The sequence below is a fragment of the Acinetobacter sp. ANC 3903 genome (assembly GCF_002135315.1).
In the GTDB taxonomy this organism is placed as follows: Bacteria; Pseudomonadota; Gammaproteobacteria; order Pseudomonadales; family Moraxellaceae; genus Acinetobacter.
In genome coordinates, this window is sequence record NZ_NEGA01000009.1 from 1 (window position 1) to 57,671 (window position 57,671).

At 41.2% G+C, this 57,671-nt stretch carries 54 protein-coding genes, 1 tRNA gene and 1 pseudogene; 17 read left to right on the forward strand and 39 right to left on the reverse strand.

Features of this window, described 5'->3' with window-relative positions; all coding sequences use genetic code 11:
- Window positions 1-221 (reverse strand): transposase (locus B9T29_RS08450; RefSeq protein WP_171264012.1); only part of this gene is annotated, 221 nt, incomplete at its 3' end.
- Between the two features lie 158 nt (window positions 222-379).
- Between B9T29_RS08450 and B9T29_RS08455 the strand changes: the two genes are divergently transcribed.
- Window positions 380-661, forward strand: coding sequence for a DNA-binding protein (locus tag B9T29_RS08455; protein WP_086175496.1), 282 nt, complete (start codon window positions 380-382; stop codon window positions 659-661).
- Between the two features lie 29 nt (window positions 662-690).
- Here B9T29_RS08455 and B9T29_RS08460 read toward each other — a convergent pair whose 3' ends face one another.
- The 8 genes from B9T29_RS08460 to efp all read right to left on the reverse strand — a co-directional run bounded on the left by B9T29_RS08460 (window position 691) and on the right by efp (window position 9,112).
- Window positions 691-1,710, reverse strand: a complete 1,020-nt coding sequence (locus tag B9T29_RS08460) for a tyrosine-type recombinase/integrase (RefSeq protein ID WP_086175497.1) — start codon at window positions 1,708-1,710, stop codon at window positions 691-693.
- A gap of 144 nt (window positions 1,711-1,854) precedes the next feature.
- Window positions 1,855-1,931: transfer RNA gene (locus B9T29_RS08465), tRNA-Val, on the reverse strand.
- Window positions 1,932-1,962: 31 nt separating this feature from the next.
- Window positions 1,963-3,972, reverse strand: a complete 2,010-nt coding sequence (locus tag B9T29_RS08470; RefSeq protein WP_086175498.1) for a transglutaminaseTgpA domain-containing protein — start codon at window positions 3,970-3,972, stop codon at window positions 1,963-1,965.
- 3 nt (window positions 3,973-3,975) lie between these two features.
- Window positions 3,976-4,884 carry a DUF58 domain-containing protein gene (locus B9T29_RS08475; protein ID WP_416202482.1) on the reverse strand — a complete coding sequence of 303 codons (909 nt, stop codon included), beginning with the start codon at window positions 4,882-4,884 and terminating at the stop codon, window positions 3,976-3,978.
- 21 nt (window positions 4,885-4,905) lie between these two features.
- The gene (locus B9T29_RS08480; RefSeq protein ID WP_228146586.1) at window positions 4,906-5,811 is read right to left on the reverse strand and encodes an AAA family ATPase; all 906 of its coding nucleotides are present in this window, start codon (window positions 5,809-5,811) and stop codon (window positions 4,906-4,908) included.
- 153 nt (window positions 5,812-5,964) lie between these two features.
- Window positions 5,965-6,267, reverse strand: coding sequence for a YbdD/YjiX family protein (locus tag B9T29_RS08485; RefSeq protein ID WP_143223877.1), 303 nt, complete (start codon window positions 6,265-6,267; stop codon window positions 5,965-5,967).
- Window positions 6,264-8,369, reverse strand: coding sequence for a carbon starvation CstA family protein (locus B9T29_RS08490; protein WP_086175499.1), 2,106 nt, complete (start codon window positions 8,367-8,369; stop codon window positions 6,264-6,266). The genes B9T29_RS08485 and B9T29_RS08490 overlap by 4 nt, the downstream gene beginning before the upstream one ends.
- Window positions 8,370-8,542: 173 nt before the next feature.
- A complete protein-coding gene (efp, locus tag B9T29_RS08495; protein WP_086175500.1) occupies window positions 8,543-9,112 on the reverse strand; it encodes an elongation factor P in 570 nt (189 codons plus the stop codon).
- A 70-nt stretch (window positions 9,113-9,182) separates the two neighbouring features.
- On the opposite strand from efp, the gene epmB reads away from it, so the two are divergent.
- The 3 genes from epmB to B9T29_RS08510 are packed head-to-tail and all read left to right on the forward strand — an operon-like array spanning window position 9,183 to window position 14,054.
- On the forward strand, window positions 9,183-10,199 hold the full coding sequence (gene epmB, locus B9T29_RS08500) for an EF-P beta-lysylation protein EpmB (protein ID WP_086175501.1): 1,017 nt from the start codon (window positions 9,183-9,185) through the stop codon (window positions 10,197-10,199).
- A 13-nt stretch (window positions 10,200-10,212) separates the two neighbouring features.
- The gene (locus tag B9T29_RS08505) at window positions 10,213-11,958 is read left to right on the forward strand and encodes a GTPase (protein ID WP_086175502.1); all 1,746 of its coding nucleotides are present in this window, start codon (window positions 10,213-10,215) and stop codon (window positions 11,956-11,958) included.
- Window positions 11,940-14,054, forward strand: coding sequence for an EAL domain-containing protein (locus tag B9T29_RS08510; protein ID WP_086175503.1), 2,115 nt, complete (start codon window positions 11,940-11,942; stop codon window positions 14,052-14,054). The genes B9T29_RS08505 and B9T29_RS08510 overlap by 19 nt, the downstream gene beginning before the upstream one ends.
- An 87-nt stretch (window positions 14,055-14,141) precedes the next feature.
- On the opposite strand, the gene rpmE is transcribed toward B9T29_RS08510, so the two are convergent.
- The 5 genes from rpmE to B9T29_RS08535 all read right to left on the reverse strand — a co-directional run bounded on the left by rpmE (window position 14,142) and on the right by B9T29_RS08535 (window position 19,169).
- A complete protein-coding gene (rpmE, locus tag B9T29_RS08515; RefSeq protein WP_001200845.1) occupies window positions 14,142-14,366 on the reverse strand; it encodes a 50S ribosomal protein L31 in 225 nt (74 codons plus the stop codon).
- A 207-nt stretch (window positions 14,367-14,573) separates the two neighbouring features.
- Window positions 14,574-15,062: a hypothetical protein gene (locus B9T29_RS08520; RefSeq protein ID WP_086175504.1), complete on the reverse strand. Its 489-nt coding sequence runs from the start codon at window positions 15,060-15,062 to the stop codon at window positions 14,574-14,576.
- Window positions 15,063-15,176: 114 nt separating this feature from the next.
- Window positions 15,177-16,148, reverse strand: coding sequence for a bile acid:sodium symporter family protein (locus tag B9T29_RS08525; RefSeq protein ID WP_086175505.1), 972 nt, complete (start codon window positions 16,146-16,148; stop codon window positions 15,177-15,179).
- A 156-nt stretch (window positions 16,149-16,304) separates the two neighbouring features.
- Window positions 16,305-16,706, reverse strand: coding sequence for a lactoylglutathione lyase (gene gloA / locus B9T29_RS08530; protein ID WP_086175506.1), 402 nt, complete (start codon window positions 16,704-16,706; stop codon window positions 16,305-16,307).
- Between the two features lie 300 nt (window positions 16,707-17,006).
- A complete protein-coding gene (locus B9T29_RS08535) occupies window positions 17,007-19,169 on the reverse strand; it encodes an AmpG family muropeptide MFS transporter (protein ID WP_086175507.1) in 2,163 nt (720 codons plus the stop codon).
- 184 nt (window positions 19,170-19,353) lie between these two features.
- Between B9T29_RS08535 and B9T29_RS08540 the strand changes: the two genes are divergently transcribed.
- The gene (locus B9T29_RS08540) at window positions 19,354-22,005 is read left to right on the forward strand and encodes a Lon protease family protein (RefSeq protein WP_086175508.1); all 2,652 of its coding nucleotides are present in this window, start codon (window positions 19,354-19,356) and stop codon (window positions 22,003-22,005) included.
- 68 nt (window positions 22,006-22,073) lie between these two features.
- On the opposite strand, the gene grxD is transcribed toward B9T29_RS08540, so the two are convergent.
- On the reverse strand, window positions 22,074-22,415 hold the full coding sequence (gene grxD / locus B9T29_RS08545; protein ID WP_086175639.1) for a Grx4 family monothiol glutaredoxin: 342 nt from the start codon (window positions 22,413-22,415) through the stop codon (window positions 22,074-22,076).
- A 163-nt stretch (window positions 22,416-22,578) separates the two neighbouring features.
- Here grxD and B9T29_RS08550 point away from each other — a divergent pair, with 163 nt between their 5' ends.
- Entirely contained in the window at window positions 22,579-23,790 is a 1,212-nt protein-coding gene (locus B9T29_RS08550; RefSeq protein ID WP_086175509.1) for an aspartate aminotransferase family protein, read from the forward strand.
- A gap of 54 nt (window positions 23,791-23,844) precedes the next feature.
- Here B9T29_RS08550 and B9T29_RS08555 read toward each other — a convergent pair whose 3' ends face one another.
- The 3 genes from B9T29_RS08555 to surE all read right to left on the reverse strand — a co-directional run bounded on the left by B9T29_RS08555 (window position 23,845) and on the right by surE (window position 26,564).
- Window positions 23,845-24,774, reverse strand: coding sequence for a LysR family transcriptional regulator (locus B9T29_RS08555; RefSeq protein ID WP_086175510.1), 930 nt, complete (start codon window positions 24,772-24,774; stop codon window positions 23,845-23,847).
- A 94-nt stretch (window positions 24,775-24,868) separates the two neighbouring features.
- Complete coding sequence (locus tag B9T29_RS08560) at window positions 24,869-25,678, reverse strand: peptidoglycan DD-metalloendopeptidase family protein (RefSeq protein WP_086175511.1); 810 nt, start codon at window positions 25,676-25,678, stop codon at window positions 24,869-24,871.
- Between the two features lie 115 nt (window positions 25,679-25,793).
- The gene (gene surE, locus B9T29_RS08565; protein ID WP_086175512.1) at window positions 25,794-26,564 is read right to left on the reverse strand and encodes a 5'/3'-nucleotidase SurE; all 771 of its coding nucleotides are present in this window, start codon (window positions 26,562-26,564) and stop codon (window positions 25,794-25,796) included.
- 110 nt (window positions 26,565-26,674) lie between these two features.
- Between surE and B9T29_RS08570 the strand changes: the two genes are divergently transcribed.
- The 4 genes from B9T29_RS08570 to B9T29_RS08585 all read left to right on the forward strand — a co-directional run bounded on the left by B9T29_RS08570 (window position 26,675) and on the right by B9T29_RS08585 (window position 29,565).
- Entirely contained in the window at window positions 26,675-27,052 is a 378-nt protein-coding gene (locus B9T29_RS08570; protein WP_086175513.1) for an MCR_0457 family protein, read from the forward strand.
- Window positions 27,053-27,281: 229 nt separating this feature from the next.
- Window positions 27,282-27,671 (forward strand): MCR_0457 family protein, encoded by a 390-nt coding sequence (locus B9T29_RS08575; protein ID WP_086175514.1) that lies wholly within the window; start codon window positions 27,282-27,284, stop codon window positions 27,669-27,671.
- A 118-nt stretch (window positions 27,672-27,789) separates the two neighbouring features.
- Window positions 27,790-28,938, forward strand: coding sequence for a D-alanyl-D-alanine carboxypeptidase PBP5/6 (gene dacC / locus B9T29_RS08580; RefSeq protein WP_086175515.1), 1,149 nt, complete (start codon window positions 27,790-27,792; stop codon window positions 28,936-28,938).
- A gap of 96 nt (window positions 28,939-29,034) precedes the next feature.
- Entirely contained in the window at window positions 29,035-29,565 is a 531-nt protein-coding gene (locus B9T29_RS08585; RefSeq protein ID WP_086175516.1) for a gamma carbonic anhydrase family protein, read from the forward strand.
- A gap of 74 nt (window positions 29,566-29,639) precedes the next feature.
- Here the strand turns inward: B9T29_RS08585 and B9T29_RS08590 are convergent, their stop codons facing one another.
- A complete protein-coding gene (locus B9T29_RS08590; RefSeq protein ID WP_086175517.1) occupies window positions 29,640-31,388 on the reverse strand; it encodes a hypothetical protein in 1,749 nt (582 codons plus the stop codon).
- Window positions 31,389-31,539: 151 nt separating this feature from the next.
- Here B9T29_RS08590 and B9T29_RS08595 point away from each other — a divergent pair, with 151 nt between their 5' ends.
- The 5 genes from B9T29_RS08595 to B9T29_RS08615 all read left to right on the forward strand — a co-directional run bounded on the left by B9T29_RS08595 (window position 31,540) and on the right by B9T29_RS08615 (window position 36,180).
- On the forward strand, window positions 31,540-32,025 hold the full coding sequence (locus tag B9T29_RS08595; RefSeq protein ID WP_086175518.1) for an NUDIX hydrolase: 486 nt from the start codon (window positions 31,540-31,542) through the stop codon (window positions 32,023-32,025).
- Window positions 32,026-32,029: 4 nt separating this feature from the next.
- Window positions 32,030-33,163 carry a tRNA 2-thiouridine(34) synthase MnmA gene (mnmA, locus tag B9T29_RS08600; RefSeq protein ID WP_086175519.1) on the forward strand — a complete coding sequence of 378 codons (1,134 nt, stop codon included), beginning with the start codon at window positions 32,030-32,032 and terminating at the stop codon, window positions 33,161-33,163.
- Between the two features lie 15 nt (window positions 33,164-33,178).
- Window positions 33,179-33,910: a high frequency lysogenization protein HflD gene (gene hflD / locus B9T29_RS08605; RefSeq protein ID WP_086175520.1), complete on the forward strand. Its 732-nt coding sequence runs from the start codon at window positions 33,179-33,181 to the stop codon at window positions 33,908-33,910.
- 56 nt (window positions 33,911-33,966) lie between these two features.
- Window positions 33,967-35,355 (forward strand): adenylosuccinate lyase, encoded by a 1,389-nt coding sequence (gene purB, locus B9T29_RS08610; RefSeq protein WP_086175521.1) that lies wholly within the window; start codon window positions 33,967-33,969, stop codon window positions 35,353-35,355.
- 144 nt (window positions 35,356-35,499) lie between these two features.
- Complete coding sequence (locus B9T29_RS08615) at window positions 35,500-36,180, forward strand: DUF2238 domain-containing protein (RefSeq protein WP_086175522.1); 681 nt, start codon at window positions 35,500-35,502, stop codon at window positions 36,178-36,180.
- On the opposite strand, the gene B9T29_RS16540 is transcribed toward B9T29_RS08615, so the two are convergent.
- The 9 genes from B9T29_RS16540 to B9T29_RS08655 all read right to left on the reverse strand — a co-directional run bounded on the left by B9T29_RS16540 (window position 36,117) and on the right by B9T29_RS08655 (window position 46,145).
- Window positions 36,117-36,392 (reverse strand): hypothetical protein, encoded by a 276-nt coding sequence (locus B9T29_RS16540; RefSeq protein WP_228146582.1) that lies wholly within the window; start codon window positions 36,390-36,392, stop codon window positions 36,117-36,119. The two genes, B9T29_RS08615 and B9T29_RS16540, sit on opposite strands and share 64 nt — an antisense overlap.
- A 68-nt stretch (window positions 36,393-36,460) precedes the next feature.
- Window positions 36,461-36,742, reverse strand: a complete 282-nt coding sequence (locus tag B9T29_RS16545) for a hypothetical protein (protein ID WP_228146583.1) — start codon at window positions 36,740-36,742, stop codon at window positions 36,461-36,463.
- A 127-nt stretch (window positions 36,743-36,869) separates the two neighbouring features.
- Window positions 36,870-37,832 (reverse strand): protease SohB, encoded by a 963-nt coding sequence (sohB, locus tag B9T29_RS08625; protein ID WP_086175523.1) that lies wholly within the window; start codon window positions 37,830-37,832, stop codon window positions 36,870-36,872.
- A gap of 193 nt (window positions 37,833-38,025) precedes the next feature.
- On the reverse strand, window positions 38,026-38,952 hold the full coding sequence (gene pstB, locus B9T29_RS08630) for a phosphate ABC transporter ATP-binding protein PstB (RefSeq protein WP_086175524.1): 927 nt from the start codon (window positions 38,950-38,952) through the stop codon (window positions 38,026-38,028).
- A 13-nt stretch (window positions 38,953-38,965) separates the two neighbouring features.
- Window positions 38,966-40,360: a phosphate ABC transporter permease PstA gene (gene pstA, locus B9T29_RS08635; protein ID WP_086175525.1), complete on the reverse strand. Its 1,395-nt coding sequence runs from the start codon at window positions 40,358-40,360 to the stop codon at window positions 38,966-38,968.
- A complete protein-coding gene (gene pstC, locus B9T29_RS08640; protein ID WP_086175526.1) occupies window positions 40,357-41,736 on the reverse strand; it encodes a phosphate ABC transporter permease subunit PstC in 1,380 nt (459 codons plus the stop codon). Before pstC ends, pstA begins: the two co-directional genes overlap by 4 nt.
- A 103-nt stretch (window positions 41,737-41,839) precedes the next feature.
- The gene (locus tag B9T29_RS08645; protein WP_086175527.1) at window positions 41,840-42,865 is read right to left on the reverse strand and encodes a substrate-binding domain-containing protein; all 1,026 of its coding nucleotides are present in this window, start codon (window positions 42,863-42,865) and stop codon (window positions 41,840-41,842) included.
- A gap of 372 nt (window positions 42,866-43,237) precedes the next feature.
- Window positions 43,238-44,770, reverse strand: a complete 1,533-nt coding sequence (locus B9T29_RS08650; RefSeq protein ID WP_086175528.1) for a pyridoxal phosphate-dependent decarboxylase family protein — start codon at window positions 44,768-44,770, stop codon at window positions 43,238-43,240.
- 1 nt (window position 44,771) lies between these two features.
- Window positions 44,772-46,145 (reverse strand): diaminobutyrate--2-oxoglutarate transaminase, encoded by a 1,374-nt coding sequence (locus tag B9T29_RS08655; RefSeq protein WP_086175529.1) that lies wholly within the window; start codon window positions 46,143-46,145, stop codon window positions 44,772-44,774.
- Between the two features lie 478 nt (window positions 46,146-46,623).
- Here B9T29_RS08655 and B9T29_RS08660 point away from each other — a divergent pair, with 478 nt between their 5' ends.
- Together B9T29_RS08660 and B9T29_RS16825 are read left to right on the forward strand one after the other, a co-directional pair.
- Complete coding sequence (locus B9T29_RS08660) at window positions 46,624-47,328, forward strand: SIMPL domain-containing protein (RefSeq protein ID WP_086175530.1); 705 nt, start codon at window positions 46,624-46,626, stop codon at window positions 47,326-47,328.
- Window positions 47,329-47,481: 153 nt separating this feature from the next.
- Window positions 47,482-47,765, forward strand: a pseudogene (locus tag B9T29_RS16825) (phosphatase PAP2 family protein); the annotation flags it as partial.
- Between the two features lie 335 nt (window positions 47,766-48,100).
- Here B9T29_RS16825 and B9T29_RS08670 read toward each other — a convergent pair.
- The 11 genes from B9T29_RS08670 to cgtA form a co-directional block, all read right to left on the reverse strand.
- Complete coding sequence (locus tag B9T29_RS08670) at window positions 48,101-49,021, reverse strand: hypothetical protein (protein ID WP_086175531.1); 921 nt, start codon at window positions 49,019-49,021, stop codon at window positions 48,101-48,103.
- Window positions 49,022-49,086: 65 nt separating this feature from the next.
- The gene (locus tag B9T29_RS08675; RefSeq protein WP_143223878.1) at window positions 49,087-49,524 is read right to left on the reverse strand and encodes a hypothetical protein; all 438 of its coding nucleotides are present in this window, start codon (window positions 49,522-49,524) and stop codon (window positions 49,087-49,089) included.
- A 265-nt stretch (window positions 49,525-49,789) separates the two neighbouring features.
- On the reverse strand, window positions 49,790-49,948 hold the full coding sequence (locus tag B9T29_RS16280; protein ID WP_171264013.1) for a hypothetical protein: 159 nt from the start codon (window positions 49,946-49,948) through the stop codon (window positions 49,790-49,792).
- A 431-nt stretch (window positions 49,949-50,379) separates the two neighbouring features.
- Entirely contained in the window at window positions 50,380-51,594 is a 1,215-nt protein-coding gene (locus B9T29_RS08680) for a hypothetical protein (protein ID WP_086175533.1), read from the reverse strand.
- Window positions 51,595-52,042: 448 nt separating this feature from the next.
- On the reverse strand, window positions 52,043-52,270 hold the full coding sequence (locus B9T29_RS08690; protein WP_086175535.1) for a hypothetical protein: 228 nt from the start codon (window positions 52,268-52,270) through the stop codon (window positions 52,043-52,045).
- On the reverse strand, window positions 52,267-52,530 hold the full coding sequence (locus B9T29_RS08695; RefSeq protein WP_143223879.1) for a hypothetical protein: 264 nt from the start codon (window positions 52,528-52,530) through the stop codon (window positions 52,267-52,269). Before B9T29_RS08695 ends, B9T29_RS08690 begins: the two co-directional genes overlap by 4 nt.
- Window positions 52,503-52,787, reverse strand: a complete 285-nt coding sequence (locus tag B9T29_RS08700; RefSeq protein ID WP_086175537.1) for a helix-turn-helix transcriptional regulator — start codon at window positions 52,785-52,787, stop codon at window positions 52,503-52,505. Before B9T29_RS08700 ends, B9T29_RS08695 begins: the two co-directional genes overlap by 28 nt.
- Before the next feature lie 31 nt (window positions 52,788-52,818).
- Complete coding sequence (locus tag B9T29_RS08705) at window positions 52,819-53,811, reverse strand: hypothetical protein (protein ID WP_086175538.1); 993 nt, start codon at window positions 53,809-53,811, stop codon at window positions 52,819-52,821.
- Between the two features lie 2 nt (window positions 53,812-53,813).
- Window positions 53,814-54,968 (reverse strand): tyrosine-type recombinase/integrase, encoded by a 1,155-nt coding sequence (locus tag B9T29_RS08710; protein ID WP_086175539.1) that lies wholly within the window; start codon window positions 54,966-54,968, stop codon window positions 53,814-53,816.
- A 178-nt stretch (window positions 54,969-55,146) separates the two neighbouring features.
- Window positions 55,147-56,280, reverse strand: a complete 1,134-nt coding sequence (gene proB / locus B9T29_RS08715; RefSeq protein ID WP_086175540.1) for a glutamate 5-kinase — start codon at window positions 56,278-56,280, stop codon at window positions 55,147-55,149.
- Between the two features lie 29 nt (window positions 56,281-56,309).
- Window positions 56,310-57,524, reverse strand: a complete 1,215-nt coding sequence (gene cgtA, locus B9T29_RS08720; RefSeq protein WP_086175541.1) for an Obg family GTPase CgtA — start codon at window positions 57,522-57,524, stop codon at window positions 56,310-56,312.
- Window positions 57,525-57,671 lie beyond the last annotated feature (147 nt).

Consider the following 57,671-nt stretch of genomic DNA (forward strand, 5'->3'; position numbering starts at 1 on the left):
GTGACCATGCGTAAAGACAGACGAAATAAGGATTTAATCATTAAGCAGCATTGGATTGCTGCATCAGAATAGATTTGATTTCGCCCTTGTTTACCGATGGACGGAGCATACCATTGGGTCGCTGAATCAAACCAAATTGATATATTTCCTCGATTGATCAAGGCTTTATTGTAGGTCGACCAATTGGTTGTACGATAGATTTTTGGTGTGAGCTTATTCATTTGAAAATTATATTGTGGAATAAGTCTTTAGAGATACGTTTGTGCAACAAAGCCTCGTAGAACTACAACATGCTATTACTGAACGATTAATGGGGGAATTGGGAGTTGTTAAATGAACATAGATTTACATTTGATTAAATTTAGAGGAGTTAAACCAAATGCCTGAATTCATCGTAACAATTGAAGCCGACTCTGCCCCTCAAATTGTTCTTGGTCAAATTCTACTTGGCGGCACCGTGACAGCTCTTAAACTTGAAAAGCGTAAATTGGTATCCGTTGCCCAACTGGTCGCGAAATACGGATTTTCTGATGAAACCATAAGAACCAAATGTATATCTATCAATCAAGGGAGCAAGGGCAAGCATATGTATGACCCGGATGCTGCTGATGCTCTTCTCAAAAACTCTAACTTTAGACGTGGAGCAAAGCGTAAAAACTAATAAAATGCCCGCTATATGCGGGCTTATTTTTATCCATTAAAAGCAGCAACCAAATCATCTGCGTCTGGGTTGTAATAAGTATTCACCAGAACATCAATTTTTTTGTGGCCAGTAATTTTAGCCAAAACTTCAACTGGTAATTTCCTAACTCGAACCATCCGTGTAATGGCTTCATGCCTTGTATCGTGAAAATGCAGATTATTCAGCCCCACCGTAACTTTTCTTTTTTCCCACATCAAGCGAAAGGCATTCTCTGACTGCGGTATAATTTTACGACCTTCATGCTTAATCAGTTTTAATAACTCTTTTGCCTCTTCTGACAGCGGAACAATCCGTGGATCTCCATTCTTGGTTTTAGGTAAATGAACATACCCCTCAAAAATATCTTTCTTTTGCATTGATAGTATTTCACCACGACGCATTGCTGTTTCAATAGCAAAGAGAAATCCCCAAGCGACATAATGTTGTGGCAATACTGGTTCATCACCCATCTCATAATTTAATACTTTCAGCATGAGTTCAATTTCAGAAGAATGAATACGACGTGCACGTGCTTTAGGTTTTTTTGGCTTTGTTATTTGCATCCATGGGTTTTCATCTAAAAGAAAAAGCTCTTTTTGTGCATAAGTAAACATTGCACTGTAATGTGAAATTTCTTTAAGTACTGTGTTTTCACCAACCTCTTGCAGTCTTTTATTTCGCCAATTAGTTAAATCCTTAGGACTGATGTCATAAATAGATTTTTGTGCCAATGCTCCAAATTTATATTCAAAATTATTGTACTGGCCTTTGATCCAAGCGCGTGATGATTTTGATTCATTCCACTGGCCAACGCTCTGGTAATGTTTATTATTCAAATCTCTAAAAGTAAATTTAGGTTTAAATTCACCATTTTCAATTTTAGTTTGTGCTTTTAATTCTAATAATTTAAGTGCTGCCCATTGTTCACATTCTTTTGCAGTATCGCGAGTACAATAATATCTTTTACTTTGATATGAGACTGTAATTGTATAGGTCTCACCTCTTTTTCGCGGTGCAGGTAATTTCATTTTGTCGCAAATTTGTCGCAGATGGCTTATAAATATTGCCACTTCTAGGCAATTTTGCCAACTCCAGCACATAATAAATATGTCTAATAAGCAAAAAAAAAGACTTATAAGCATTTGATTAGCTTATAAGTCTTTGAAATATATTGGTAGGTATAAGCAGACTCGAACTGCTGACCTCTACGATGTCAACGTAGCGCTCTAACCAACTGAGCTATACACCTAAGTGCTGTGAATCATATTCATTTTTATTTTTTAAGACAAGTGCTTTCTACTCTTTTTTAACGTATCTGCACAAGTTTTAAGCATTCCTCTAAATTGTTTTATTTGCTGATGATTTTGCAGGAATGAATATTGTTGTTGCTGATAATGCTGTGCCGTTTGCGCAAATATTTGTTGTTGTTCAGGCTCTACCCGTTCAGCCAAACGAAGCATCCAGCTATAAAAGGTTTCCGCAGGCTGCTTGCGCAAGCTAAGTTCCAATTGTTTGGAAAATTGTTGAATGGCACGCTCATAGGCAGAAACCGACTGATTATTTCGATAAAAAATCCAGATAAAATAAATCACCACCACCAATAGAATGCTCAATAGCATGATGACGCTGCTGGCATAAGCGCTTTTAATACCTAACTTTGACAACCATCCTTGTTGCTTTTCGGCATCATAGCCGACAACCTTGCTTTGCCATTGATAACTCGCATAATCACTCCAGATTCGCATGTTTTTCATCACTGCAAATTGGCGGTATCTCCACTTTTGCTCTTTATTGCCCAAAATACTGCGATCACTTTCAATATAATTTTGCATTCCGCCATCTATCCGCTGCGGTGCAATAATCGCAGTAGGATCAATTCTTTGCCATTTACCATTTAAGAGTACCTCTGTCCATGCATGCGCATCGAGCTGGCGTACTTCCCAACTGGCACGATCCGGTGCAAGCTGGCCACCCTGATAGCCAATCACAACACGTGCAGGAATACCGACATAACGCATCAGCAAGGCAAAACTCGAGGCATAATGCTCGCAAAAACCACGCCGTGATTGAAACAGGAATTCATCGATCCGGTTTTCTCCCAATAACCCGGGATTCAAGGTATAGGCGAAGTCATGACTCTTATACCACTGCAAAATATTACTTATATAACGTTCGGGTTGCTGTCCACTCTGCCTAAACATCTCTAATGCAAACTGGCGTGATTGCTCATCTAAGCGCTCTGGTATTTTAGTATTGATTTGTTGCAATAACCTTGTTGTGTACAAGGCCTCCTGTTGCGCCTGAGCATTCCCCAGCCACTGCAATGCAATCGGCTGATTCTGCAAAATTTCTCGCACCGGCGTAATACGACCATCCTGTTTTAATTGATAGTTCTGCTGTAATGGCCGTGATTTCTCTAAGCCCATCACCCACATGACATGAGGATCAGCCGCTAAATAATGATAATCAAAACTGTATTTACTTTTCTGAACCTCTTGATTTACGACTGGCTGTTCATTCACAAAACTACTGGTCCAGGTTCTGCCATCATACTGATCTAAAACCATGGCTCGCCAATACAGCTCATTGCGGCTTGGCAATTGCTTCATATTGCCAATAATTCGAAATGCCAGACTGGTCGACTGTGACAGCTCGGCAATATCACCCGGTGACATACTGTCACTCATTCCGGTAACACTTTTTTGTACCGGAACCGGAATCGCCCAAAGCGGCGGCAAACGCGGGAAAAACACAAACAGCAAGATAAAAAAAGGCAAAGCCAGAATCAACAATTTAGCTACATGTTTTGCATCGCTTTGCCATGCGCTGGACTGACTTTGCAGTTGTTTAAATTCATGAGTCTGTAATCGATACAGCCCGATCAGGCAGCTGAGTAAACATAACACCACCATCAGCGCCATCCAGATGGACTGGCTAAACAGGAATGAACTGGCACTGACAAACATGGCAAAATTAAACAGGATAATCACATCACGTTTATTCTTGCTTTCCAAGGCCTTGGCAAATAAGAAAGTCGATAAAATTGCAACGCCCGCGTCTATGCCAATAAAAGTTTGATAGTTAAAATAAATGGTCGCCAAAGCAAAGAAAGTCAGCACAAAAGTCCAAATTCTGGATAAGGCCTTGGACTGATCTTTTAAACTATAAAATAAACATAGGATCATCAGGGCAAAAATAAGGCTCAATAGCAGTGGATTAAAAAGAACCTGTGCCATCAGTATCAAGGACAGGGTCATCAGTATCGAGGTTCTGATTTGTGCATGAATCATGATTTAAGCCTGCGCCAAAAGTTTTTTGGCCTGCAATAACTGATTTTCACCGAGGCCTACAGCCAATTCAGCCTGGGGTAAAAAGACCGCATATGCACACTGTATTTGCTCGCATTGTTCAATTAAGCCCATCATTAGACTTAATTTTTCTTCATGTTGAGTACTTGGCATATTGTTATAATGAATTTCGATATTCAGCTGCTCATTGTGCTGTTCAAATACCTTGATATATAAACCCTGCCCACGTGCTGCCTGTTTCCATGACACAGCTTGCAGGTTATCTCCAGCCTTGAAATTGCGCAGCTCACGAAATTCGTCCATGTCCGGTTCAAAATTTTGTTGATGCTGCTTATTTTCCGCATTGTACAAGGCCGCTTTGGGTGCCACCCATGAATATTCTTTTAAATAAAAATAGGTCCAGGCACGAACCAGTCCAAAGGGATAAACCGAATAGACCTGAAGGGTTGGATAATCAAATTGCCCTCTTTTTTCAGTAAAAAAAGACAAGGTCATATTTTGCTTCAATTCTGAAATAAAGATTTTTTCCAGGTGCTGACTGGTTTTAACCCACAAATAACGCGGCTGCTTTTGTGCTTGCTGAAAATGTAATTGCAAATCCAGTTGCTGTCCTGCCTGCCCGACTTCATTAACAGAAACTTCAACCTTGAGCCCATGCAACTGCTTGAAGGTTAAATAAAAGCTGATACATAAAATGGCACTGACCAGAAAGCAAAAACCCAAAATCAGATTATTGGCATAATTGATCCCGGCAATAAAGGTCAGCAAGATCAACACCAAATATAGATAGCCCTGCTGATAGATAAAAATCAGAATATCTTTTTGCGAGAGCTGTTTGATTTTTTTAAACTGAAAGCGTTTCGCTAACCATTTTTGCCACGGCTGGGTCAAAATTTTAGTCAAGTAAATCACCCTTTAGCTGACATTGACTTGCTGCATCAGCTGCAAGGTTTCTGCTTCGCTTAGGCCAATACGATGCGACACCACAGCAGCAAATACTGCCTGCACATCATCCGGAGTCACATAACTACGCTGCTCGATAAAGGCATGCGCTTGCGCTGCTTTTTTCAAAGCCAGTAATCCACGGGTCGATAAACCATGCGGGCTTTTGCGGGTTTCAGTCGCCAGATCCAGCAAATATTCCAGCACCACATCGGCAATGTAAATCTGCGTCACCAGCTGTTGAATGGCTAAAATTTCCTGTTCATTAAAAACGTGTTGCAATGTGGCAATCAAGGCATAACGGGAATCTTGCTGTAATAACAGTTTTTCTGCTGAACGCGATGGATAACCCAGTGATAAGCGCATCAAAAAACGGTCAAGCTGGGATTCGGGCAAGCTATAAGTACCACTCTGGAACAACGGATTTTGTGTGGCAATCACCCAAAAAGGCTGCGGCAAGTCATAGCGTACCCCATCGACCGTCACCTGCCCTTCTTCCATCGCTTCCAGCAAAGCACTTTGAGTTTTGGGACTGCAGCGGTTAATTTCATCGGCCAACAAGATTTGGGTAAAAATGGGTCCGCGCTTAAACTCAAACTGATGTTCTTTTTGATTAAACATATTCACCCCAATCACATCACTGGCCAGCATGTCATTGGTAAACTGAATACGCTGAAACTTCAATCCGGCAATATGCGACAAGGCACTGGATAATGTGGTTTTACCCAGTCCGGGTAAATCTTCAAACAGCACATGTCCACCGGCCAGCAAACAGCTTAAAGCCAGTTTGGTTTGCTGTTGCTTATCCAGAATAATATTATTGATTTGGGCCTGAAATGCCTGAATTTTTGCAGCATAAGATTCCACCTGAAAATTCAGCTCTTGCTGCGCTGGCGTGAGTTCCTGTTTTTGAACTTTATTCGTACCCCAAATCACACTCTTTCCTCAATAAAAAACGGTGCATGATTAACATACACCGTTTTGTAGTTTTTCCAAACAAATCAAAAGATTTCTGACAAATGATTCATCACGTTAGCAAGGGCATTTTTTCATTCCGCCCGCTGCACTTGGATAACGTACATCCACGCAGTGACGGTAAAATGTTTTGGCATCCATTGCGACCAAGTCCGGATGATTCTTTTGCATATGCTCCAGATAAGTCTGATAATCCGGCACACCGACCATCAGGCGAAAGCTTTGCTGTAAACGTTGCCAAATGATCTGAATGGTTTTAATCCCATTCAGCATCAAAAACTTTTTAGGCTGCGCCAGCACAGTGAATTTAATGATTTTACCCACGGCCAGTTTCTGGCGAATTTGATCTTTTAAACTCATTTCACCTCTCCTGCCACTTCATTTGAGCTAATCTCATCACTGTAAATAGCTTCTGACTCATGCACGCTTGGATTAGGATCTGCCAATGCACGACGAATCACACCAATGGCAGCAAACACCATCACAATCGCCACAATCATAAAGAAACCGCAAAGTACAGCATTGATTTGATTGGAGAATACAATCGTTTGCATTTCAGCAATGTCTTTGGCTGGTTTTAAAATTTCATTACGTGCAATTGCATCAGAGAATCGGTTGGCTTGTGCCAGGAAACCGATTTTTGGATTTTCATGGAAGATTTTTTGCCAACCTGCCGTCATACAGGTAATAAACAAGAAAATGGTTGGAAAAATAGTGATCCAAACATATTTCTCTTTCTTCATTTTGAACAAGATCACAGTACCCAAAATCAGGGCCATTGCAGCAAGCATTTGGTTACCAATACCAAATAAAGGCCATAGGCTATTGATACCGCCAAGTGGGTCAATCACACCTTGATAAACAAAGAACCCCCAACCTGCAACAGCTACGGCGGTTCCAAACAGATTACCAAAGAAATTGTGCGATTGTTTCAACGCAGGGATCACAATACCCACCGTATCCTGAACCATGAAACGGCAAGCACGAGTACCCGCATCTACCGCAGTTAAAATGAATAAGGCTTCAAACAGAATTGCGAAGTGATACCAGAATGCCATCATGGAACGGTTGTTAAAAATTTCCGTAATAATGTGCGCCATACCAATCGCAAATGTTGGCGCACCACCGGTACGCGAAAGAATCGAGCTTTCACCCACTTCCTGAGCAAGTAAAGTCAATGCTTCAGGGGTCACCACAAAGCCCAAAGTACGCACCGCTTCAGCAGCACTTTCAACCGTGGTGCCTAATACGGCAGCAGGTGCATTAATTGCGAAATAGACTCCCGGCTCAAGAATGGTGGCACAAATCATCGCCATGACAGCAACGAAAGACTCCATCAACATACCGCCGTAACCAATGACACGAATATCGACTTCATTTTCAATGAGTTTTGGTGTAGTGCCTGAAGATACTAAAGCATGGAAGCCTGAAATAGCACCGCAGGCAATGGTAATGAACAAGAATGGGAACATAGAACCTGCAAATACAGGACCCGTACCATCAATGAAATGCGTTACCGCAGGCATTTTCATTTCAGGTAATGCCACCATGATACCGACTGCAAGACCGGCAATCACACCAATCTTCAAGAAAGTAGAAAGATAGTCGCGTGGCGCAAGCAGCAACCAGACCGGCAAGACTGAAGCAACGAAACCGTAAACAATTAAGCACCAGGTCAATTGCGTGCCTGAAAGGGTAAACAATGGTCCCCAGTAAGGATCAGCTGCGACATTTCCACCGTACACAATCGCCATCATCATCAGTACAAAACCGATAATTGAAACTTCGGCAATTTTACCTGGACGGATATAACGCATATATACGCCCATAAATAATGCAATTGGAATGGTTGCTGAAATACTGAACACGCCCCATGGACTATTGGTTAAGGCTTTTACCACCACCAATGCCAATACCGCCAGAATGATCACCATAACACCAAGCGCACCCAGCATCACGATCACACCAGCAAAGGAACCTAGCTCCTGCTTTGCCATTTCCCCCAGTGATCGTCCATCACGGCGGGTCGAAATAAACAATACTAAAAAGTCTTGTACAGCACCTGCAAGAACCACACCCACCAACAACCAGATGGTGCCAGGCAGATAACCCATTTGCGCGGCAAGAATTGGCCCCACTAAAGGCCCGGCACCTGCAATGGCTGCAAAGTGGTGACCAAACAGGACATATTTATTAGTGGGAACATAATCCAGACCATCGGCTAAACGATGCGCTGGAGTTAATCGTCGTGCATTGAGTTCAAAAACTTTATTGGCAATAAATAAACTGTAGAAGCGATAAGCAATGCTATAGACACAGATGGCAGCCAGAACGAGCCAGACTGCATTAACATGTTCTCCTCTGCTGATTGCGAGTATCCCGAATGATACCGCGCCTAAAATCGCGACTAGAAGCCACACTATTTTTGAAGTTAGGGTTAACTTCGGTTGAATTGTTTCCATGTAAAGCCCTCATATCTAATGCATAAATCAGCGTTCATTTTTATTGTTCGGTATAATTGCTGTTTCTTGCTTTGCGACTGTACTCCTCATCTTTTACTTTTCATGTAATACTTTGGCATAAAAAAAGGGATGATTTTCATCATCCCTTTCGATAATAGTCTATTTTAAAACCATTATGCACGTTCTAAATAGTCACCAGTACGAGTGTCTACACGAACGCTTTCTTCTTGCTGCACGAATAATGGTACACGTACAACCGCACCAGTTTCGAGTTTAGCCGGTTTACCGCCGCCGCCAGAAGTATCACCACGTACACCTGGATCAGTTTCAACGATTTTCAATACCACGAAGTTTGGCGCACTTACTGACAATGGCACGCCATTGAACAACATAATTGTGCAAAGTTCGTTAGAATCGTCTTTTAACCATTTTGCAGCATCACCCATTGCAGTTTTATCTGCAGTGATCTGTTCAAAAGTTTCAGGATCCATGAAGTTCCACATTTCACCATCGTTATATAAGTAGTTCATTTCTACTTCTACGATGTCGGCACCTTCAAGTGTTTCATTCGATTTGAATGTCTTTTCTAAAACTTTACCCGTTTTAAGATTACGAAGTTTTACACGGTTGAATGCTTGACCCTTACCAGGTTTTACATATTCATTTTCCATGATTGAACATGGGTTGCCGTCAAGCATTACTTTAAGACCTTGCTTAAAGTCATTTGTAGAATAATTGGCCATGAAAGGCTCACTCCAAACTTACTAACTTAAATCTATTAATGCTAGACTAGCATTATTTTTAACACGTGGCATGATAAACTATTTGTATCAAGAGCAAAACTGGCAATCTCAACTGAGTGACCTAATTACAGATCCTTTAGAGTTGCTTGATGCGCTTCAGCTCTCGCCTGATCAATTATTATCAGGGGCTATCCTGGCTTCTGAACAGTTTAAATTACGTGTTCCGCGTGCATTCGTCGGAAAAATGAGCATTGGTAACCCGCTTGATCCCCTACTATTACAAGTATTACCCCATCATCTGGAACTTGAAGATCATCCTGGTTTTGTAACTGATCCTTTAGGGGAAGAACAGGCCAATCAACAACCTGGTGTATTACATAAATACAAATCGCGCTTTTTACTCACTTTAACGGGTGCTTGCGCCGTTCACTGTCGCTATTGTTTCCGCCGTCATTTTCCCTATCAAGAAAACCTGCCTAAAAACGAAGACTGGTTAAATATTAAGCAATATATTCAAAAACAACCAGATATAAACGAAGTGATTTTGAGCGGTGGTGATCCACTTACTTTGTCTAACCGGAAACTTGCGCTGTGGATTGAACGTCTTGAGTCAGTGCCGCAAATTAAATTTTTGAGAATTCATTCACGGGTTCCTATCGTAATCCCCAACCGTGTCGATGAAGAGCTAATTTCCCTATTAAAAAACAGTAGGCTGCGCATTATTCTAGTGGTACACTCAAATCATGCTGCTGAGCTTGATGATTTTACTTGCGCCAAACTTTCCATATTGGTTCAACATCAAATTACCGTGCTCAATCAAGCGGTTTTATTAAATGGGGTTAATAATTCTGCGCAGGTTTTAGTGGATTTAAGTTACCGTCTGTTTGAGGCGGGTGTGATGCCATACTATTTACATGTATTAGATAAAGTAAAAGGTGCCCATCATTTTGACTTAAATCCTGAAGAAATTAATCGTATATATGAAGAGGTTTTAGAGAACCTGCCAGGATATTTGGTTCCTAAACTCGTTAGGGAAATCGCGGGCGAAAAAAATAAAACACCGCTTTTTGGAGTTTCAACTTTTTGAGTTAATAATAACGATGCTTATGAGTAATTCAGATATCTTCCAAACACCAACAGAGTTAAAGTTGGAAAAATTAAGCTTCTGCCCAACCAATGCCAAGGGGTTGCAAGACTGGGTATCCAATTTATCCATTCTTCAATTGGGGAATTCTTCCAAAGAACTTTTCAATGCCTTGCTGGAAATATCAGAACTTAAATGTCCTGAAATGTTGCGTTTTGACTTGATTCAAATCCTGCATCCCACCATTGATAATGTTTTAGGCAGCCTGGAAAAGCATTTTTTCAATCAGGGACTCATTACCAACGATCGTAGTGACCAGATCATTGAACTTGCGATCCTGCTACGCAGTCATTTTGCCAAAATTTATATCGATATTTCAAAACGCTGCAATACACAGCTCAGCATACAAAAGTTTTCTATCTTTGCATTCAATCAAAAGAAAAGTTTGCAAACCGCCAGAATCGTTTCTACGTATTATGCCTTGCAGCAACTGTCTTTATTGCTCTATCAACAACACCTGTTATACAGCACGCCTTTATTTGGACAATGGTTAATTGCACATCAACTGATTGAATGTGCAATGAAAAATAATTTTCATCAAACCAATATTAACCAGATACTGGATACGCAACATCCTTTACAGACCATTACTCAGGCTTATTCACAACTGGTATTGCTGGAAATTCTGAATACCCATCAAATCCGGCCTTCGGAAATGCAGGGCTTATATTTATGCAGTTTTGACTGGGCAAAACTGGTGCATGTGTTACCTAAAGAAACTACGCTTTCTCGTTATATTGTTGATACCAATAAAGACTACCCGCCGGTTTTTAATACCAATCAATCCAGTCTTTATAAACCGACCATCTACATTTCAACACAAAATTTATTAGATCACCTTTCCGAAACTCAAACCAAAAAGTCAGGTTATCTATCGCGTAATGAAAAGCTATTCTTAACACCGGCACTGCATTTTCATATTCACAACCTGCTTACGACCAATACTGAGCGTCGTCATGAACGTTATGAATATTCGGCACAGTTACAAATCTGTTTTAGTCTTTCAGTGGCACATTTCTATCTGTCTAAAGGTAAAAACTTTCATGAGACTCTAGAGCTAGATACCAATTATCAGTTCCACAATGAAAGTAGCTTTATCAATTCGATGAATTCGAATATTCCTGCTGAAATCACCACAGCAAAAACTTTAGACCGAGAAGCCAAACAAATTTATCCAGCAGAAGTTCTGGACATCAGTGTGAATGGTTACAGAATTAAATGGAATGGCGCTGCGCCTGCGAATTTAAAAACTGGCGAATTTATTTTAATTCAGGAAAACACCCATAGTCCGTGGCGTGGTGGTGTAGTCCGCTGGATCAAGCAGTCAACTGCCAAGAGCCTGGAACTGGGACTAGAAGTACTGGCACAAGATTTATTCCCTTGTGCTGTTATGGTCAAAACAGATCGTCATAGCAATAATTACCAACCAGCCCTGATTGTTCAGTCCACCCAACTTGATGATGTATCAACCAGCCTGGTGGTGTCTGGTTCACACATGTTTAGAGAAAAACAAACGATTCATCTACGTTTAGGACAAGAAGAAATAAAAATTTATTTAACTAAAGCTCAAATCATTACACAAAGTTTTATTCGTTTTGAATTCGAGTTGCTGAATGAGCAACAAGAAATTCTGATTAAAAACTTTATTAATAAGCAAACGAATGAAATTAAGAATCACGATTTATGGGAAGCATTGAAGTGAGAAATCCATTATTGTCTAAAAAGTTAAAACGTACTGAAACACGTTTACTCATTATCGATGATAATCAAATACGTTTTAATCAAATCCGTGATCTTTTAACATCCAGTGAACATGTGGTACATGCAACTTTGCTTGATGATTTACAAAATTTCGAAAAACAATTACACCATACCTGGGATCTGGTTATTTTTGGCCGTGCTTACGACTTAAAATATGAACAGGCTTTGAGCCTGATTCGCTTATCAAATCAACCCAACTTGCCTATGATCCTGCTCAAACCTGATGATTATCAGGCCGATCAATACGCAGGCTACATTCGTAAAGGGATCTATGACATTCTTAATCTGGATTATCCAGATCGTTTTTACCTTGGTCTTTTACGTGCACTTTCATTAAGTCGTTTAGTCCTAACTCAACAACATCTCATGGAAGAGCTAGAAACGGCTCAAACCCATGCCCAGTCTTTGGTACAAGAAAGCAACAAGGCCTTTGCCCTGATCCAGGAAGGTATTCATGTTCAGGCAAACCCTGAATATTTAGCACTTTTTGGCCTCAAAGATGAAGATGAAATTGTGGGCCTCCCCTTACTGGATCTGCTTCAGCCTAAAGATTTAAATGAGTTTAAACTGCGCTTTAAAAAAATTTCCCAAGGTCAGTTTGATTTAGGGCGTTTTGAAATCAATAGCCTGAATAATCAGGTATCTATTCCAAATCCGCTGAAAATTGAGTTTTTACCCTCTACAGATGAAGAAGATGCTTTACAAATTACCATTGATACTGAATCTTCACCATCAGCTCAGGCCACATCAGCAACAGCCGATGCACAAAAGCCTCATACTTATCAGTTGATTAATCGCACAATTAATCAACAACCTTCTGACATTAATGCACTGGTTCTGTTCTCTTTGACCTCCTGCCCTGACAGCATTTTTGAAGGTGAATGGGATACTTTTAAAAATTATTTCAGCACGGTTAAAGAATTTTTAAAAGAACAAACCCATGTGCCTTTATTTGAAATGAGTTCAGGGATTTATGTCGGTCTGTTCCAAGCTGAGTCCAAAGCCAAGTTAGAGTCTAAACTTATAGGTTTAAGCTCGTTAAAAAAACCGCAATTATTGTCAATCAATCAAACCTCTTATCCGCTTAATCTGAGAATTGGTTATACATTGTTAGGTTCTGAAATACGCGATGAAAAACATTTTGAACAATTTATAGCTTCAGCTTATAAAACTGCCTTACCGGAAAATCAACCCACTCCATCACTTGTATTGGATGCACCATTAGACATTCCAACCATTGAACTTCAGCACCCAGAAATTAAGGCGGCCCCTAGTTCACCTGAAGCAACCCTACTCAGAGCCTTACAACAAAGTTTGGATCGCGGTGAAATCCACCTTAAATATCAGCAACTTTATGACAAACAAGACACCAATTTATATACTTATGAAGTGACCAGCGGCTTTATTTACGAAAATGCCTGGAAAGATTTAGCCGGTTTAAGAGAACTCGCAGAAGATCCTGAATTATCCATTAAACTGGATCGCTGGATATTAGTGGAATCATGTAAACAATTGCATAATTTTATTACTCAATATCCTGAAGCAAAATTGATCGTGAATTTAAATAAAGCAGTGCTCTTACACGACCGAACCTTCCCTGAATTTATTTCGAAACTCATTACTATTGTTCGCAGTAAATTGAAGCATCCGTTAATTTTACAATTCTCGGAAGAAGATATTAGCCAAAATATTTCAGATGTCCAAAAGCATATTGCCCAATTGCGCCAATTTGGTGCTGAGGTCTCCCTTAGAGACTTTGGCAATACCATTTATAGTGAGTCGATGTTACGTCAACTTGATGTGAATTGTTTAACTCTACATCAGAATTTGACCAAAATGTTGCAGACAGAAAAAACTATGCAGGAATTACAGGAAAAGTTGAGTTCTTTCCAGGAAATCAAACCTGGCGAAATCATGCTACGTGACCTCAATGATATGACTTTGTTTGCAAATGCATGGAATGTGGATGCACGTTTTATTCAGGGTGATTATTTCCAGAAAAAACTGGATCATTTGATTGATGTACAAGACCAATAGGTCTTGTACAAGGTCTGTCATAGCATCATGGATGAAATGCCAGACATAAAAAAACGGGCAAGAAGCCCGTTTTTTTCATTTTGGGTATTAACGTTTGATAGAACGTGACATACCAGCAAAACGTTGTTTGAATTTGTCGATACGGCCGCCAGTGTCCACATTCTTTTGTTTACCAGTATAGAATGGGTGGCATGCTGAACATACGTCTAGGTAAATAGTTTCTTTACCAAGCGCTGAACGAGTTTCGATTACGTTACCACATGAACAAGTAGCAACTAATTTTTCATATTTTGGGTGAATATCGGCGCGCATCGTCGATTACTCCTAAGTTAAGAAAGGCTTATGCTGTCATCGCAAATTGATCACTCTCATGATTCATGAGGAATAAGCTTAATCCAGGAAAAAGCTAGACCAACACCACAACAGACCATTCTTTTGGCCCACCGAGACGGATACCGTCAGAGCTAAGCACAACAAGTGGGCAAGATTATATCTGAAAGCCCCTTATTAATAAATAGTTCATTCTTTCTTAGTTGAAATATTATACTGTTTTGTCCGTTCAATATAAGCTCGATATTGAGCTTCAACTGCAGAGATATATTCGGCTTCATCAAATGCATTCAGCTTAGAAATCAAATAAGGGCAATATATTTTTGAATCCGCCCTTCTCATCGATTGATCCATCGCAGAAAGCATAGCTTTAAGTTCATTTTTAAAATTTGCATCAACAGGTTGATCCATTTCTTTTTCCTGAATAGGGCTCAACCCTTCCAGCTTAGCTATTCTTACTGCTTTAAGCAGTTTTACGCTTACAATTGCATAAGCAGTTTCCAGCTCTAAATTAAGTTGAGGTTGTGTTTCTCTGCAATAATTCAGCATCGGCTGCATTGTAATTAATGACATTTTTTCAAAAATATCCCGATTTGTATGAATCGTTAAATCTTCTTGAGCAAGGCAATAATTACTGAGAAAAACCGCAAAAAATACCATAATTTTTGTAATTTTCATTTTATCCTTTGAGTTCATTGTCTCTTTTAATATAAATTTTTTATCATCTTTTCAAAACAGAAAACTCCAATTTCAACCTGGAAGTTTTCTGTTTGAATCAGTTTTCTGCTTGTATTAATTCTCAATTTTTTGCTTTGACCAATAATTGGCAATTACGCCACAGACCATGAGCTGAATTTGATGAAAGATCATAATCGGCAGAACAATCATGCCTAGGGGCTGACCAATAAACAGGATTTGTGCCATTGGAACACCGCTGGCTAATGTTTTCTTGGAACTACAAAAAAACATCGCGACTTGATCTGCTCGGTTAAAACCCAACCATTTTGGAATGTATAAAGCCAGCAACATGATAATAGTCAAAAATATCGAGCAAGCTAGAGTCAAAACCAGTAGCGTTTGCCAGCTCACTGCTTGCCACAATCCTGCCACCACTGCCCCACTAAAAGCAGCATAGACCACCATAAGAATGGTCCCCTGATCAAAAGCTTTAACTATACCTGGCTTTTTCAGCATTAAGGGATAAACATAAGGTCTGAGCATTTGTCCCAAAATAAAAGGAAGCAGCAGCAATAAGGTAATTTGGATAATCGAGGACGTTGGATTAAAGCCGTGTTGCGACTGGCCTAAAATAAACACACTGACCAATATCGGGGTAATGAACATGCCGACGATATTGGAAAATGAAGCACTACAAACTGCACTGGCTACATTGCCTTTTGCCACCGAGGTAAATGCAATGGAGGATTGTACTGTGGAGGGCAAGAAACACATAAACAAAAAGCCCCAATACAGTTCCTTACCTAATAGAGGTAACAGAATGGGTTGTGCAAGTAATCCAAGGATCGGAAATAAGGCAAAAGTGAAAGCAAACACCACCACATGGAATTTCCAGTGCATGATGCCCTGCACCACTGCTTCTCTAGAAAGTTTTGCACCATGCAAAAAGAATAGAATTGCAATTGCCACCGAGGTGATCACACTAAAAATATCCGCAGCCAGACCCGATATGGGCATGAGGCTTGCCAAGATCACCACCACAATCAACAAAATAGTAAAGCGATCCAATGCCAATAATTTTAACATCGCTACTTCCTGTAATAATTGAAAATATAAAAAAGCCCAATAAGTGAATTTACCTACTGGTAAAGTTTCATCTTACTGGGCTGAATAAATAAAGCCAGTTTTTCAACTCAATGTTGAATATTTAGTTTATCTATATCACTTTATGAAAGAGATCTATTAGTTATTACGCGCATTGGCATCTTGCTGAATCAGCTCGATTTTGTAACCATCCGGATCTTCAACAAAAGCAATAACCGTTACCCCGCCTTTCATTGGCCCTGCTTCACGTACCACCTTACCACCACGTGCCTTGATCTCTTCACAGGCTTTGTAGGCATCATCCACAGCGATAGCAATATGGCCATAAGCATTGCCTAAGTCATAACTTGAAGTGTCCCAGTTATGTGTCAGTTCCAAGACGGTATGATTTGCTTCATCCCCATAACCCACAAAAGCTAAAGTGAATCGACCTTGTTCATAATCGCGTTTACGAAGCAAAGTCATACCGAGTACTTCAGTATAGAACTTTAAAGATTGTTCCAGATTGCCTACACGTAACATGGTATGCAGCATGCGCATGATTCATTTTCCTGAGTTTTCAATTTTTACAGATACTATAGGGATTTAGCCTGGAAAATTCAATTTAACAAACTGGTTATAACTGTCACTTATTGTGCTACTCCTGTGCTACTCCCCCTCAGTGTTTATGCATTTTTTAAATCAATACAAAACTGAAATCACGATTTACCATGATGATGTATTCCTTGCTTAGGCTATTTAAATGTAACACTAAACACTTGCCTCGACTTTCGTCCAAATAAAAACCCATTTCATCTTCTAGATAAAATGGGTTTATTGATACAGTTTTAAAATGTGAGCTTAGTTGGACTGTTGCTGATGTTCACGCAATAATTTCGCGACCCAAACCACCAATATTAAAATTGGAATACCAATCAGTGTGGTCATCAGGAAAAAATTCGGATAACCAATATTGGTCACGATGGTACCTGAATAGCCACCTAAAATCTTCGGCGTTAAAGTCATCAGTGAACTAAAAATGGCATATTGCACTGCAGTGAAAGATACGCTGGTTAAACTGGACAAGAAGGCGATGAAGGCTGCACCTGCCAATCCAGAGGCCAGGTTATCGACAATAATGGCAAAATATAACCACAGTGAACTATAAGGTTTAATCACCTTACCGCTAATTTCAACCTCATCAGTTGATTGAGCATTGACTGCAGCTAAAGGCTGAACATCAACATCCAGATCTTTGGCTATGCTTGAGTTCATATCGACCGTATAACGATGCTGTGTACTTAAAATGGCTTTATCATTGTCTAGCACTTCCGCCACAAGCTGTTTCGATGCTGAATTTGCCAAGCTTGCTGCTGGAATGGCCGCGCTAAATACCCCAGTTTTGTCCAGATTGGCATCAAATTTCTGTTCATCTAAATGCAAGACAATTTTTTGTGTTTCAGTCAATGGCTGTCCAAAATACTGGCCACGCACTACTAAACTGTTCTCTTGTTCATGTGCATTAATCACATTATCACTGGTCACCGGCAGAATTTGCATCATGCTCGATTTAGCACCCTGCTGTTGCGCATCCTGTTTTAAATAAGGTACAGCGCTGATTACTGGCTGCTGAGCATTATGATCATATTGTACTTGAACCTGTACGGCATTAGCTTGTGCCAAAACCTGATTGGGCACCTTTAATTTCCAGTAACCCACTTCATCCGATTGAACCTGATACTTGTGCTGACCGACGATGACTTGAACATCATGCGTAGGCTGACCAGATTTGACCAAACCGATAAAGATCAGGTTGGTTGAGCTAGCCAGAACTGCACCGACAAACATCAGTTTCATAATGTTCATGCGCTGTGCCAGCAAACCGCCCAAGAAACCTCCAACCAGACTAAAAATCACCCCATAGATTTTTACCGCTTCCGCAATCTGCTCTTTGCTAAAGTTTAAATCCTGATAAAACACATTGGAGATAACCCCGGCAATAATGTCCGAGATGCGATAAAAACCGATGAGCAATAACAAGACCAAAGCAAGCTTTACACCATAGCGTTTAAAGAAATCGGCAATCGGATTGATCCAGGTTTCAACCGCCATATGCTTGTTGACCGCACCCATTTTCACCAATAATGTGCCTAGCAATACGGCTACCGCAGCAGATCCTATAAAACGTAAAGCTTCAAAACAGAACAATAACAATGAATCGGTAATTTCAAATTGTGCCTTAACAGATTCCGTTAAATTTCCAGAAAAAATATAGCTCACGACAAAGCCAATTACGGCCACAAAAAACACTGCCACCAGGCGATAATAATCGCTACGTTTATAATCTTTATAAGTACGCTCAACCCGCGGTTCACGAATCACTAAAGTAGTCATGATTCCGACCAGCATGACTGCAGCCATAACCAGATATGTGATTTTCCAGGCACTATAAATATAGTTTCCCTTGGCCGTTCCCAGTGATGCTGCAAGGAACAGTGCACCTGCACCGGCCACAATCATCCCGATGCGATAACCTGCATTATAAGTAGAGGCAAGCACGGTTTGCATTTCAGTTTCTGCAAGCTCAATACGATAGGCATCAATCACAATATCTTGAGTCGCTGCAGAGAAACCCAGTAACACCGCTCCCACGGCCATCTGATACAAATAACCCTGACCGAGTGCCGGATTAGAAAAAGCCATAATGCAGATGGCGCTGATAATTAAAACTTGCGCAATCAGCAACCAGGCCCGACGTCGCCCCAGCAGCTTGGTCAAGAATGGCACCGGCAATTCATCTACTAAAGGCGCCCAGACAAATTTGAATGAATAACCCAAGGCTGCCCAGCTAAAAAATGTCACTGCACTTTTTTCAATGCCCGCTTCACCCAGCCATAAAGACAAACTGGAAAAAATCAAAAGAATGGGAATACCGGCCGAAAAACCTAAAAACAGCATGATCAGTGCACGACGATCGAGAAAAGCAGTGAAGGCAGATTTCCACCCTGTAGATTGTGTTGTCATTGCGTTGTTTTTTTCTGCAAAACTGAATGCTGCTATTCAAACGCTTAATAGGTTCAGTTTCAACAATAATTATGAAATCATTATTTCATTTTATCGATAAAAACGAGCTGCCTGCTTGAATTTTTCAACTAAACCTGTATACCTTTAAATCTCTATTGCAATATTTTAGTTTTGGATTTAAACAGTGCCCCAAAAACTCGATCAAATGAATTCCACATTATCTGCAACCATTACAGTAAATCAACCAACCCCTATACAAAGCAGCTTAATTTCAGCATTCGATCAACCGGAAATTCAAAACACCCTGACTAAAACCCAGCTTCAACCCAAGCAACTGACGCACACGCCTAATCTTGAAAAAATTCCTGCGTCAACACGAAGAATAAAACCGCTCAATGACTTTCTTGGGCAAGATCGCGCACGTGCCTCTGTTGAGGCCGGTATCGCCTTGCCTTACTCGGGCTATAATATTTTTGCAGTAGGTACGGCAGGCTTAGGTAAACGCACCATGATCAAGCGTTTGCTGCAACAGCATGCCAAGACCATGCAAACCCCAAATGACTGGGTCTATGTCAATAATTTCAAGTTTCCCCGTCAGCCAATTGCACTTGAACTTCCTGCGGGACAAGGCCCTAAATTTCAGGCCTTGTTGCATCAAACCTGGCAAACCATTTTAAAACAGCTGGAACGACGCTTTACTGCTGAAACCTATCACAACCGTATTGAAATGATTCGTGAGCAAACTGGCGATGAACAGCAATCGGCCTTAGTCGAACTGACCAAAGAAGGTGCAGATTTTGATTTAAAACTGATTTCACAAGATGACGAGCACTGTTTCGTACCAGTTCATCTGAAAGACAATGAATATCAGGAAATGTCCAAAGAAGACATTAATGCCTTAAATAGCAAACAGCGCGCAGAAATTGCCTCGAACATTCGCTACATGAATAAAAAGCTGGAGCGTTTGGGCTTACATTTAGGTGATCTGGAAGATGATGCACGGGATCAGGTGCAACACCTGAACCGTGACATTGCCAAACAGGTAGTGATGCCGCGCATTGACGTAATTCAGAACAAATATCCCGATGTCGATGGACTAACTGAATATCTGCAATATTATGCTGAAGATATTATCAATAATGTAGAAATTATTCTTGAGCAAGAAGAAGATGACTTTTCTCCGGGAAGCTTCAGCCGTGTGCCCTCGCGCTATCAAGCCAATATCATTGTTACCTATAAGCCGAATAGCGGTGCACCAGTCATTTTTGAAGATTTCCCTACCCACTACAACTTATTGGGTCATGTGGAACAGCTTACCCAAAATGGCACCATCACCACTGACTTTACCCTGATTCGTCCGGGTTCACTGCATCGGGCGAATGGCGGTTTTCTGATACTCGAAGCGGAACAACTGCTGGAACAGCCTTATGCATGGCAAGGTTTAAAACGTGCATTGAAATCTGGAAAATTAAAGCTGTCCTCGCTGGAACATATGCTGACCTTAACCGGCAGCATCTCTATAGAACCACAGGCGATTCCATTAAATATTAAAGTGATTTTGCTTGCAGAACCTGAAATTTATTATGAAATTTTAGAACTGGAACCTGAACTCGGAAGCGTATTTAAAATTCGCGCCGATTTCACCGATACATTACAACGTAATGACATTAATGAACAAGCCTATATGCAATTGATTGCGGACTATGTTCAGGCCGATAAATTATTGCCTTTTGACCGTTCTGCACTGGCTGCATTACTTACCGATTCAAGCCGTCAGGCTGAAGACCAAAGTTCCTTGTCATTACATGCCCTCACTTTGGGTGATCTGATCCGGGAAGCGCATCATCATGCCGCCCAAGCCGGCGATAAATCCGTTTCAGAAAAGCATATCAACACCGCGCTTGATCATCGCAAATATCGTTTAGGTTATTTACGTGAATTGTACTGGCAAGATTTAACCCGTGGCACACAGTTAATCGAAACCAAAGGTCACCGTTTAGGTCAGATCAATGCCCTGTCGGTAATTCAATATGCCGATGTTGAATTTGGCTTACCTTCACGTTTAACGGCATCGGTGTATCAGGGCGGCGGCGATATTCTGGATATCGAACGTAGTGTCGAATTGGGCGGCTCATTGCATGCCAAAGGCGTATTACTGATGTCGAGTTTCCTGAAAGCTCACTTTGGCCGTGAACAGATGTTGCATTTCTCGGCTGCCCTCGCCTTTGAACAAAGTTATGGCCAAATCGATGGCGACAGTGCAACCGTAGCTGAACTTTCCGCACTTATTTCTGCGATTAGCCAGTTACCTATCGATCAGTCCTGGGCCATTACCGGCTCCATGAACCAATTGGGTCAGGTTCAACCGATTGGCGGGGTCAATGCCAAAATTGAAGGTTTCTATGATGCCTGCAAGTTACAAGGCTTGACTGGAAAACAAGGGGTGATTATTCCACGTCAAAATATGGAACATCTGATGTTGCGCCATGATGTGATTGAAGCCGTAGCCCAAGGTCAGTTCCATATTCATGCCATTGCAACCATTGACCAGGCTCTTGAACTGTTAATGGCACGTCCGGTGGGGACACTGAATAAAAAAGGTCGTTACAGTAAAGGTTCTATCTTTGCGGCAGTCATGGCGCAATTAGAATATTGGCAGGCGCTGGAAGATGGTGCCGAACTTGAAGAAGAACCAAAGAAAAAGAAAAAAAAGAAGAAAGACAAAAAAAAGGCCAAAGCTGAAGCGGTAACTGAGACAACTTCTAATGAAGCTGAAACAGCAACATCCGTTGAGGCTGTAGCGCATAATCAAGACAGCAACCCCGAAGATGCCTGACATTTTCTGAGACATAAAAAAAGCGCCCCTTCAAGGCGCTTTTTTTCATACAACATCATCACACTGAATTAAGCTTCAGGCGCTGGGCTGTACTGTTCTACCAAAGGTTTTAACTCACCTTTTTGGAACATATCGAGCATGATATCGCTACCACCGATCAATTCGCCATTGATCCACAATTGTGGGAACGTAGGCCAGTTGGCAATTTTCGGTAAAGTTGCACGGATATCCGGGTTTTCCAAAATATTGACATAAGCAAATGGACGACCAATTTGACTGAGTGCTTCTACTGCACGTGCAGAGAAACCACATTGTGGAAATTGTGGTGTACCTTTCATGTAAAGTAATACTGCATGTTTAGCAATTTGGTCACGAATTAACGCTTCAGTATCGCGTACTTGTTCAGTCATTGATAAATCCTCAACTAATCTGCCTCGCATTATACCCAAAACTGGAGGAAACAGTATGTCTAAAGCAATAATTCCATTTTTATTTACGTTTGGGCTTTTAATCTGTCCTGGATTTTGCTTATATAAACTTTTATTTTTCCCTCCTAACAGATAAGAGTTAGTCATGAATAACATTACCCTTGCTCCTGTGCAAACTGATCAACCATCTCATTTGATGTCGGTATTTGGCCGTCAGCCGATCAGCTTTGTCCGAGGACGAGGTTCTTATCTTTATACTGAAGATGGTACTGAATACCTAGATGCATTAACAGGGATTGCTGTATGTGGTCTGGGTCATTCACACCCAGCGGTGACTGAAGCGATTGCTGAACAGGCAGCGACCCTGATTCATACCAGCAACATTTTTGAGGTGCCTTGGCAAATTGCAGCTGCACAAAAACTAGCTGAAGTTTCCGGTATGGAAGAAATTTTCTTCTCGAATAGTGGTGCAGAATCAAATGAAGGTGCAATTAAAATTGCCCGTAAATTTGGCCATATGCAAGGTATTAAGACCCCAAAAATCATTGTCGCAGACCATTCTTTCCACGGCCGTACCCTAGCGACTCTTTCCGCGACCGGTAACAAAAAAGTTCAGGAAGGTTTTGCACCTTTGGTAGAAGGTTTTATTCGTGTGCCATTTGGCGACATTGAAGCGATTGAAGAAGCTGCCATCAACCACCCAGACATCGTGGCAATTCTGGTTGAACCAATTCAGGGTGAAGGTGGTGTAAATACTGCACCTCAAGGCTTTAGCTATCTTGAAGACATTCGCCAAATCTGTAATCAACATAACTGGTTGATGATGCTGGACGAAGTTCAAACAGGTAATGGCCGTACCGGTAAATACTTTGCTTACCAACATACCAATATTGTTCCGGATGTACTCACCACTGCCAAAGGTTTAGGTAATGGCTTCCCGATTGGTGCCGTGATGACCCAAGGTCGTGGCGTGGGCGTACTCACCGCAGGTAACCATGGTTCAACCTATAGCGGTACTGCTTTGGGTTCACGTGTGGTTTACACCGTGATTGATACCATTCAAAAAGAAAATCTGGTTGAAAATTCAGCAAAAATCGGGGCTTATATTGTTGAACAATTCAAACAGCAATTAGCCGATCAAAACGTGACTGTACGTGGTTTTGGTCTGATGATTGGTATTGAATTGCCAAAAGCTTGTGGCGAATTGGTCAATATTGCACGTGATGACTATCATTTGATTATCAATGTGACGGCGGGTTCGGTTGTTCGTTTATTACCACCGCTGAACATTGACCAACCACAGGCCGATCAGTTGATTGAACGTCTAGTTAAAATGATCAAGAATTATTTAGCTTAAGCCTTCAATCTAATCTAAAAAAGCCGCTGATCGCGGCTTTTTTGTGCTTTATTCTTATGAGACTGTTTGATAAATTCTTCCGCCGGGTAACTGGCTAAAGTATTGTTTTAATGCCTCTAAACAGCGATGAACTTTCGTTGGTTGCTGATCTTTTTTTGCTGTGACGGCATATAAAGTGAAATGAGATAGTTTCCACTCGGGTAAAACTTCCATCAGAGAGCCATTGACTAAGTCTTTTTTTGCATCCAGATATAAAATTCGTGCAATACCATGCCCTTGCAAACATAAAGATTTCGCAACCAAAACGTTATTGGTACTGAAACGTGATTTCATTTCCAGATTTACTGTTTCGCCCAGCCCTGCGTGTTGAAATGAAAAATGCTGATAATTTTTCATAATATTGACCGGAATCAGATCATGATGGTTTAGATCTTCAGGTCTTGACACAGGCGCAGACTGATTCAAATAACTCGGTGACGCCACTAAAACCTGCTCCACCAGAGCCAGTGGCACGACATTCAAATTATGATCTTCGATTTTTGGACTCATGTGTAAGGCAATATCAATACGTCCTTCGATTAAATCGGTGTATTGATTATCTGCTTCTATATGTACAGCGAGCCGACGATGTGCCTGCATCCAGTGAGACAATGCAGGAATCACATGATTAGCACCAAGTTCCGGGGTTGTGGCAATGCGTAAATCCCCCACCAAGTCATCACGCAACTCGTCGATACGGATTTTCCCACGCTCAGCAGCGGCAAGCATTTCTTGACAGCTGTGGAAAAAAGCTTGTCCAGCTTCAGTCAGACTTAATTTTCTAGTAGATCGATGCAGAAGTGTAACTTCCATTTCATTTTCTAATGAACGAATTTGCTGACTCACGGCACTGGTGGTAATTCCCAACTCACGTGCAGCACCGCTAAACGAGCTTTTTTCAACAACACAAGCAAATACACCCATTGCTCGAAGTTGATCTAACATAAATTTCCCTCTGAACTTATGAGTGCTCTTATCTTTTTGATAAAAGCAACTCATTGTATTATACGGTGAAATTTATTTTTTGTATTTGAAAAATTTAATTTATTGGTAAAACATTAGTCGGATTGATTGGTTTGCCATTTAGGCGTACCTGAAACTCGAGCATGGTGCGATTGGTGCCTGTTGAACCCATTTCAGCAATTTTCTGTCCTGCTGTCACATTCTGACCGCTACTCACATTCATTTTGCTGTTATGTGCATAAGCAGTAATGTAACCATCTATATGCTTGATCAAAATCAAGTTACCGTATTCTTTCAAACCATCTGCTGCATACACCACTTGCCCATCAGCAGCAGCAAAAATTGCATCACCTGTATTACCGCTATAGCGAATACCCTTCACATTTGCAGCAACATTAAAGTTTGCAATGACTGCCCCATTACTTGGTTTTACCCAGCGCAAGGCAGAAACCTTAGAGGATGCCACAGGTGCAGTCGTGGTGGTTACCGGAGCAGTGCTTGTAGCCGGTGTAGTCGGCAGTTGAACTGTTTGTCGTTGAATTGGTGCAGCTTGTGCCACGGCTTGTGTTGTTGTGGTACGGCGTGATCCGGAATTTTTTAAACGTAAAGATTGCCCGACATAAATACGGTACGGGACATCTATATCATTCATCTCGGCAACGCTGAGATAACTTAAACCATAACGTGCGGCGATCCCGCTTAAGGTATCCCCCGAACGAACCGTATAGTAATCCGGTGCAGTCACATAACGTGTTGCATTTTGAATTTGCGGTTTTGACGCACAGCCACTCAAAATAGCAATTGAAACAACAGCTGTAGACAACACAATGGTCTTCAACAATGCTGTAGGCGCAGCAAATAAGCGATATTGTGACACCACGTGCATTAATCTTCCTCTTTACACATAAATGTATTTATTGATTTGCGTTAAGATTAGCAAAAAAGTACCTGAAAAATATGTTCAATTCTGCTTTTTCACAAAGTTATAACACTATTCGGCACTATTTAGAAAACTGTGCATGTAATGTGTGCAAAATCTCATAATTTGTGGCATCCATTTGAATCGGAGTAATACTGACATAACCATTTGCCACAGCAAAAAAGTCCGACTCTATTTCAGTTAAACCCTTTTTAGGTTCAGCCACAGCCTCACCTGACAAACCAATCCAATACACTTGGCGTCCACGTGGGTCTACATGACTGGTAATAGGTTTAGATTGACTGCGACGTCCCTGATAAGTAATTTTTGAACCTTGCAATTCAGATATATCTGGAATATTCACATTAAAAATATGGCGTGGAGGTAAAATCGGCAAACCCTGTGCAATAAAATCATGCACCCATTTTGCGGCGACCGCATAATCATTCGGACTGTCATAAGAACGTACATTTGGCCCTGCCATGGATACAGCAATGGCAGGCTGTTTCATTAATCGCCCTTCAAATGCTGCGCCGACAGTTCCTGAATAAAGCACGTCATCACCCAGATTTGCCCCGCTATTAATTCCGCTGACCACCAGATCAAATTCAAAATCGAATAAACCATTCATGGACAGATAGACACAATCTGCAGGTGTTCCATTGACTGCCCAAACATCGGCTGAAATCTGAATCGGTCGTAAGGGACGGTCTAAAGTAAGGGCACTGGAAAAACCACTGCGTTCACTTTCAGGAGCAACAATAACCACACGACCAAGGGGAGCCAAGGCTTGAGCCAATGCCTGAAGCCCGGGAGCAAAAACACCATCATCATTGGCAATTAATATATTCACTTAAATATCTCGTAACGGTTAAAAATGACTGATCACAACATTTGATTGAATTATATAGAAAATTATATATATTTGACGCTCAACATTTATTCAAAAAGTGTGACTTTAAAATGATTAAAACTTTATCATTTCGTGGCTTATTAGGGTTCGGCATTGCGACATTGTTATCTTCCACTGTTTTAGCCAATGAAGGCTTATCTCAGGAAGAAGCCAATACTATTGTGAAAGAAGATCTTGCTTCAACTCAAGTGATGACTGAAGTATGCCCGGCAATTATAGGGAAAAATGCAAAATTTGATCAAAAAATTCAGCTCTTGATTCAGTCTTATCTGCAAGATTATTCAGACAAATCGATGACTTTTGATAAAATTCAAGCAGATTCAGAATATAAATCTGTACTGGATGAGGCCCGTCAGGCTGCAAAAGAAACCAGTAATGATGAACAAAAATCGGTTTGCGAAGAAGTCCTGGCTTATCAGCCTGAATAAATCGCTCTGACTTTATATAAGACACTTAAAATATTAAGAAGTATCTTATAGTGATGACAGGCATAAAGAAGACTGTTCTTTATGCTTTTTTAATCCTTTCTTATCTGCAAGTTTTTGAGGATTAGCATCATTTTCAACAGCTTCAATACATTTGTGTACTTACAATTACCAAAAATATGGTTAAGCTTATTTTTATTGTGATGTTTATAAATAATTTAGGTCTGTTTCAATGAAATTATCTCTATTCAAATCTGCTTGTTTCGGTCTATTCACTACTGCACTCATGACACTTTCTGTGACCCATGCAGCCACGCAAAAAGATGAAAATATTGAAGTTACTCCGCTAGAAAAAGTCACCCAGCAGGAACTGGCAGCTATTTATGTACTTTCAGAAGTATGCCCAGGATTAGTGAAAGATCAGGCTAAATTTGAACAAGGTTATGCAAAGCTGGCACAGGAATATTTACCGGCAGAAAAAAATGCAGTTTCCAGCTTGGCCAAACTCAGTAAAGAGAAAAAATTTAAGTCTATTTTATCCGAAGCACGAACAGATGCAAAAAAAGCGGGAGACGCAAAAAACCTGGAAATTTGCCAGGAACTCACCACATATAGCAAATAACACAAATTGGTTACAATACTTTTGAAATAAGCTGATTTCCCCCATAGAAGTCAGCTTTGCTTTGTCCTAAAATGCAAAGCTCTTTGTGCTTATTATTAAGATATTGGAACCACCCAGAATGACCCACAAAAGCGCCCTTGCTGCATTATTACTATTGCCGAGCTTCACATACGCAGCAACTGTCTTATCTGCACCACCAGAACTCAATAATAAATCTTATGTTTTAATGGATTATGAGACAGGGCAAATCCTCGCATCAAAAAATGAAAATGAAAAACTTGCTCCTGCTTCAATGACCAAGATGATGACCAGTTACCTCGTCGAACAAAAGTTATTGAGTGGCGATCTCACTGAAAATGAAAAAGTTCGTATGAACGAATCTGCGTGGTGTCGTGGTAGCAGTACAGAATCATGTATGTATGTACCGCTGAACGGCACTGCAACAGCACTGGAAATGCTGCGCGGAATTATCATTCAGTCTGGTAATGATGCCTCTAAAGCGATGGCAGAACATATTGCCGGCAATGAAGGCACTTTTGCCCACATGATGAATGAAGAAGCAAAGCGTATTGGCATGACCAATACCAGCTTTATCAATGCAACAGGTATGCCTGCCGAAGGTCACTACTCGACTGCTAAAGATATGGCAACTCTTGCGCAACATATCATTCATGACAGCTCAAAGTACTATCCAATCTATTCTGAAAAAGAATTCACTTTTAACGGTATTAAGCAAGGTAACCGTAATGCATTACTTTATACCGACCCAAGTGTGGATGGTTTAAAAACAGGTCATACTGAAGAAGCCGGTTATTGCTTAACGACTTCAGCTAAACGTGGTCCAATGCGTTTAATTTCAGTGATTTTTGGTGCACCGAGCATGAACGAGCGTGCATCACAAACACGTGAACTTTTAGCTTGGGGTTATGCAAGCTTTGAAACCGTAAAAGTTCAACCTGCAAACCAGGTTTTGGCTAAATCAAAAGTTTGGTACGGTAAAAGCAATGATGTTCAAATTGGCCTACCTGAAAACTTTAACGTGACCATGCCTAAAGGCGAAGCCAATGCCATTAAAACTCAATTGGTTGTACAACCTAAACTGACTGCACCTTTGAAAAAAGGTCAAGTGGTTGGTAAATATGTAGCCACTTTAAATGGTAAAGTAATTGCTGAAAAACCACTGGTTGCCCTTCAAGCCGTTGAAGAAGCTGGTTTCTTTGCAAAAATGATTGACCACATCAAACAATTCTTTAGCAACTTATTCTAAGTTTAACTTTTAAACTTAGACCAAAGCATCCCTACCTCGGTTTGGATGCTTTTTTATTTTATAATTCCTGCAAACCTCGATCACTGCATACTCAATATGAAAAAGAACATTCGACCTTATTTAAATCAGCATCCTAAAATTGATGCCACTTGCTACGTTGATGAAATGTCCATAGTGATTGGTGAAGTCAGTTTAGCGGAAAATGTTTCGGTATGGCCTTTTGCCGTGATTCGTGGTGATGTCAATCATATTCGTATTGGCAAGAACTCCAATGTTCAGGATCATGCCATGCTGCATGTCAGCCATAAAAAAGCCGACAAGCCCGAAGGCTCGCCACTGATTATTGGTGAGGATGTCACCATTGGCCATCATGTGACATTACATGGCTGTACTATTGGCAACCGTGTTTTGATCGGCATCAACAGCATTATTCTGGATGATGTAGTAATTCCAGATGATGTGATGATTGGCGCAGGCACGCTTGTTCCACCCGGAAAAGTTCTGGAAAGTGGCTGGTTATATGTAGGTAGTCCTGCGAAGAAAGCCCGTCCCCTGACTGAAAAGGAAATAGCATTTTTACCCTACTCAGCACAGAATTATGTGAAGGTTTCGGGGAATTATAAGTAAAATTTGCACCCAATTTTAGAAATAAGCAAAATAGGAATCTATCTTGCTTATTCTTTCACTTAAGAATTACTTTCTTAAGTGAACAATAGTTTACCCGTAAAATAAATAGATCGTGCGAAGTTATCAATTAATTGTTCGCCTTGCCTTAGATAAGATTGATTAGTATCTATCTCCGCTAATTCAAAAGCTTCCCCAATTTTTGATCCCGCAGTATGGGCATCACCATTTCTCATATCGTATACACCAGCAATAACTCCAAAAACCATACGAGCTTTCTCATGTCCAATCTTATCAGCCAATATACTTTCGAGTAGTTTATTAGAACCAAGCTGATCTTTTGATTTATGAGTTGAAACCTGCTTTAGATTTCCCTTATTTAAACGCTCTGAAAAAAAGCGGATCATTTCTTTTGCTAGTCTTAATAATGAAGCTTCATCTTTACTAGAAAAACGTGAAACTATTTTATAAAAATCTTCTTCATTTACATCATGTAAAAATAAATTCAGTTTATATTTATTATAAAATGATTTCTCTAAAAAATGAGTTATTTGGAATAAGTTAACTTCTGGAGCACGAGTAGAAGCTGGCTGTGCCTCCACCTGAGACATTAATAGCTCTGTAGAAACTTTCCCATCAGGAACTACATTATGACTAGCCCAAATGTGTTGTTCCCAAGAGTTTAGCCGGGCAATATCGTATGCATATACAGTAATATAATCAGAGCCATTTATGCCAAAATGCGTTCTGTGCATTGAAGTAGATTGAATATAACCAGTTTCCTTTGTATACCACCAAAGAGAAAATCCTCTATAGCTAAGTAATTCATTTACGACGGATGATCGAAACCACAACCAACGCCCAATATCTTCGTTATTCAACTCATGCGATCTTTTTCTTGTACTATCAGTTTCAACTATAAAATTTGGTAGATCATCATCCAAATCTCCCCGAACTCTAATGCTTTTTTTATTATGATGTATCCATTCATCTCTCCAAAATTCTCCTTCTACCCTTACCCCCTCATATCCACCATGATAACCTTCTCCACTTTCATATTCTGTATTCTCATCATTTTCTTGCCCCATTATTGGTGCATCGTCTTGTACATCAACATCAGTTCTCCAAACTCTCATAGATGCCCAAGTTCCTCCAAAAATACCTTCTATATTACGAATTAAAAGCTCATATCTACCGTTATCTCTTTCTTCTTGTGTATTTTCTAAAGCACTATAATCACTATCTTCTAGTGTTTGTACATTTTCGACCCTTTGGCGATAATAAGAGAGACGTAAAGTTAAATTTCTAGCGGCTAAATAATCAATTAAAAAAGCTCTTTTGATTTCTATGAGTACATGATTACCATTGTCATCTAATACTTCACGGACTACTTCTACAAAATTTTCTTCGGGTCTTACCCAACTGTTTCCTTCTTTAATCAACCCAAGAGCTACTACTAGATCAGGATTTAGTATCCATTGTTTTTTATCAACTACCGGTTGAGAATAACTAAAAACAAGATGAAGACCTATTGGCTCTTTATCAGAATATTCGTATTCCTCGATAGATGAATAATAACCACCATCATAAACATAAGGTCGCGTTTCACAACCTATTCCTATCTGCCCCCAACTTAGTTTTTCAGCTAACCCTAGCTGATCTTTAGGAAAAGCAACTGATCCACATCCGAAATACTCTTCTTCATATCCAATTCTTTTTATATTTCCAGTTTCATTAGTCTGAGATGCTCTAAGAGGTACCCAAGTTGCTTTATCAAAAAAGCGACGAGTTTCATTCTTGAGTAAAATCCAATCAACCTTATTCATACTCTCCCCCTGAAAATTATTAATATTAAAAAGTATTTGAATTATTCATTTCAAAAGCCTATATCAAAACCAAGTAAAGAAACACCCTCCCATCATAGCCACCACGCTCTAAATTTTGTAGAATAGCGGTTTTCCCTCATGGTGCTTTTTTATGACCGCCTGGACTGCTCACGTTACTGTCGCCACCGTTATTGAAAAAAACGGAAAATTCCTGTTTGTTGAAGAACATACGGCTGGTGTAACGCACACGGTCTATAATCAGCCTGCAGGTCATGTCGAGTGTGGGGAAACCTTAATAGATGCGGCTATTCGCGAAACCATGGAAGAAACCGGGCATGCCATAGCAGTAGATTCCCTGCTTGGCATCTATACCTATACCCCGCCCATGTTTCCAGACCGTACCTATTTCAGATTTTGCTTTTTAGCACATGTACTGGAATACTTTCCAGAAGCTGAACTGGACAAAGGCATTGTCGGCCCACAATGGATGACGCTGGATGAATTGCTCGAAACGGGTCGTGCACGTAGTCCCCTAGTCATTAAAGCCGTCAAAGATGCCCTTTCAGGTCAGAAATATCCTTTATCGCTCGTTTATGAGCACCAAAACTCTCCCTTAATTTCAAATTTGGATGCTTAATCCTATGCAACAACGTGTCATCGTCGGTATGTCTGGTGGTGTAGATTCTTCTGTTTCTGCAGCACTTCTTCTTCAACAAGGTTATCAGGTTGAAGGGCTTTTCATGAAGAACTGGGAAGAAGATGACGGCACGGAATACTGCACGGCAATGGAAGATCTGGCCGATGCCCAAGCCGTGTGCGACAAGATTGGCATTAAACTGCATACCGCCAATTTTGCCATGGAATATTGGGATCGTGTATTTGAGCATTTTTTACAGGAATATGCCGCAGGTCGTACCCCAAACCCAGACATTTTATGTAATAAAGAAATCAAATTCCGTGCCTTCTTAGACCATGCCGTGAACCTGGGTGCAGACTTTATTGCTACCGGTCATTATTGCCGTCGCGGTAAAACTAAAACCAATTCGCGTGGTGAAGAATACGCACCGTTATTACGTGGATTTGACAATAACAAAGACCAGACTTACTTCCTGCATGCCGTGCATGGTCGTGAAATTAACAAGACCTTGTTCCCTGTGGGCGAAATTGAAAAACCTGAAGTTCGTCGTATTGCTGAAGAATTAGGTCTCGCGACTGCAAAGAAAAAAGACTCCACCGGGATCTGTTTTATTGGTGAACGTCGTTTTAATGACTTCTTAAAGCAGTATTTACCTGCCCAACCCGGAAAAATCCTGCTGGATAACGGTAAAGAGGTTGGTGAACATCACGGCTTAATGTACTATACGCTCGGTCAACGCGGTGGTATCGGTTTGGGTGGCCTTAAAGGTGCAGCCGAAGGTGCCTGGTTTGTGCTTTATAAAGATATTGAAAACAACCGCCTTGTTATTGGTCAGGGTCATGAACATCCACTGATGCAAAGTACTATACTTTGGAGTGAAGCGATTGACTGGGTGGCGGGTGAGCAGGATATTCCGGAAACAGGTTTCCGCTGTACCGCCAAAACCCGTTATCGCCAGCCCGATCAAGGTTGTATTATTTATAAAGACAGCGATATGCCAAATGGTGTACGCGTTGAATTTGACGAACCGCAACGTGCGGTGACTCCAGGACAAAGTGTAGTGTTCTACGCAGATGAAGTTTGTTTAGGCGGTGGTGTGATTCATCATACCAATGCCCCTAAACCTGATTTTATTTAAAAGGAAGCGACAGGCATGGCTGAGTTACCCTTTCAACAGCCTCAGACTTTGAATGTACGTCAGAACCGTGCTTTGGCGTTGGCAGCTGTGTTTCAATCGACACAGCTGACCCATATGACGGCCATGTCGGGACAGCAGAGTATTGGCGAAAATGGGAGCTTCTATCTGGAGCAACTGATTAAAGCCAGCCTGAACATCCGCCCTACCGCCAATGAATCCTGTCAAACCTTAGACTTCTTTAATCAACTTGCCGATATTTCCCTCGGTTTAAAAACCTTAGAAAGCAGTATTACCCAGCCTTTTAATAGCTCTCCCAAATCCCGCTTACCCAAACTCTCTAATGCCAAACTGCCAATGAGTTACGCCATGGCATTGTTACAGTTAGAGAAAAAAGTCTATAGCAATCCCAAATTTGTTGAAATCATTGAACAATCACAACAAAAAATTCTAAAACAGCTGTCTTTTTTCGATAATAACTATCTGCATCCCAGCATTATTGCCAACCTTGCCCAAACCTATATCGACACCGCGGGACAAATTAACCCCCGCATTATGGTCAAGGGCAATGCCGAAGCATTTAAAGATAGTGCCCATACCAACCGAATACGCGCTTCCCTGTTTACTGGCCTGCAACTGGCGCACTTGTGGCGTCAGCTCGGAGGCAGTTCATGGGGCATGATTTTCAGTAAGCGTAAGCTACTCCAAGATATTCAAGATCTTGCTCGTTTACAGTATCAGGTGGTTTAACTGATGTTGTTCGAGCTTTCTGTTTTACGTTTAATTCCAAAGTTTAAGGAATCGCTATGAACGCTTTAACCGCACTTTCTCCATTAGATGGACGTTACGCTAGCAAATGTGATGCTCTTCGTCCTTTCCTCTCTGAGTTTGGTTTAATCCATGCTCGTGTGACTGTTGAAGTGCGTTGGTTACAAGCGCTTGCAAACCGTCCAGAAATCACTGAAGTTCCAGCGTTTAGCGCAGAAACCAATGCAGCGCTTGATGCAATTGTGGCTAACTTCTCTGAAGACAATGCAAACCGTATTAAAGAAATTGAACGTACCACCAACCACGATGTAAAAGCGGTTGAGTACTTCTTGAAAGAACAAATTGCTCACATTGATGAACTTAAAAATGCCGGTGAGTTCATTCACTTTGCTTGTACATCTGAAGACATCAACAACTTGTCTCATGCATTAATGTTGAAAAATGGTCGTGAAGTTTTAGTTGCTGCGATGCAACAAATCATCGATTCAATCGTTGCACTTGCTGAACAACACGCTGAACAACCAATGTTGTCTCGTACTCACGGTCAAACTGCAAGCCCAACAACTTTGGGTAAAGAAATGGCGAACGTGGCTTACCGTTTAGCTCGCCAAATCAAACAATTTAAACAAGTTGAGCTTCTAGGTAAAATCAACGGTGCTGTAGGTAACTACAACGCGCACTACTCTGCTTACCCAGAAATCAACTGGCCTGCGCATTCACAAGCATTTGTTGAATCTTTAGGTTTACAATTCAACCCGTACACCACTCAAATTGAACCACATGACTACATGGCGGAACTTTTTGATGCGTTACGTCGTTTCAACACCATCCTGATCGACTTTAACCGTGACGTTTGGGGTTATATCTCTCTTGGTTTCTTCAAACAACGTTTGAAAGAAGGCGAAGTTGGTTCTTCAACTATGCCGCACAAAGTAAACCCAATCGACTTCGAAAACTCAGAAGGTAACTTGGGTATTGCGAATGCCGTACTTGCACACTTAGGTGAAAAACTTCCTGTATCTCGCTGGCAACGTGACTTAACTGACTCGACTGTGCTTCGTAACATGGGTGTTGGTTTTGCGCAAAGCTTGATTGCTTTTGAAGCTTGCTCTAAAGGTATTGGTAAACTTGAACTGAATGCTGCACGCATTCTTGAAGATCTTGATCACGCTCAAGAAGTTCTTGCAGAGCCAATTCAAACTGTAATGCGTCGTTATGCAGTTGAAAAGCCATACGAAAAATTAAAAGCCCTGACTCGTGGTCAAGCAATGACTCGTGAGATGATGGTTGATTTCGTAAACGGTAACGAACTTGAAGCTGTTCCTGCTGCTGATCGTGCACGTCTTGCGACAATGACACCTGCAACTTATACAGGTAATGCTGCAACTCAAGCGAAACAGGTTAAGGATTTAATTTCTAAAATTTAATTCGAAATAAATCTAAAAAGCGAAGCTTCGGCTTCGCTTTTTTATTAGAATAGAATCTGTTGATAATTCATCTATGTTTGTAACCACATAAGCCATTGATAAAATTTCAGCACTCCCAATAAAACTTTGCCAATACAAGAAATAATGATTGAATATCAATTGAACATCAAACACTGGCTTGCACTTGCAGTTATGGCGGTTGCGGTAATCATCGCCAGTATTCGTCCTTTAGAATTTGAAGCATATTTAATGCATCAAGCAGGTACAGTGTTTATGCTTGTACTGTTATTGCTTACCCAAAAGAAAATTGGCCTGAGTTTTTACAGTTTTGCGCTTTATCTGGTTTTTTTACTGATTCATATTGTAGGGGCACATTACCTGTATTCCTATGTGCCCTATAACGAATGGCTCATTCAGCTGTTTAATTTTGACCTTAATCAATCAATGGGCTGGTCACGCAATATGTATGACCGTTTGGTGCATCTTGCCTGTGGTGTACTGCTCTTCCCTGTGCTACTGCGGCTGTTTCATGTATGGCTGCCTGAGGCTAAACCTTTCATGCTGTTTTTATTGGTGGTGCAGTTTATTATGGCCACCAGTTTAATTTATGAATGGCTTGAATGGTGGATTGCCATTGGTTTATCCCCAGAGGAAGCAGAAAATTATAATGGGCAGCAGGGAGATATATGGGATGCACATAAAGATATGCTGCTTGCAACAGTTGGGGCAGCAGGCTATGGCCTGCTTGATCTATGCTACTCTTATAAAAGCTTAGCTAAAATACCACAACCAGAAAGTGACCAACACGCCCATTCACAGGACTGAATCAAACAGGATGAACTTTGAATGTAATTCAGTTCCCCAAAACATACCTTTTTCCAGCCATTTTTAAGCAGAACACTATTCAGTGTCAGCGCTGCCAAATGCAGCAATACACTGGCTAAAAACAGGTTGGCGAATAGTTCATGCACTTCTTTTAAACTGTGGCTATGGGTAGAGTCGGTGAAAAAGCCGGCCAGTACAGTTAAGGGCAGCAAGCAAAAAAAACAGTATACTCAGCTGAAACAGGCTGGAACTAGCTGTTTTTTAAAAATGCTGGAGAAAGCTATTGTTGTGGCTGCGCCCAATAGCGCTGTACAAATGGCTTGATCAAATGAAATCGACGACTCACTCCAGAAGGCTGGGTATAGGCAAGTCGAGGCGCAAAAAACTGCCATAAAATTCTTAATATCAAGCTAATACCGAGTGTATAGCCAAAGGCCATATGCACTTGATGCCATTCTGCTGCATCCTCCGTGAGATAAGCCCCAGTAAAGCTTAACATGATAACAATATGCAAAAACCGGATCAGTAAATCTGTAGAAGATGTTGTTGTGTCCTGGGCCATAAAAAAACCTGTGTTAACAGTATTTTAATTGCAGCCATAGCAGCCTAAGCTGAGTTGAATATTAAGACACAGTTAAAAAAATGGCGCTCATTAGAGCGCCATTTTAAAATCAGAAGATCATTTTAAATTAAAGCTTAGGATCACGCAGTTGAATAACATTCGCACTCGCTTTTGACAACGTTTCCATCACCTTATTCATCACTGCAGGCACCAAGCCATCGGCCATTTGAGCTGCCTGTAAACCCAGTTTCTCACCTAAAGTTGGTTTACGACGAGTTTCAATCACATATACATCATGCTGTGCCAATAAACCCAACAGATATTCATCAGAGGTTTTTAACTGGTCGACCAAGTTCAATTCAAGCGCATCTTTACCATACCAATGCTCCCCGGTTGCCACTTTTTCAACATTCAGTTGGGGACGATATTTTTCCACAAAGTGCTTAAACAGTTCATGGGTTTGTTGCAACTCTTCTTCAAACTTGGCTTTACCTTCTGCGGTATTTTCACCAAACATGGTCACGGTACGTTTAAACTGACCTGCAGTATAAAGTTCAAAGTCGATGTGCTTTTCTTTGAGCAGGCGGTTAAAGTTCGGCACTTGTGCAACCACGCCAATTGAACCGACCACAGCAAAAGGTGCAGAGACAATTTCATTGGCAATACAGGCCATCATATAACCGCCACTGGCTGCAACCTTATCGACACAAATGGTCAGGTTAAAACCGGCATCACGTAAACGAACCAGTTGTGCCGCAGCCAGACCATAACCATGTACCATGCCACCCGGACTTTCCAGACGCACTACTACGCGGTCACGGCCTGCTTTTGCAGTGGACAAGATCAGGGTAATTTCTTCACGTAGATTTTCTACTGCAGATGCAGCAGTATCGCCCTTAAAGTCGAGTACATAAATTTTTTGATTATTTTTTTTACGTAAACGTGCTTCTTTGGAAAGCTGTTGAGTCAGTTGCAATAGTTCAAATTTAGATGCGGTAACTTGTGCAATTTTTTTACGCTGTTCATTTACACGGGCATTTAAATGGCTGATACGGATTTCAGCAGGCAATTTAGGGTTGTGAAATAACATACAGATATAAGCTCATTTAATTCATATTTATATTGAATAAGATGTGGGCATTGATGCAAAAATTCAATTTATATTTTGCAAATAATTATCATTGATTAAAAACGACAATAAAATAGCTCTAGCTGTATAAATCCATACTTCAGCATAACCATAAAAAAAGAGCCTGACGGCCCTTTTTTTATACACATAAAGATTAACCAAAGCGACCGGTAATATAAGCTTCCGTCAATTGATGATCCGGCTGAGTGAAGACTTTTTCAGTCGAGTTCACTTCAATCAGATCACCCAAATGGAAATAGGCAGTACGGTCAGATACACGTGCAGCCTGTTGCATCGAGTGGGTTACAATCGCAATGGTATATTGGGTTGAAAGCTCTGAAATCAGTTCTTCAATTTTAGCCGTTGCAATCGGATCCAGCGCCGAACATGGCTCATCCATCAGAATCACTTCTGGACTCACCGCAATGGTACGCGCAATACATAAACGCTGCTGCTGACCACCTGAAAGACCAGTACCTGGCTGGTTTAAACGGTCTTTGACTTCATTCCATAGCCCCGCTTTATGCAGGCTATTTTCCACAATTTCTTCCAGGTCGTATTTATCGCGCGCCAAACCATGCAGTTTAGGGCCATACGCCACGTTATCAAAAATTGATTTCGGGAATGGATTCGGTTTCTGGAACACCATACCGACCTGTGCACGCAGTAAAACCACATCCAGGTTAGGATCATAGATATCCTGATTATCCAGCATCACCTTACCGGTCACGCGACAGCTATCAATGGTGTCGTTCATACGGTTTAAGGTACGCAGGAAGGTTGACTTACCACAGCCCGATGGACCGATAAAGGCAATCACTTCATTTTCATAGATATTGATGTCAATACCTTTAATAGCTTCTGCTTCGCCATAGTAAACATGAACATCTGAAGTGCTCAATTTAACATTAGAGGTCTCATTTTCTTTTTTGCTAGAAGTATGCGTATCGAATTGAGAAACAAATGCAGTGCCCTGAGATTTTTTGTCTACTTCAGGAGCGGTAAACTGTTTCTGTTCTGGATTCACGGATTCATCCTGTTCTAAGGAATTTGTTTTTAATGTAGCGGTTACAGTATTCATATATTGTCCTCAATTACCAACGCACTTCGAATTTTTTACGTAACCAAATTGCCAGGCTATTTAATCCAATCAACAGTGCAAGTAACACAATAATGGCAGCAGCAGTACGTCCTTCAAAGAAGTTACGCAATTCATTACCTTGCCACAAGTAAATCTGTACTGGTAACGCAGTTGCCTGATCCAATGGTGTTGCCGGAATGCTCGCAACGAATGCGCTCATACCAATCAATAGTAGAGGTGCAGTTTCACCCAGCGCATGAGCGACACCAATAATAGCACCAGTCATGATCCCTGGAAGTGCTAAAGGTAAAACATGATGGAATACCGTTTGCACTTTGGAAGCACCTAAGCCCAATGCCGCCTGACGAATCGAAGGTGGTACTGCTTTAAGTGAAGCACGGGTGGTAATGATAACCGTTGGCAGCGTCAATAAACTCAATACCAAACCACCGACCACTGGAGCGGATAATGGTAAATGCATCCAGCCGATAAAAATTGCAGCACCGAGCAAACCAAATACAATGGAAGGTACAGCTGCAAGGTTGTTAATATTTACTTCAATAATATCGGTCCAGATATTTTTTGGTGCAAATTCTTCTAGATAGATCGCACTTGCTACCCCGATTGGAATCGAAATCAAGATGACAATCAACATCATGAATAATGAGCCCATGAACGCACCCGCCAACCCTGAAGTTGCAGGCGAACTACGTGAGTCTGGATTGGTAAAGATATTGGTATTGAATTTTCTTTCAAGAATATCTTTCGCTTGCAGATCATCTACAAGCTTACGTGTTTCAGCATCCAATTGTTGCTGTTCATCGGGTAAAGAACGATCAATTTTGCCACTCATCCAGACATCCACATTTGCATCAGCCAAGAAAGTCATTTCTTTCTTTTGACCAATCAAAGCTGGATCGGCAAACACCATATCACGTAAACGGTAAGCTTCCGAGCTGGTGTAAATACTGTTGAGGTAGTCACGTTGAGCTTCAAGGCTTGGATCTTTGGCAATCATGCCATTCACGATTAAGGCATCCCAATCCACCATACCCATTTGGGTTTGCCAGGCAATGGTACGCTCTGCAAACTGGGCTGGAGATTCGCCATCCTTCTGCGTAGGTTTTGCACCTACCTGAATGATGGCAGGATCAAAATAAACCGGAACAGTGATGCTCGCCTGCCAGAATGCAGGTAAACCTTTCGATAGAATACTACCAAACAGCAAAACAACAAAAAATAAGCCAACCACAACTGCAGACAGACCAGCTAAACGGAAGGTTTTTTCCTTACGATGGCGCTTTGCCAAAGTTTTTGAAATTCTATCCTTACGTTCTGTACGCATGTTAGCCGCTTCTTGAGGATCAAAGTCTTTTTGATCCATAGGAGATGTATTGGATGTACTCATTCGTATTGCTCGCGGTATTTACGCACAATGTAAAGTGCGATGATGTTCAAACCTAGGGTAATCACGAATAACGTAAGACCCAACGCAAATGCCACCAATGCTTGCGGGCTGGCAAAGTCGGTGTCGCCGGTTAATTGTTTCACAATCGTCACGGTCACAGTTGACACAGCTTCTAGCGGATTGGCATGCAGTAATGGACTATTACCTGCGGCCAGAACCACAATCATCGTTTCACCAACTGCACGTGAAACAGCTAACAGGAATGCACCGGTAATCCCTGGTAACGCGGCGGGTAAGACCACCTGACGAATGGTTTCCGATTTAGTGGCACCTAAGCCTAGAGAACCATCACGCAATGCACGAGGAACTTGGGTAATGATGTCATCCGACAAGGAAGACACAAATGGGATAATCATAATCCCCATTACGAAACCAGCGGTTAATGCACTCGTTGCATTAATTTCCAGGCCTATACTATCTCCAAGCATCTTGAAGAATGGACCAATCACCATCATGGCAAAAACTCCATATACGATGGTGGGAATACCTGCCAAAACTTCGATCGTCGGCTTGACCCAAGAGCGAAAGCCAGAGGATGCATATTCAGCCAGATAGATGGCAATCATCAGTCCTACAGGCACTGCGACTAAAAGTGCAATACCACTGACCATGAGCGTGCCCCAGAGCAGTGGCAGCAAACCATAACTTCCTTCGGCATTTCCTGATGTACTAAAACCAGGATTCCACTCTGTACCCAAGAAGAAATCGAGTGGGCTGACGAAGTGAAAGAAGCGCATCGCTTCACTAAACATCGACATGACAATACCGATGGTGGTTAAAATTGCCACCCCAGAACACAGAGCCAAGGCCACATTGATGGTTTTTTCAACCTGATTACGAGCGCGATATTGTTGGGATACCCTTTTTTTGGCCCATACCAGCCCGATTAAGGCTACGCAAATCACTACTGCCAATTTGGCAAAAGCACTAATGCTCTCAATTTTCGATAATTGTTGTGCGGCTGCAAGCTCATAGGCTGCTGCCTGATCACTGACACCAAAACCTGAGGCAATCGCTTGCACCCGGTCAATTAAAACTTCGACTCCGGCCTGGTCTAATGTGGCTGCAATATTTGCAGGGACATTACTTAATACCACGTGCCGCAAGATATTCGGTTCGACAATGTTCCAAACAAGTAAAATTAAAAGCGCAGGGATACCACACCATAAAGCCACCAATGCACCGTAATATCCCGGACGAGAGTGCAGATTCGCGGTATTGTTGCCCTTACCTGCCAGCTTACGACTTTTAGATAATCCGATTTGATAAGCTACGGCAATCAAGGCCAATAACACACCTATGAGTAGCAGATTCATGTATTCTCCGGCATTTTTTCAATTTTCATGTTTTGAAAAATCCTTGTCAGTGCAAAAATGCTGGTGCTAGGAATCATCCTAGCACCAGCTTCTTTCATTATGATTACTTAACCGCTTTACCAGCTTTTAATGCTGCAAGAACTTTTGCACGTTCTTTATCAGACATTGAAATTAGACCAGCTTTTTCTAGCTTAGAACCTTTACCAGATACTTTTTTATTGATGAAGTATTCAGAGTACTGTTGTAAACCTTTGATTGATTTAAGGTGTTCACCTTTCACATAGAAGAACAATGGACGTGATACAGGATAAGAACCGTTCAGAATGGTTTTCTCTGATGGCGTTACATTGTTCACGCTAGCTACACGTAATTTGTCGCGGTTTTGGTCATAGAAACCTAAACCAAATACACCAATTGCACTTGGAGAAGTTTTTAAGCGAGCCAGCGTTTCAGTATAATCACCTGCGATTTCAATCACTTTACCGTCTTTACGGAAGTTAGCGCATGCTTTCTTCTGTGCATCTTTGTCTAATTTTTTGAAATAATCATAAGATTCACAACCGGCTTCAACCATTTTTTCCTGGAACACTTCACGCGTACCATGGTTAGAAGCTGGGATCACCAAAGTAATCGGTTCATTTGGCAATGCTTTATCAATTTGGTTCCAACGTGTATAAGGGTTGGCTACCAATTTACCGTTTGAAGGTAATTCTGCTGCCAGTGCTGCAAATACATGTTGTGGACGTAGTTTATATGCCGCTTTCTTTGAGTTAGATGCAAATACAATACCGTCATAACCCACTTTAACTTCAATCACCTGATTTACACCGGCTTTTTTACATGCAGCCAATTCAGAATCTTTAATCTTGCGCGATGCATTGGCGATGTCGATGGTATTATCACCTACACCCTGACAAAATTGTTTAAGACCGCCTGAAGTACCACCTGAACCAACAACTGGTGTTTTAAACTGCGGGAAAGTATTGCCAAACTCTTCAGCTACAATACTTGCATATGGTAAAACGGTTGAAGAACCAGCGATTTGAATAGTGTCACGAGCTGCATTTGCTGTAGTTGCTACAGCTGCCCCTGAAACTGCTAAAGCAAGTGCGATGTGATTTAAACGCATTCTTTTCTCTCTTCATTAGATGCAATTTTGAAGTACGCCACTTTTTATTCAGTTTTGTACTTATTTCGTCCATTGCATTTTGATTTTATAATATGACAAAGAAGTTACAGCATTGTGACGCTTTGATGATAATTGCTCTATCAACTTTGATTTATAAAATTTTCCTTTAAATTCAATATGTAAAAGATTCTTTCAATGAAAATAAAACTAAGCTGTTTAACGGCGAATTTGTAATAATTCTTATATTTGTCATTTTTGTATGATCTAAACCCTGTATGTTTTTTCAGAAAATCCTGAAATTGAAAATATATACACAAAAAAAAAGGAGATCCATTGATCTCCTTTTTTCAATACTCAATACAACTACATCGATTAATCAATCGCAGGTGTATATGTGCCATCAGCAATCGCATCTTTAATACGGTCAGCTTCTGCAAGCACAAGTGCAAGCAAGTTCTTCACGTTTTCGAGTGTTGCTACCGGGCTTAAAGTGGTCATTTTCAATGATTGAACATCGCCCACTTTAGTTACACCAATATTCGCTTCACCGCGCGCAAACAATTCATCTGCAACGTTTTGGTTTAATGTATCTAACAATTCAGCTGGATAGCCTGCTGGTACCACACGGAACAATACAGAAGCAAATTGTGGATCAACCAGCATCTCTAAACCAGCAGTTGCATTGATGTAATTAGCCACTTCACGCGTCAACTCCACACCATGGTCGATCATCGAACCATAAAGCTCTTCACCCAATGCTTCAACTGTCATCCACAATTTCAACGCATCAAAACGACGTGTGGTTTGTAATGACTTAGACACCAGATTCGGCACACCATGTTCTTCATCATAAGCAGAGTTCAAGTACTCAGCTTCATAATGCATGAAACGGTAGTTCGCTTCGTCTTTCAACAAGAACGCGCCACAAGAAATAGTCTGGAAGTAATGTTTGTGGAAATCGAGTGTCACAGAGTCAGACAATTCAATACCATCAAGCATAGAACGATAGTCATTTGACAGAATCAGTGCACCACCCCATGCCGCATCGATATGCATCCACGCGCCATATTTGTTGGTGATTTCACGGATTTGTTTCAATGGGTCAATCGCACCCGCATCGGTCGTACCTGCAGTTGCAACCACACATGCCACGATCTTGCCTTCAGCCTGAAGATGCGCCATGGTTTTTTCCAGTGCATCTACATCCATCTGTGCATTTTTGTTCACAGGAACGGTCACTACAGACTGGAAGCCCATGCCCATCATCGCCATGTTCTTTTGCACAGAGAAGTGTGCATTTTCAGAACAGATGACTTTGACATTACGCATTGCATCAGCAGGAATACCATCACGCTGAACCGACCACGGATTACCGTTTTCGTCTTTCCAGTTTTTCGCGATGCAGGCATCACGTGCAAGCAGCACACCCATCAAGTTAGATTGCGTACCACCAGAGGTGAACACACCAGCCTGACCTGAACCATAGCCGACTTTTTGACGTAGCCAGTCAATCAGCTGCACTTCCATCAAAGAACCTGCCGGGCTTTGATCCCATGAGTCCATTGACTGGTTGGTTGCATTAATCAACACTTCTGCAATTTGGCTCGCCACCATGGTCGGGCAATGCAAATGTGCTAACGAGTGTGGATGATGCACTTTCAAGCTTTTATTTAAGAAAAGCTCAACCATACGCTCAAGAGATTTATGTAAACCCATGCCTTCTTTTGAAGGATGAAACGCAATTGCGTTACGGAGCTCTTTAATGCTACCGCCAGTGTACATTTTGTCGTTTTGCAACCATGCTGAAACGGCTTTTACCGCTTCATCCATTGCCGACTGATAGTCAGCAATGGATTGTGCATCATTGCAGAATAACGCTTTACGATGTTCTGCAAAATCAACCATGTTACGCGCCTCGAGTTGCAACTAGTGCTTCAGCAAGTGCTTTCTTAAAGCGAACGATCACTTCTTCACATTCAGCTTGATTGATGATAAGCGGGCAAAGTAAACGAATGACCGTACCGTTACGACCACCTTTTTCTAACAACAATTTGTTGTCAAAACATGCTGCCTGGATTGCTGCTGCCAATTGTGAATCACCAGGGAAAGCACCCATATGATCTGCTTTTTGACGTTCATCAACAATTTCAACACCAATCATCAAACCACGGCCACGTACGTTACCGATACATGGGAATTCAACAGCTAATTTTTTAATTTCAGCTTGGAGGAAGTCACCACGCTCTTGCGCATTTTGTGCCAAGTTTTGTTCTTTGATGGTTTTGATCGTTGCAAGACCTGTACCCATTGCCAACTGGTTACCACGGAAAGTGCCCGTGTGACCTGCTGGCTGCCAAGCATCAAACTTACGCTTAATACCCAGTACTGCAAGCGGCAAGCTACCACCCACTGCTTTAGACATTACAACCACATCAGGTTCAATACCTGCGTGTTCGAATGCAAACATTTTGCCTGAACGCGCAAAGCCTGCTTGAACTTCGTCAAGAATCAACACAATGTTGTGTTTCTCAGTCACTTCACGGATTTTTTTCAACCATTTTACAGGTGCAGTCACCACGCCGCCTTCACCTTGAATCGCTTCAAGAATGACTGCTGCTGGCTTGGTTACACCACTTTCTACATCTTCAATGAAGTTTTCGAAATAATAAGTCAAGGCATCAACACCCGCTTCACCACCAATACCCAATGGGCAACGGTATTCATGCGGATATGGCATAAACTGTACGCCTGGCATTAAGCCATTCACAGCATTCTTCGCAGACAGGTTACCTGTCATGGCCAAAGAACCGTGAGTCATACCGTGATAGCCACCTGAGAAGCTGATCACTGAGCTACGACCGGTATAGGTTTTTGCTAATTTAATTGCTGCTTCTGTACCGTCTGCACCAGACGGACCACAGAACTGTAGGCAATACTCTTCCTTCCCACCAGGGAGCTGTTCAAGTAATGCTTCAGTAAATGCATCTTTTAAAGGTGTCGTTAAATCTAAAGTATGTAATGGCAAACCACTCGCAAGAGTGTCCTGAATACTTTGAATTACCGCAGGATGATTATGGCCCAAAGCCAATGTTCCTGCCCCAGCTAAACAATCGAGGTACTCTGTACCTTCAACATCAGTAACCCAACAACCTAAGGCTTTTGCTATCGCTAACGGCAATTTACGTGGATAGCTACGAACATTGGATTCCATCTGGCTTTGGCGAGTCAAATAGTATTCGTTAGTAGACTTAGTGGCAGGATTTACAGAAGAAACGCTCATATCGAATTACCATCTCTGATATGGGTTGAAAGAAATAAGTCGGGTGACTTGTGGTCCTTTGACTCGGTGCTTTATAGAATCTAGTTTGACGACTTGATTTTTTACATCATAACTAAACGGCGGATGATACAGAATTTTTCAATAAAATAAACAAGTTTTATAACTTTATCTATCCAAAACCGATCGAAAAAAATATATCAAGCCAAATCTTAGATTGAATTATCATCTTACAGTGTGACAGGTTAAAGAAAACCTTATTTTTATACTTTTTTTATGCAAAAGATTAGATTAACGTAATCGCTTGAACTAAAGCACTTTAAGTATTTAATTCTCAAATGTTTTATTTACAAGTGCTTTTTGAAATAAAAATTAAATCGCTTACAATCTTGACACAAAGTCTACAAAAAATCCTCATGAAGTAGCGATACCATGCATACTAAAAGCTGAACCTTTCTTTACAAAAAAACAGGTAAAAATAATGCGATATTTAACTCTCTCCTCTCTGGTGCTTGCTGGCGTACTTTCAACGACTGCTTTTGCGCAGCAAACAGAACAGCTGAACTATAATTTAGTCAATGTGCAAGCTGAAGCAACACGTCAAATTTCGAATGATGAAATGCATGCAGTTTTATATATTGAAAGAAGCAAAAAACAGCCAGCCGAACTTTCTGCACTCATCACACAATTAATGAACCAGGCCATAGCAGCATCGAAAAAATATCCGCAAGTAAAAGTCGAAACGGGTGCTCAAAGCACTTATCCTGTTTATGACAATGACAGCCAAAAATTGAAAGAATGGCGTGGTCGGGCAGAAATTCGTTTAGAAAGTACCGACTTTAAAGCCGTTAGCCAGTTGATCAGCGAATTGCAGCAAAACTTCCAGACCCAGTCGATCGAATTTACAGTTTCCGATACAAAACGTAAAAATGTTGAAAATGAATTGATGGTGGAAGCCTCTAAAAACTTTCAGCAACGTGCACAAATGTTGACTTCGGCATGGAATAAATCAGGTTATCAATTGGTCAATTTAAATCTGAATACCAATAACTATTATCCACAACCAGTGATGATGCGTGCCAACATGGCGAAATTTGCAGGTGCTGAAGCCGCCGATGCGCAAAATGTTGCTGCTGGCGAATCAAAAATTACTGTGAATGCCAATGGTTCAATTCAGTTTAAATAATCAAATGCTGATTTAAATAAAAACCGTGTACATACACGGTTTTTTTATGCGCTAAATAGGCTAATTACAACAATATAGCGACAATCCTGTCGAATGTTTCATTTTATTTTTCTTGTAAAATCATCCCCTCTTTCTGTTTTTATCTCCCTCGCTTCCTACATGTCCATTTTTAGCAGTATTGCCTTTGCCCATTATTTTTCCGCATGACGGGATATTGGCAGATTTTTGCTGGCAGTTGCCTGGCTGGTGGCATGGTCACGGATTTATGTCGGTGTGCATTTCCCGATTGATATGCTGGGTGCCTTTATTTTGTCGTGGGCTGTGAATCTTGCTGGTTTAAAACTATGGAATCACTACTAGGCAAAACTACTGGCTTGGGTGATGTGGATTTATCAAAAATATTCAGTCCGCTAATTCAGCGAAATTTAATGAAATAATCCCTTTAAAAGCATATAAAAAATCCCGCTCTAAAGCGGGATTTTTGAATCTATAAAACTTAATAAATCGCCATATGATTGCGATATAAAATTAGAATAAATGACTGATTTTTATATTTAAATTAATAATATAGAAAAATTAACCTCTACTTTAACCACCATGCAGGATTTGAGTAGTTATATTGCTAGGTTAATTTGAAAGTTAATTAACCCGAATCCTGCTTAAGCCAATGATTCCATAATCTGAATTGTTGGATTATTTTTATGGTTTAACTGATATGCTTAACCTGTGTACACAAGTAGTATGTAAAACGAATTTAATAGCAGTATTTAGATTAATCATCTTCCCAAATAGATTCAGGCAATTTTTCATATTCATTTCGACAGAATATACACTGATACACTCCTGATCTTTTATTTTTTTGAACAGTTCCCAAACAATCATCAATGTCCTTACTATCAAAATACTCAAATTCAGCCATTACCGATACACATTTCTTGCAATGGTCGCTATCAACAGATTTATCATAATTAAAAATTTCGTTAGCAACTTCTCGGGAACAAGAATAGATAGCCCCAGTCAATTCATAATGAACTTGAAGCATTTCAAAGATATCTCCAGATATTTCGTCTTTGTTAAAATCTACACCTCCTCCTGAGTGACTAGCTTTGTATCTGTATCGATGCCAGATCCAATTAGATCCCCCCTGATTTAATTCATTATGTGCATATACAATTCCTTTAAATATTATTTCAGGATTTATGTCTGAGCTTTTATCTACAGTATGCATGAATTTATTTCGTAGTATCCGTATATCCTCGTACCACTTTTTAAATTTTGGGCTTATTTGCTTATCACCAAATACTTCATAAACTTTTATCAAATCTTGAGCATCAATAGAGTGGAATTGGGTAAATGATCTAATCCCATTTTCATCTGCTTTAGGAATATTTTTAGTACTTCCAGTTATTAATAAGTAAGGCGAAATATCAGCAATCAAACCTTTAAGCTTGAATTCCACTGACTGTAATACTAGTGTCAAGGCAGATATAAGCTTTGGTCTTGCATGGTGCCAATATTGATCCAAGCCGTAGACAACCTTATCAGTAAAGTATTCTGAAGATAAATAAAATTGATTTGTCGAATCTAGTTTATAGTATTCATGGGCTAAATTTGATATTTTTTCCCAAGCCTCATTTACCATATCATCAGCTGAGGAGTAAAAGTCCTCTTTAGTTGGTATATCTATAATCATTTTTCACAACAGTCCATTCTTAAACAAAAAAGCATGCTTTTAAAATTCCTTATCTGCGATTCGGGTTAATTAACCTTGATTAATTGTAAGGCTTCATTGACCGAAAGAGTCGAAGCAATTCTATAAGTGTGCTGAGAGTTTGGCTCTAAATTGATCATTTCTTCAACTTGAGAATATGGGCAAAATGATGAGGCAGCCAAATCAACTTTGATTTCGTACTCTTGAGGGCTTAAGTAAACCGTTGCCCGCTCATTCGGTTTCAAGGCAAAGACTTTTTTATTATTTATATACACTCGGTGAATACAGGCTGCGCCCCAAATTCCGCCATCTCTAATAATTGTAACGGGTGTGTTACGTTCGTCTGTCTTGATGAAATAGTCTTTCGAGTACATTCGCTCTGAACTGACTCCTTTAGCGCTACTTGAAGCCGTTGGAGTTGTCGCACAACCGCTAATGATAAGAATAGAGAACGACACAAAGCCGACACATAATAGTTTTTTCATTGTTGTTTACCCTGATTTGTTATTTGAAAGAGATTTGTCCAAGATAGCCGCGCAATAGCGGTCTGCTTCGCTCTGGTTTGCTTCACACTGCATTTAAATTCTAAAAACAATAAATCCTACATCCGCGTAATTAAAACCAACTACGGGGCAAATGGGAGCAATACCGCTTGAGACAAGGCTAATTGAAAATAGGCTCACGCATTACACGCGCTATACCCTGAGCAAAAGGCGAATTTTCTAGGACTTCGCCTTTTGTGATTAAAGCTTATTCGCTAACTAGCAAATACTCACCGCTTGCACTTTGAATGATTGTTCCCTGTGTTGACTTGAGAACAGTCATTGAGGTTGAGTTGATGGAGTCATCTTTCACCGCTGTATTTGCTAAGGTGATGAATTGTTCTTCGGTTAATTGCGTTACTGTCATGATTTTTTCCGATTTAGCGTTTAAGTTAGTATTGGCTGTCTTGTAACCAATGCTATCAATAAAAGTTTGTTAAGCGGTGACTTAACATGTTGATTTAGTGATCAATTGGGTTGATCTTGTGATTGATTTTGTCGATTAAAAGAATGAAAGGTTTGAGTTAAATAAATTTCGACCAATTTTTTACTCTAATTCCCCCTTGTCATTGGTTCGTCAGTTCGGTTCGCTCACCTCCTCACCCTTTCTAAATGTAATCGAGAACAATACCGTCGTTGTTACCGGTGTCACCCCTTATCGCCACACTTCTCTATCAAGGTTAAGATATGGATGTAAGTTAATAGGCAGACAACGGCGGTAATATTGCCCTTTGAGACTATCCCCTCAAGGCTTTTAGCTTTTTTTCCCTCTAAAAAAAGTGCGTACTTTTTGCGAAGTCACTCTTTAAAGTTTCTCTTGAGGTCACTTACTTTTCGGCTGATTGCTTTGTTCAATTCACCATTTTTAACAACCGCTTGATTGAAGTTGCGCTTGTGTCTACTTCTGCTGTAATGTTCTTTCGTCCGTTTACCGAACGTCTCCACAGACTGCCGATAAAGTTTTTTGTCGTCTGCCGTTGCACTTTCGCCGAGCCGTGTAAACTTCAAGCGATTAAAAGCGCATTGAATGATTTCCGGCAAGTTACTTAAGCTGTCATTCACTCCAAGTTCTGAAACGGCGCAATTCACTTCTGTTCTAGCCCGATGCTCGCTCTCAGGAAGGTTTACGCCTCTGTCTGTTGTTTTATTATACGACCGGTAATTAGTATGGGCATCTCTATGATTCACACCAATGCAATAACCTTCATCTAGTTTGTTGATGAGTTCTAGTGGTGACTTTGGTACTTTCTGAAATTCACCTTTGTATTTATATACGCGCTGGTTGTTTGAACTTTCAACATAAGCAAGCGATTTATACAGGGCAATAAGTAATGCTTTGTGTTTAGCGTTGTAGAAGTCGAGCGAAGCCTCTATACGGGCGATTTTTACGCTATCGTAATCAACCCCGTAATGCTTCAGGCAATTGATGATCGCTTTCAAATCTCGTTTTGATCTGATGTCATGGACTCTAATCGTAAATACTTTGCCTGATTGCTCAATGTCTCTTTCGTCACTTTTGATGTAATACCGCGTGCCTGTCTTTGCGGTTAAATATTTCTTGATATGGCTTCGAGTAGTCGGCCTGTTTACTTCAAACTGTAGAGTCAAGAAGTCAATTACCGATTTAATTTCAATGCCCATCGCTTCAAAATCGTAGCTGTGAATATCGCTATAAATCTCGGTTTCCCAGTCATCCGCACGCTTCGCATTGTCTGCATAGCGTTGGCGTAGGTTTAGCAGGTCTTTGCTTGATGTTCGGGGCGATACGGTGATGATGTCTCGCTCATCTGCGAGCGATTCCAAAAGCAATTGGTCAAGTTCATTATCAAGCTGTGCCATTAATAGCTCTTGAGCATTACCGCCACAGCTTAAGGCTTTACTCATTGATGATGTAACTAAATCGCGGCCAGCGTATAGGCTATCTAATTTGTGAAGCGTTTCTGTTTCGCTTTCATAAGCCAAATTGACGTACTTGAGTGAAGCAGTATAATCAGGGGGGTAAATTGCGTTCATATTTAAGCTCTGTATGACGTACAACGGCGTTGTGGTTTGTGCCCGCAGCGCCGTTTTTATTTATATAAATATTCCATCGAAAATTTGTTCGTCCGCTTCAATCAAGACCGATTTTAAAGAAGGGACATACGCGCTAATAAGCACCTTGCCGTCGCTTGTAATAGCAAGTGTGGTACATAAGAGAGCCGTTTCTTATTTCACGCCCCGTACGCTCTATTAGACCCCGTTTAGCAAGGTGATTAATGCTGCATAAAACCGCTTGCTTAGTTGCGGTATAGCTCAGCGATTGCCGGAGCTGTGTAAGGTCGACTAATGAACCATCTAGATTGCCACTTTCAACCTTTTGCAATATCTCGACTTGTTTGGGAGTTAGCCTCATCGTGATTGATTCCTAAATTAAAGGGGGCATTTTTAGTGCCCCCCCTTTTTAATATCCGTTCGTTTGTGGTTACATCAACTTGAGTTCTTTTAACGCTCTTATTTTTCGGTTGAGTTCGCGCTTGATGCCTGCATACTTAAGCTCAAAGCCCGCAACCTCGTAATGGTCAACGGCGTAACGACACGCTTCATCAATGCCCACCTCTGTCTTTAAATTAAAATCGCCATCGTTTTCCTCAATGATATTCAATGCAATCTCGTTAATATCTTCATCACTTAGGCTATGGATTTGATTCACTTGATGATTTCCTTATGTGGTGTCAGAGTTACACGTACAAACTCAAGTAAGGCAGCTTCGGTATATGCCAGCTTGCCATTTACAACATGGGTTGTGATTTTGTAACCGTTGCTCTGGTTTGCATGATGACGGCTATTTTTAGTCAAAAATCCATACCATTTTTTAGCATTGCCTTTTAGATGACTTGCGAGCAATTCGGCTGCTTGCCATTGTGTCAGTAAATTCATCACGGTTATTTCCCCGCCTGTGATTTGAGCCATTTTTCAACGTCGTCAAAATTCCAAACAGTCACCCCGTTCATTTTTATTGGCTTTGGGAATTTTTCTTCTCTAACCCAAGTCCATAGTGTCTTGGCAGTGATCGGCAATAAGCCATTACGTGCTGGCTGTTCACGCTTAACACAAACCTTGCCAACGTTTTCGCCTGTTTTAGTTATGTAGGTTCTTGCTGGCAATGCTTTGGATGAAGTTAAGTGCTTCACTTGTAAGAAGCTTGGCAGTTGTTGTGCAGCGTTCATAATCGTGTCTCTATGTGCTTGTATGTTGCGATTATGAACATGCTTTAATTTTGAATATACGACCAAAATCCGAGTTGCTGAATAAATAATTTTGTCTATTGTCACACCCAAATAAGACAGCAACGGCATCATTGATTAAAGTTCTGGATTGTTTTTGCTCATCTTTTGTTGGAGCCCCGATTTCGCCGCTCACATCCCTCATGCCCCACCCTCCACTCGGCTTTGCTTTATCTATCCAGCGTCCGACACTTCTTATAATTTTACTCTCCACCTCTGCGACTCCTTTATCGTTTTTAATTTTTTTGGAGTACCCCATTCCTCTAAGATTGTCGAGAATTGCTTTTGCCAACCCTGCTTTGGTTACAGCGGCATGATGCTCGGATGGAATGATGCCCATGATTTGAGTAGCAATGCGTAAGGTGTGACTCGCTGGGTCGCTATGTTCATCGATAACCTCAACTAGAACCGCTGACTTTGCTGTTGATTTGGCTATGTATACGCTCAATGAGTTATCAGTGATCAGTAAGTCATCAACCGTAATTGTATATGATGCAAATGCGCCATCTTCCCTTTCAAACTCAAAGAAGCGTTTTGGCGATTTAAATAGCTGCCAACCGTTCCTGTATTCTGATTCAATCTCACAAAGATAGTGATCACTAACGTCTTGCATCAAAAGCAACTCGCGTTGCTTGCCGTATAATCCCCGTGCAATCTGTACTCCTACTAGGTCTTTGGAGTTGTTCGCAATCGCACGAAATACAGCATCTTCGTGGTGATAGGATGGTGTTAGGTATAACTCCTCACTAAATTTAGCACCCCGCATTCCTATCAATTTCACTTCCGAGACCAGATCAAAGCGCTCGTCGTTGCTAATTATGCTCAAATGACAGTTGCCCGCCCACCATTTAAAACATACTTGTAGCTCTCGCATTTCGCATAATCGCGCTATTTCACGGTACGTTAAAGTCTGGCCGGTTTTGGCTTTGATCGTTTTGATTGCCTCATCAATTTTCAGGTGTGCCATACCTATTGTGCCTTCTTGAATCTAATTACATTTGGTTCATCGGCTTGGTTAATTCTGTCGGCCAATTCTGTTGCGGTTGGGTTGTAATACCGCATAAGTGTTTTTAAATCCTTGTGTCCCGTAACTTTGGCCAAGTCTTGAATCTGTAACTTTTGCGCTAAACGTGTAGTCGCTTCGTGTCGTGTATCGTGAAAAGTTAAGTTCTCTATTTTTAATTTCTCGGTTACAACCTGCCAAAAATATTGTGAAAGTGTATTTGCGCTTGTAAGCGTACAAACCGTTTCGCTATTGAGGCCCCGCATTAGTTCTAGCATTTCTTTTGCTTTGGTCGAAAGAGGCACCTTTCTCGAAGTGCCGTTTTTCGTATCCGGTAGCAGTACATAGTCATCAAAGACATTCGCCCACGTCAGCCCTGTGATTTCACTTGCTCTCATAGCCGTTTCGATAGCAAATAAAAATGCCCAAGCGGTCTGCTGCTTTTTATTGATTGGCTGAAATGTTGGGTGGTAACTGAATGCTTTTAAAATCTGATCTATTTCCGCTTCGGAAATACGTCTCTCTCTACTCTCTGCCTGTCGAGGTTTAGCAACATCCGTCAATGGTGATTCGGACATAATCCTTAATTCCTGTCGTGCGTAACGGAATACACCACCTAGAACACCTAAATCCCTTGCTACGGTTGATTCACTAACCTTTCTCAGTCTTTCATTCCTAAATTCGATCATATCCAACCGACTAAGCTCACTTACCGATTTAAGCATTAGCTTGGGAAAGTCACGAATGTAACTATTAATAACGCTCTTTTCCTGTTTTGCGCCTTTGTGAGTAGGCGTAACTACTTCACGGTATCGCCCAAGTAACTCTCCAAAGTTCATGCTGACAAGTCGTTTCTGCTTGGCAAGTTTCTTTTCTTGATTGGGGTTGATTCCGTTAGCAAGCTGCGCCTTAATCGCATCCCGCTTCAACCGCGCATCTTTGATTGAAACAATCGGGTACTCGCCCAAGGTTATAGTGCCTTTCTTTCCCTCAAAGGTATAAAGCACCTTCCATGACTTACGACCGGCCGGTGACGTAAAGATATAAAGCATATCGCCATCACTAGTTTTGAACAGCTTATCCTTCGGCTTTAAAGCATCAATCTGTTGTTTGTTAAGCATGGAGGTTAATACCTGACAATAAAAAAGAGGTTAGACTAATAACCTCCAGTCTAACCTCCCTCCTCATGGTGTTTCAATGTCTTTCCAAGTTATTGTAAAACACTCGTGAAACAGTAAAACCCATATACTTCAATGCTTTTCAAACGAATTTCACATTTATCGTTGTTGTATGTTTTTCCTAATAGATCGCCATATGGTTACGATGAATCATCTCAAGCGAACGTGCTTCACCCAAAACCTGATGCACTTTATCCGATGCCAGACCTTTGACAATTTCAGCTGAACGCGAACTGAAGTTAACACGACCAACAGCAATGCGATGACCCTGTGTATCCACACATTCCACCACATCACCGCGCTCAAAGTGACCTTCCACAGCTTTCACTCCCACAGGAAGTAAACTGCGATGGTTTTCTTTAATCGCTTTAACTGCGCCATCATCCAGCACCAAACGGCCAGCCGTTTGTAAGTGCGCAGCGAGCCATTGCTGATGTGCGGTAATACGGTCATTGTCAGTAATAAACAAGGTTCCTAACAACTCACCCGACATTAAACGTGCCAAGACATTATCACTTTCACCACTGGCAATCAGGGTTGGACAACCCGATTTTGCCGCCAGACGCGCAGCACGGACTTTAGTCAGCATACCGCCACGACCAAATTTACCGCCCCCGCCGGCCATGTCAAACAGGCTCTCATCCAGTGCACGCACGGTATGGAACAGTTTGGCATTCGGATTAGACCGTGGGTCTGAGTCAAACATGCCTTGCTGATCAGTCAGGATAATCAGCAAATCGGCATGTACCTGACCTGCCACCATGGCAGCCAAGGTATCATTATCACCAAAGCGGATTTCATCGGTCGATACCGTGTCATTCTCATTGATGACTGGAACTACATGCCAGTCAATCAGATTCTGTAAGGCATCACATGAATTGAGATAGCGACGGCGGTCTGCCAGGTCATCATGGGTTAACAAAACCTGAGCCGTTTGAATGGAATGGTTTTCCAGAACACTTGACCAGGTTTGAATCAGCCCCATTTGACCAATGGCAGCACAAGCCTGAAGACTGGGTAGATCGGTGGGTCGATTCTCAAGTTTCATTCGCACCATACCTTCAGCCACAGCACCGGAAGACACCAGAATAATCTCATGCCCTGCATTGTGCAGATCTGCAATCTGTTTCGCCCAATGCGAAATTGCATCCAGATCTAACCCTGTTCCGTTTGCTGTGAGTAAAGATGATCCGATTTTAACAACGATTCGTTTACAAGCCTTGAGCTGACGTTGCCCATCTACCACTTCTATCATCTTGTCCTCAGTTACTCATATTTCAGAGCTTAACGTACGTAGTACACTTCCATTTCACCATCATCACCGTCTTCATCATCATCGTCATCGCCCAAAATACCGGCAAGACGTTGTTGACGACGCATCTCGCGATACGCTTCTTTTGCTGCGATGGTTTGTTCACGTGTTTCAGCTTCAAGCTGGTCACGGAATGCTTTTAATTGTGCTGCGTATTCTGGATCTTCAGCTTCGAGTTCACGTTGTTTCTCGATTTCATCCATCAGGTAATACACAACATCTTTGGTCCCTTCAGACATTAAGCCTGAAGTTTTAAAGACTGGACCATTCCACTGCATTTCTTCAAGAAGATGGTTACACCATTCTTCACGCGTGTCTTCGGCCAGCTGGTCAACCTTGTTCAGCACCAGTACCACTGGCAATTTGGAAAGGGTTGGGGAGAATTTTTTCAACTCATTCAAAATTGCTTTGGCATTGTGCGCCGGGTCTGAACCGTCAATCGGCTGAACATCGACAATGTGCAACAAAATACGGGTACGTGCCAAATGTTTTAAGAAACGAATGCCCAGACCCGCACCTTCAGAGGCACCTTCAATCAGTCCTGGAATATCTGCCATCACAAATGAGCGATGGCTATCGGCATCCACCACACCCAGATTAGGCACCATGGTGGTAAATGGATAATCTGCAACTTTTGGTTTTGCAGCAGAAACTGCACGAATAAAGGTCGATTTACCTGCGTTAGGCATCCCTAGCAAGCCAACATCCGCCAATACTTTAAGTTCTAAACGTACTTCACGGTATTCACCTTTGGCGCCGTGGGTACATTTACGTGGTGAACGGTTGGTAGAAGATTTGAAGTGGGTATTACCCAAACCACCTTCACCACCTGCTGCCACCATTACACGCTGGCCATTAGAAACCAAGTCACCGATAATATCGCCAGATTCTGTATCTACAATGGTAGTTCCAACTGGAACCAATAATACGGTGTCTTCACCGCCACGGCCTGCACAGTTTGCACCGCGACCATTTTTTGCACGTTCTGCACGGAATTTACGTGTATAACGATAATCTACAAGGGTGCTTGTATTGTCGTCGGCTTGAATATAAATGCTGCCGCCACGACCACCATCACCACCATCTGGACCACCAAATGGTACGAACTTTTCACGGCGAAAACTGGCTACGCCATTGCCACCGTCGCCAGCCTCTACGGTAATGACTGCTTCATCAACAAAGCGCATGCTGCCAATCCTCTAAAAACTTTAAAACCCCATATTCTGCCATATTTTAAAGGATTTCTCGAATAGAATTATTCAGCAATACTATAAATTTCGTTCAGCTTATTGTTTTTCTGGAAGAATAGCTTAACTCTACAGATAAAATTGAGG

Bases quoted from the DNA above. Each gene is read 5' to 3' on its own strand.
- B9T29_RS08455 (WP_086175496.1), top strand. From the start codon at position 380: ATGCCTGAATTCATCGTAACAATTGAAGCCGACTCTGCCCCTCAAATT.
- B9T29_RS08460 (WP_086175497.1), bottom strand. From the start codon at position 1,710: ATGAAATTACCTGCACCGCGAAAAAGAGGTGAGACCTATACAATTACA.
- B9T29_RS08470 (WP_086175498.1), bottom strand. From the start codon at position 3,972: ATGATTCATGCACAAATCAGAACCTCGATACTGATGACCCTGTCCTTG.
- B9T29_RS08485 (WP_143223877.1), bottom strand. From the start codon at position 6,267: ATGAGTTTAAAAGATCAAATTCGCCAGAAACTGGCCGTGGGTAAAATC.
- B9T29_RS08490 (WP_086175499.1), bottom strand. From the start codon at position 8,369: ATGGAAACAATTCAACCGAAGTTAACCCTAACTTCAAAAATAGTGTGG.
- efp (WP_086175500.1), bottom strand. From the start codon at position 9,112: ATGGCCAATTATTCTACAAATGACTTTAAGCAAGGTCTTAAAGTAATG.
- epmB (WP_086175501.1), top strand. From the start codon at position 9,183: ATGATAAACTATTTGTATCAAGAGCAAAACTGGCAATCTCAACTGAGT.
- B9T29_RS08505 (WP_086175502.1), top strand. From the start codon at position 10,213: ATGCTTATGAGTAATTCAGATATCTTCCAAACACCAACAGAGTTAAAG.
- B9T29_RS08510 (WP_086175503.1), top strand. From the start codon at position 11,940: ATGGGAAGCATTGAAGTGAGAAATCCATTATTGTCTAAAAAGTTAAAA.
- rpmE (WP_001200845.1), bottom strand. From the start codon at position 14,366: ATGCGCGCCGATATTCACCCAAAATATGAAAAATTAGTTGCTACTTGT.
- B9T29_RS08520 (WP_086175504.1), bottom strand. From the start codon at position 15,062: ATGAAAATTACAAAAATTATGGTATTTTTTGCGGTTTTTCTCAGTAAT.
- B9T29_RS08525 (WP_086175505.1), bottom strand. From the start codon at position 16,148: ATGTTAAAATTATTGGCATTGGATCGCTTTACTATTTTGTTGATTGTG.
- gloA (WP_086175506.1), bottom strand. From the start codon at position 16,706: ATGCGCATGCTGCATACCATGTTACGTGTAGGCAATCTGGAACAATCT.
- B9T29_RS08535 (WP_086175507.1), bottom strand. From the start codon at position 19,169: ATGACAACACAATCTACAGGGTGGAAATCTGCCTTCACTGCTTTTCTC.
- grxD (WP_086175639.1), bottom strand. From the start codon at position 22,415: ATGACTGAACAAGTACGCGATACTGAAGCGTTAATTCGTGACCAAATT.
- B9T29_RS08550 (WP_086175509.1), top strand. From the start codon at position 22,579: ATGAATAACATTACCCTTGCTCCTGTGCAAACTGATCAACCATCTCAT.
- B9T29_RS08555 (WP_086175510.1), bottom strand. From the start codon at position 24,774: ATGTTAGATCAACTTCGAGCAATGGGTGTATTTGCTTGTGTTGTTGAA.
- B9T29_RS08560 (WP_086175511.1), bottom strand. From the start codon at position 25,678: ATGCACGTGGTGTCACAATATCGCTTATTTGCTGCGCCTACAGCATTG.
- B9T29_RS08570 (WP_086175513.1), top strand. From the start codon at position 26,675: ATGATTAAAACTTTATCATTTCGTGGCTTATTAGGGTTCGGCATTGCG.
- B9T29_RS08575 (WP_086175514.1), top strand. From the start codon at position 27,282: ATGAAATTATCTCTATTCAAATCTGCTTGTTTCGGTCTATTCACTACT.
- dacC (WP_086175515.1), top strand. From the start codon at position 27,790: ATGACCCACAAAAGCGCCCTTGCTGCATTATTACTATTGCCGAGCTTC.
- B9T29_RS08585 (WP_086175516.1), top strand. From the start codon at position 29,035: ATGAAAAAGAACATTCGACCTTATTTAAATCAGCATCCTAAAATTGAT.
- B9T29_RS08590 (WP_086175517.1), bottom strand. From the start codon at position 31,388: ATGAATAAGGTTGATTGGATTTTACTCAAGAATGAAACTCGTCGCTTT.
- B9T29_RS08595 (WP_086175518.1), top strand. From the start codon at position 31,540: ATGACCGCCTGGACTGCTCACGTTACTGTCGCCACCGTTATTGAAAAA.
- mnmA (WP_086175519.1), top strand. From the start codon at position 32,030: ATGCAACAACGTGTCATCGTCGGTATGTCTGGTGGTGTAGATTCTTCT.
- hflD (WP_086175520.1), top strand. From the start codon at position 33,179: ATGGCTGAGTTACCCTTTCAACAGCCTCAGACTTTGAATGTACGTCAG.
- purB (WP_086175521.1), top strand. From the start codon at position 33,967: ATGAACGCTTTAACCGCACTTTCTCCATTAGATGGACGTTACGCTAGC.
- B9T29_RS08615 (WP_086175522.1), top strand. From the start codon at position 35,500: ATGATTGAATATCAATTGAACATCAAACACTGGCTTGCACTTGCAGTT.
- B9T29_RS16545 (WP_228146583.1), bottom strand. From the start codon at position 36,742: ATGGCCCAGGACACAACAACATCTTCTACAGATTTACTGATCCGGTTT.
- sohB (WP_086175523.1), bottom strand. From the start codon at position 37,832: ATGTTATTTCACAACCCTAAATTGCCTGCTGAAATCCGTATCAGCCAT.
- pstB (WP_086175524.1), bottom strand. From the start codon at position 38,952: ATGAATACTGTAACCGCTACATTAAAAACAAATTCCTTAGAACAGGAT.
- pstA (WP_086175525.1), bottom strand. From the start codon at position 40,360: ATGAGTACATCCAATACATCTCCTATGGATCAAAAAGACTTTGATCCT.
- pstC (WP_086175526.1), bottom strand. From the start codon at position 41,736: ATGAATCTGCTACTCATAGGTGTGTTATTGGCCTTGATTGCCGTAGCT.
- B9T29_RS08645 (WP_086175527.1), bottom strand. From the start codon at position 42,865: ATGCGTTTAAATCACATCGCACTTGCTTTAGCAGTTTCAGGGGCAGCT.
- B9T29_RS08650 (WP_086175528.1), bottom strand. From the start codon at position 44,770: ATGGTTGATTTTGCAGAACATCGTAAAGCGTTATTCTGCAATGATGCA.
- B9T29_RS08655 (WP_086175529.1), bottom strand. From the start codon at position 46,145: ATGAGCGTTTCTTCTGTAAATCCTGCCACTAAGTCTACTAACGAATAC.
- B9T29_RS08660 (WP_086175530.1), top strand. From the start codon at position 46,624: ATGCGATATTTAACTCTCTCCTCTCTGGTGCTTGCTGGCGTACTTTCA.
- B9T29_RS08670 (WP_086175531.1), bottom strand. From the start codon at position 49,021: ATGATTATAGATATACCAACTAAAGAGGACTTTTACTCCTCAGCTGAT.
- B9T29_RS08675 (WP_143223878.1), bottom strand. From the start codon at position 49,524: ATGAAAAAACTATTATGTGTCGGCTTTGTGTCGTTCTCTATTCTTATC.
- B9T29_RS16280 (WP_171264013.1), bottom strand. From the start codon at position 49,948: ATGACAGTAACGCAATTAACCGAAGAACAATTCATCACCTTAGCAAAT.
- B9T29_RS08680 (WP_086175533.1), bottom strand. From the start codon at position 51,594: ATGAACGCAATTTACCCCCCTGATTATACTGCTTCACTCAAGTACGTC.
- B9T29_RS08695 (WP_143223879.1), bottom strand. From the start codon at position 52,530: ATGGCTCAAATCACAGGCGGGGAAATAACCGTGATGAATTTACTGACA.
- B9T29_RS08700 (WP_086175537.1), bottom strand. From the start codon at position 52,787: ATGAACGCTGCACAACAACTGCCAAGCTTCTTACAAGTGAAGCACTTA.
- B9T29_RS08705 (WP_086175538.1), bottom strand. From the start codon at position 53,811: ATGGCACACCTGAAAATTGATGAGGCAATCAAAACGATCAAAGCCAAA.
- B9T29_RS08710 (WP_086175539.1), bottom strand. From the start codon at position 54,968: ATGCTTAACAAACAACAGATTGATGCTTTAAAGCCGAAGGATAAGCTG.
- proB (WP_086175540.1), bottom strand. From the start codon at position 56,280: ATGATAGAAGTGGTAGATGGGCAACGTCAGCTCAAGGCTTGTAAACGA.
- cgtA (WP_086175541.1), bottom strand. From the start codon at position 57,524: ATGCGCTTTGTTGATGAAGCAGTCATTACCGTAGAGGCTGGCGACGGT.